Annotated in this window: 45 protein-coding genes (1 of these 45 running past the window's edge); 18 read left to right on the plus strand and 27 right to left on the minus strand. The window is 74.0% G+C overall.

Annotation, left to right across the window (positions count from 1 at the left end):
- Window positions 1-538 precede the first annotated feature (538 nt).
- The 8 genes from ACWED2_RS35265 to ACWED2_RS35300 all read right to left on the minus strand — a co-directional run bounded on the left by ACWED2_RS35265 (window position 539) and on the right by ACWED2_RS35300 (window position 10,325).
- Entirely contained in the window at window positions 539-1,156 is a 618-nt protein-coding gene (locus tag ACWED2_RS35265; protein ID WP_449694849.1) for a lamin tail domain-containing protein, read from the minus strand.
- A 99-nt stretch (window positions 1,157-1,255) separates the two neighbouring features.
- Window positions 1,256-1,531 (minus strand): helix-turn-helix domain-containing protein, encoded by a 276-nt coding sequence (locus ACWED2_RS35270; protein WP_449694850.1) that lies wholly within the window; start codon window positions 1,529-1,531, stop codon window positions 1,256-1,258.
- A 64-nt stretch (window positions 1,532-1,595) separates the two neighbouring features.
- Complete coding sequence (locus ACWED2_RS35275; protein ID WP_449694851.1) at window positions 1,596-2,096, minus strand: lamin tail domain-containing protein; 501 nt, start codon at window positions 2,094-2,096, stop codon at window positions 1,596-1,598.
- A 60-nt stretch (window positions 2,097-2,156) separates the two neighbouring features.
- Window positions 2,157-2,870, minus strand: coding sequence for a response regulator transcription factor (locus ACWED2_RS35280; protein WP_449694852.1), 714 nt, complete (start codon window positions 2,868-2,870; stop codon window positions 2,157-2,159).
- A gap of 171 nt (window positions 2,871-3,041) precedes the next feature.
- The gene (locus tag ACWED2_RS35285) at window positions 3,042-3,581 is read right to left on the minus strand and encodes a DUF4142 domain-containing protein (protein WP_449694853.1); all 540 of its coding nucleotides are present in this window, start codon (window positions 3,579-3,581) and stop codon (window positions 3,042-3,044) included.
- A 101-nt stretch (window positions 3,582-3,682) separates the two neighbouring features.
- Window positions 3,683-5,050 (minus strand): diaminobutyrate--2-oxoglutarate transaminase family protein, encoded by a 1,368-nt coding sequence (locus tag ACWED2_RS35290; RefSeq protein ID WP_449694854.1) that lies wholly within the window; start codon window positions 5,048-5,050, stop codon window positions 3,683-3,685.
- Window positions 5,047-9,060 carry a Pls/PosA family non-ribosomal peptide synthetase gene (locus ACWED2_RS35295; protein ID WP_449694855.1) on the minus strand — a complete coding sequence of 1,338 codons (4,014 nt, stop codon included), beginning with the start codon at window positions 9,058-9,060 and terminating at the stop codon, window positions 5,047-5,049. Before ACWED2_RS35295 ends, ACWED2_RS35290 begins: the two co-directional genes overlap by 4 nt.
- Complete coding sequence (locus ACWED2_RS35300) at window positions 9,057-10,325, minus strand: aspartate kinase (protein WP_449694856.1); 1,269 nt, start codon at window positions 10,323-10,325, stop codon at window positions 9,057-9,059. The genes ACWED2_RS35295 and ACWED2_RS35300 overlap by 4 nt, the downstream gene beginning before the upstream one ends.
- Before the next feature lie 602 nt (window positions 10,326-10,927).
- On the opposite strand from ACWED2_RS35300, the gene ACWED2_RS35305 reads away from it, so the two are divergent.
- Both ACWED2_RS35305 and ACWED2_RS35310 read left to right on the plus strand, forming a co-directional pair.
- Entirely contained in the window at window positions 10,928-11,347 is a 420-nt protein-coding gene (locus ACWED2_RS35305; protein ID WP_449694857.1) for a nuclear transport factor 2 family protein, read from the plus strand.
- A complete protein-coding gene (locus ACWED2_RS35310; protein WP_449694858.1) occupies window positions 11,344-11,973 on the plus strand; it encodes a ScbR family autoregulator-binding transcription factor in 630 nt (209 codons plus the stop codon). Before ACWED2_RS35305 ends, ACWED2_RS35310 begins: the two co-directional genes overlap by 4 nt.
- A gap of 569 nt (window positions 11,974-12,542) precedes the next feature.
- Here ACWED2_RS35310 and ACWED2_RS35315 read toward each other — a convergent pair.
- On the minus strand, window positions 12,543-13,598 hold the full coding sequence (locus ACWED2_RS35315) for an alpha/beta hydrolase (protein ID WP_449694859.1): 1,056 nt from the start codon (window positions 13,596-13,598) through the stop codon (window positions 12,543-12,545).
- Window positions 13,599-13,859: 261 nt separating this feature from the next.
- Window positions 13,860-15,467, minus strand: a complete 1,608-nt coding sequence (locus tag ACWED2_RS35320) for an AMP-binding protein (protein ID WP_449694860.1) — start codon at window positions 15,465-15,467, stop codon at window positions 13,860-13,862.
- Between the two features lie 132 nt (window positions 15,468-15,599).
- Here ACWED2_RS35320 and ACWED2_RS35325 point away from each other — a divergent pair, with 132 nt between their 5' ends.
- The 8 genes from ACWED2_RS35325 (at window position 15,600) to ACWED2_RS35360 (ending at window position 25,683) form a co-directional block, all read left to right on the plus strand.
- Window positions 15,600-16,448 carry a LuxR C-terminal-related transcriptional regulator gene (locus tag ACWED2_RS35325; RefSeq protein WP_449694861.1) on the plus strand — a complete coding sequence of 283 codons (849 nt, stop codon included), beginning with the start codon at window positions 15,600-15,602 and terminating at the stop codon, window positions 16,446-16,448.
- Window positions 16,449-16,577: 129 nt separating this feature from the next.
- A complete protein-coding gene (locus ACWED2_RS35330; protein WP_449694862.1) occupies window positions 16,578-17,150 on the plus strand; it encodes a TetR/AcrR family transcriptional regulator in 573 nt (190 codons plus the stop codon).
- 139 nt (window positions 17,151-17,289) lie between these two features.
- Entirely contained in the window at window positions 17,290-19,155 is a 1,866-nt protein-coding gene (locus ACWED2_RS35335; RefSeq protein WP_449694863.1) for a CocE/NonD family hydrolase, read from the plus strand.
- Between the two features lie 29 nt (window positions 19,156-19,184).
- The gene (locus tag ACWED2_RS35340; RefSeq protein ID WP_449694864.1) at window positions 19,185-20,729 is read left to right on the plus strand and encodes an ABC transporter substrate-binding protein; all 1,545 of its coding nucleotides are present in this window, start codon (window positions 19,185-19,187) and stop codon (window positions 20,727-20,729) included.
- Window positions 20,726-22,078, plus strand: coding sequence for a GH1 family beta-glucosidase (locus tag ACWED2_RS35345; RefSeq protein WP_449694865.1), 1,353 nt, complete (start codon window positions 20,726-20,728; stop codon window positions 22,076-22,078). Before ACWED2_RS35340 ends, ACWED2_RS35345 begins: the two co-directional genes overlap by 4 nt.
- Window positions 22,066-23,007, plus strand: a complete 942-nt coding sequence (locus ACWED2_RS35350) for an ABC transporter permease (protein WP_449694866.1) — start codon at window positions 22,066-22,068, stop codon at window positions 23,005-23,007. The genes ACWED2_RS35345 and ACWED2_RS35350 overlap by 13 nt, the downstream gene beginning before the upstream one ends.
- The gene (locus ACWED2_RS35355) at window positions 23,004-24,920 is read left to right on the plus strand and encodes a dipeptide/oligopeptide/nickel ABC transporter permease/ATP-binding protein (RefSeq protein ID WP_449694867.1); all 1,917 of its coding nucleotides are present in this window, start codon (window positions 23,004-23,006) and stop codon (window positions 24,918-24,920) included. The genes ACWED2_RS35350 and ACWED2_RS35355 overlap by 4 nt, the downstream gene beginning before the upstream one ends.
- A complete protein-coding gene (locus tag ACWED2_RS35360) occupies window positions 24,907-25,683 on the plus strand; it encodes an ABC transporter ATP-binding protein (RefSeq protein ID WP_449694868.1) in 777 nt (258 codons plus the stop codon). The genes ACWED2_RS35355 and ACWED2_RS35360 overlap by 14 nt, the downstream gene beginning before the upstream one ends.
- Here the strand turns inward: ACWED2_RS35360 and ACWED2_RS35365 are convergent.
- From ACWED2_RS35365 to ACWED2_RS35405, 9 genes are all read right to left on the minus strand, one after another.
- Window positions 25,655-26,947 carry a glycosyltransferase gene (locus ACWED2_RS35365; protein ID WP_449694869.1) on the minus strand — a complete coding sequence of 431 codons (1,293 nt, stop codon included), beginning with the start codon at window positions 26,945-26,947 and terminating at the stop codon, window positions 25,655-25,657. The genes ACWED2_RS35360 and ACWED2_RS35365 overlap by 29 nt on opposite strands.
- Before the next feature lie 11 nt (window positions 26,948-26,958).
- Window positions 26,959-28,155, minus strand: coding sequence for a phthiocerol/phthiodiolone dimycocerosyl transferase family protein (locus tag ACWED2_RS35370; protein ID WP_449694870.1), 1,197 nt, complete (start codon window positions 28,153-28,155; stop codon window positions 26,959-26,961).
- A complete protein-coding gene (locus tag ACWED2_RS35375) occupies window positions 28,146-30,131 on the minus strand; it encodes a CocE/NonD family hydrolase (protein WP_449694871.1) in 1,986 nt (661 codons plus the stop codon). The genes ACWED2_RS35370 and ACWED2_RS35375 overlap by 10 nt, the downstream gene beginning before the upstream one ends.
- Complete coding sequence (locus ACWED2_RS35380) at window positions 30,128-31,138, minus strand: 3-oxoacyl-ACP synthase III family protein (protein WP_449694872.1); 1,011 nt, start codon at window positions 31,136-31,138, stop codon at window positions 30,128-30,130. Before ACWED2_RS35380 ends, ACWED2_RS35375 begins: the two co-directional genes overlap by 4 nt.
- 10 nt (window positions 31,139-31,148) lie before the next feature.
- A complete protein-coding gene (locus tag ACWED2_RS35385; protein WP_449694873.1) occupies window positions 31,149-31,367 on the minus strand; it encodes a DUF5988 family protein in 219 nt (72 codons plus the stop codon).
- A gap of 19 nt (window positions 31,368-31,386) precedes the next feature.
- Window positions 31,387-32,166, minus strand: coding sequence for an ABC transporter permease (locus ACWED2_RS35390; RefSeq protein ID WP_449694874.1), 780 nt, complete (start codon window positions 32,164-32,166; stop codon window positions 31,387-31,389).
- A complete protein-coding gene (locus tag ACWED2_RS35395; RefSeq protein WP_449694937.1) occupies window positions 32,163-33,128 on the minus strand; it encodes an ATP-binding cassette domain-containing protein in 966 nt (321 codons plus the stop codon). The genes ACWED2_RS35390 and ACWED2_RS35395 overlap by 4 nt, the downstream gene beginning before the upstream one ends.
- A gap of 224 nt (window positions 33,129-33,352) precedes the next feature.
- The gene (locus ACWED2_RS35400; protein WP_449694875.1) at window positions 33,353-34,270 is read right to left on the minus strand and encodes an AraC family transcriptional regulator; all 918 of its coding nucleotides are present in this window, start codon (window positions 34,268-34,270) and stop codon (window positions 33,353-33,355) included.
- 259 nt (window positions 34,271-34,529) lie between these two features.
- A complete protein-coding gene (locus tag ACWED2_RS35405) occupies window positions 34,530-35,174 on the minus strand; it encodes a LuxR C-terminal-related transcriptional regulator (protein WP_449694876.1) in 645 nt (214 codons plus the stop codon).
- A gap of 297 nt (window positions 35,175-35,471) precedes the next feature.
- Between ACWED2_RS35405 and ACWED2_RS35410 the strand changes: the two genes are divergently transcribed.
- Window positions 35,472-38,333 carry a BTAD domain-containing putative transcriptional regulator gene (locus tag ACWED2_RS35410; RefSeq protein WP_449694877.1) on the plus strand — a complete coding sequence of 954 codons (2,862 nt, stop codon included), beginning with the start codon at window positions 35,472-35,474 and terminating at the stop codon, window positions 38,331-38,333.
- Window positions 38,334-38,343: 10 nt separating this feature from the next.
- Here ACWED2_RS35410 and ACWED2_RS35415 read toward each other — a convergent pair whose 3' ends face one another.
- Window positions 38,344-39,612, minus strand: coding sequence for a glycosyltransferase (locus tag ACWED2_RS35415; RefSeq protein ID WP_449694878.1), 1,269 nt, complete (start codon window positions 39,610-39,612; stop codon window positions 38,344-38,346).
- Between the two features lie 341 nt (window positions 39,613-39,953).
- Window positions 39,954-41,948 carry a glycosyltransferase family 4 protein gene (locus ACWED2_RS35420; protein ID WP_449694879.1) on the minus strand — a complete coding sequence of 665 codons (1,995 nt, stop codon included), beginning with the start codon at window positions 41,946-41,948 and terminating at the stop codon, window positions 39,954-39,956.
- 56 nt (window positions 41,949-42,004) lie between these two features.
- Here ACWED2_RS35420 and ACWED2_RS35425 point away from each other — a divergent pair, with 56 nt between their 5' ends.
- Window positions 42,005-43,375, plus strand: a complete 1,371-nt coding sequence (locus tag ACWED2_RS35425) for a nucleotide disphospho-sugar-binding domain-containing protein (protein WP_449694880.1) — start codon at window positions 42,005-42,007, stop codon at window positions 43,373-43,375.
- 701 nt (window positions 43,376-44,076) lie between these two features.
- On the opposite strand, the gene ACWED2_RS35430 is transcribed toward ACWED2_RS35425, so the two are convergent.
- From ACWED2_RS35430 to ACWED2_RS35440, 3 genes are read right to left on the minus strand one after another with little or no spacing between them, the layout of a single operon-like run.
- Window positions 44,077-44,424 (minus strand): ClpX C4-type zinc finger protein, encoded by a 348-nt coding sequence (locus ACWED2_RS35430; RefSeq protein ID WP_449694881.1) that lies wholly within the window; start codon window positions 44,422-44,424, stop codon window positions 44,077-44,079.
- Between the two features lie 27 nt (window positions 44,425-44,451).
- On the minus strand, window positions 44,452-44,838 hold the full coding sequence (locus tag ACWED2_RS35435; protein ID WP_449694938.1) for a hypothetical protein: 387 nt from the start codon (window positions 44,836-44,838) through the stop codon (window positions 44,452-44,454).
- A gap of 56 nt (window positions 44,839-44,894) precedes the next feature.
- Complete coding sequence (locus ACWED2_RS35440; protein WP_449694882.1) at window positions 44,895-46,118, minus strand: GDSL-type esterase/lipase family protein; 1,224 nt, start codon at window positions 46,116-46,118, stop codon at window positions 44,895-44,897.
- 128 nt (window positions 46,119-46,246) lie between these two features.
- Here ACWED2_RS35440 and ACWED2_RS35445 point away from each other — a divergent pair, with 128 nt between their 5' ends.
- Window positions 46,247-46,489 (plus strand): hypothetical protein, encoded by a 243-nt coding sequence (locus ACWED2_RS35445; RefSeq protein WP_449694883.1) that lies wholly within the window; start codon window positions 46,247-46,249, stop codon window positions 46,487-46,489.
- On the opposite strand, the gene ACWED2_RS35450 is transcribed toward ACWED2_RS35445, so the two are convergent.
- From ACWED2_RS35450 to ACWED2_RS35460, 3 genes are all read right to left on the minus strand, one after another.
- Window positions 46,486-47,274, minus strand: a complete 789-nt coding sequence (locus tag ACWED2_RS35450) for a GH25 family lysozyme (RefSeq protein WP_449694884.1) — start codon at window positions 47,272-47,274, stop codon at window positions 46,486-46,488. The genes ACWED2_RS35445 and ACWED2_RS35450 overlap by 4 nt on opposite strands.
- A gap of 94 nt (window positions 47,275-47,368) precedes the next feature.
- A complete protein-coding gene (locus ACWED2_RS35455; RefSeq protein WP_449694885.1) occupies window positions 47,369-48,799 on the minus strand; it encodes a radical SAM protein in 1,431 nt (476 codons plus the stop codon).
- The gene (locus ACWED2_RS35460; protein WP_449694886.1) at window positions 48,799-51,384 is read right to left on the minus strand and encodes a glycosyltransferase; all 2,586 of its coding nucleotides are present in this window, start codon (window positions 51,382-51,384) and stop codon (window positions 48,799-48,801) included. Before ACWED2_RS35460 ends, ACWED2_RS35455 begins: the two co-directional genes overlap by 1 nt.
- 120 nt (window positions 51,385-51,504) lie before the next feature.
- Here ACWED2_RS35460 and ACWED2_RS35465 point away from each other — a divergent pair, with 120 nt between their 5' ends.
- The 5 genes from ACWED2_RS35465 to ACWED2_RS35485 all read left to right on the plus strand — a co-directional run.
- Entirely contained in the window at window positions 51,505-52,599 is a 1,095-nt protein-coding gene (locus tag ACWED2_RS35465) for a sensor histidine kinase (RefSeq protein ID WP_449694887.1), read from the plus strand.
- On the plus strand, window positions 52,596-53,249 hold the full coding sequence (locus tag ACWED2_RS35470) for a response regulator (protein ID WP_449694888.1): 654 nt from the start codon (window positions 52,596-52,598) through the stop codon (window positions 53,247-53,249). Before ACWED2_RS35465 ends, ACWED2_RS35470 begins: the two co-directional genes overlap by 4 nt.
- Window positions 53,250-53,336: 87 nt before the next feature.
- Window positions 53,337-53,726: a hypothetical protein gene (locus ACWED2_RS35475; protein WP_449694889.1), complete on the plus strand. Its 390-nt coding sequence runs from the start codon at window positions 53,337-53,339 to the stop codon at window positions 53,724-53,726.
- 2 nt (window positions 53,727-53,728) lie between these two features.
- Window positions 53,729-55,042: a DJ-1/PfpI family protein gene (locus tag ACWED2_RS35480; RefSeq protein WP_449694890.1), complete on the plus strand. Its 1,314-nt coding sequence runs from the start codon at window positions 53,729-53,731 to the stop codon at window positions 55,040-55,042.
- A gap of 131 nt (window positions 55,043-55,173) precedes the next feature.
- Window positions 55,174-57,671: the 5' portion of a family 78 glycoside hydrolase catalytic domain gene (locus tag ACWED2_RS35485; RefSeq protein WP_449694891.1), read on the plus strand. The gene runs 1,159 nt beyond the window's last position; only the first 2,498 of its 3,657 coding nucleotides appear in the window; it begins with the start codon at window positions 55,174-55,176; its stop codon lies off the right edge, out of view.

A 57,671-nucleotide genomic window follows, 5' to 3' on the forward strand; every position in this document is an offset into this window, starting at 1 on the left:
ACTTCCGAGGCCCCTGCGGCGACCGGTCCTCACGGATCTCGAACAACTACAACCCCTGAACAACTCAGGTGTTGCAACCACCGCTAGAACCCAAGAGGGCGGCCCGGGCCTTCGGGGAAGCGGCCCGATCGGAGCGGCTGCCGGCTTCGACGATCGGGCCGCGGCCCGGGTTGCGGAGAGTGGATCGGTGCGATGGTCAGGCTCGGCTCGCGAAGATTGGCCGCCTCGTCCAGGAAGATGGCCAGTCCCCTCGCGCTTCACTGGGCTCAGCAGGGCCGGTCGCTGAGAGCCAGGGCCCGAAACGTTCCGGCACCGGGACCCCGTGCACCGTCCTTACCGGACAGTGCACGGGGGTGGCCGGTCGCGGGCGCCTGCACACCCACGTCCGGCCTGGCCGGGGCTGGGCCGTCGGACTCTCCTTTCCGGACGGGCGGCCGAGGCTCCGCGGCCGCCCGTCCGGTGGAGATCCCGGCCGCGAGGGCAGCCCCGGCCGGATCGGTGGCCGCGCCCGTCTCGGGGCGGGCCGGGTGGTGAGGGTCTAGTTCTCCATGCCCGGGGTGCGCTGGTGCAGCGAGAAGTCCAGGCGGTTGTTGTCGGTGTCCGTGCTCAGGATGTCGCGGGCGCTCGCCGCCGCGAGCTGTTCGGTGGCCGCCGTCTCCGGGAGGGCCGCCTGGCCCTCGCGCGGGGTCGAGGCCGCCGCGTTGAACGCCACCCCGTCGACCTTCGTGCCCGTCTGGCTGAACACCGCCACGCCACCGTTCGCCGGGATGCCTTCGGCGCCGGCCAGGAAGAACGGCACCACGTTGGTCTGGTCGGACACCGTGCCGGAGAAGTTCTGGCCGGTCAGCACGACGAACTGGCCCGGGTTGCCCTTCGGCTGCAGCACCATGCCCGCCGGCAGCGTGATGGTGTCCAGGACCGCGTTGCCCGGCCCGTACACGCGGATCGTGTAGCCGGTCAGGTCCTGCGCGCGGCTGGAGATGTTGCGGATCTCGATGAACTCGTCGGTCGCGCCGTTCGGGCCGCGGGTCGAGACCTCGTTGATCACCACCGACGACGAGACGGCCGGCTGCGCTTCGGTCGCGGCGGCCACGCCACCGGCGCAGAGGCCCGCGACCGCGGTCAGAATGGCCGAACCAGCCAGGAGACGACGCATGACTGAATCCTTTCGGGAATGAGCAGGTGATTTCCACAACGTTTCCCGCTGTGGCCTTCCCAGTATCCAAGGAAGATCGACGCCATCGAAAGGGGCCAGTTATCCGGTACTTTCCCGATCGGCCGACCGGCGCCGCCGCCGGGTCACCGCCGCGGCCAGTTCCAGCTCGGCGCACGACGTGTCCAGCGCCCGGCTCAGCCAGCTCCGCCAATAGGGTCCCGGGATGCGTTTTCCCCGTTCCCAGCGGGAAACCTCCTCCCGGGTGACGCTGCCGTTGCCGGACATCGCGTGCAGCCGGGCCGCCAGGTCGTCCTGCGACCAGCCCTTCGCCGTCCGCTGTTCGGCCAGCAGTTCGCACATCGAACGGAACGACATTCTTTCCCCGCCCCTCATTCGTGCGGGCACCACGAACACCCCTTTCCCTTCGATTTCGCCGGATTCAGGTCCGCGACCGCACGCAGCTGAAGTCGACGCGGTTGTCGTCGGTGTCACGGCTCGCCGCGTCCCGCGATTCCGCGAGCCCGGGGCACGCCACCGCCGCTTCGCGTTCCCGGCACGGGGACGCGGCCGTCCAGGCGACGGCGTCCGCCCGCACCCGCCGGTGGTCGAGCAGCATCTGGCCGTCGCCGGGCAGTTCCGGCACGACGAGCTCGGCCGCTTCGGTCCCGCCGAAACCGGCGGCGGCGATCAGGAACCGGCCGCCGGCGGGGATTTCCGCGCCCGCGGGCAGCGACGCCAGCACGACCGGCGCGGGTCCCCCGGTGCAGGACCGCACCGACCAGCCGCCCAGGTCCACCGGCGCGGGGCCGGCGTTGTGCAGGACGAGGTAGCCGGCCGGGCCGGCCAGTACCTCCTGGATCTTGACCTGCGGGGCCGCGACGGCCGGGCCGGGCAGCCCGCCGGCGGCCAGCGCCAGCACCAGCGCGGGGAGCACGGTCACGGAACCGGCCTCCCGGAGAACGGCTTCTTCGCCGACGCCGAAGTGGTCACTCAGGTCACCTTAGGAAGAAGATCGCCGGCTGACAGGATCCGGCCGGTACCGAACCTCACCCGGTCGCGGTACTCCCGGTACCGGCGCGCCACAGCGCAGCGTTCCCGCCCGGAGCCCGAGGGAGTGCACCAGCTCACGCCGGCTCGAGAACCCGAGCTTGTGCAGGATCCGGCTGGCGTAGTTCTTCACCGTCTGCCGGGCCAGGTGCAGTTCGCCGGCGATCTCGTCGTTCGACCACCGGCACAGCATCAGCGCGAGGATGTCCTCCTCCCGCCTGGTCATCACGCTGGAGTACGGCGCCGCGGCCCCGAGCGGCGGCTCGGTCTCCCCCGCCGGCACCCAGACCCGGTCGCCGGCGAGCGTGGACCGCACGGCGGCCACCAGCCGGGTCTCGCTGACCGACTTGTGCACGAAGCTGTCGGCGCCGGCGTTGAGGGCCGTGGCGACGGCCGCGGGCGAGGGGTCGCCGGCGAACACGAGGACGGCCGCGCGCCCGAGGTGTTCCTTGGCGTATTGGCAGATGCCCGCCCCGGCGGGCGCACCGGCGATCGAGAGCTCGGTGATGACCATGCCGGGACGGTGCGACTCGCAGTGCCGCAACGCTTCCCGCTCGGTACCGGCTTCGGCCACCGCCCGCACCCCGGCGCACTCCAGCAGCAGGCGCCGGATCGCGTACCGGAGCACGGGCTGGTCGTCCACCACGAGCGTCGTGACGCAGTGCATGGTTCCCCTTGGTCTGGTTGTCCGGTGCTCGGCCAGGTGCGATCTTCCCGCTTCCGCTGCCGGGTGCAGACCGTCATCCGGGTGATACGGCCTGTTCACCCCGCCGGGAACCGGGCACGCCGAACGCCACCCCGGCGCGGTGCCGGGGTGGCGTCCGGGCGGCGGCTCACCTCACCCGGTGGTGCACGTCTCCAGCGCCGCGACGGCTTCCTCCAGATGGCGCCGCAGCACCGGTTCCGAGCGGGCCGCCAGCGCCCGCACCTCCGCCGACCACCCGTACCCCGTCTCCGCCTCGGCGAGGGCGACGGTCCGGACGTGCGCGGCGATCTGGTCGCGCAGCCAGGTGAGGTCGAAGTCGGGGCCGGAGCGCACGGACAGGTCGGCGATCTCCGCGAGCTGCCCCGGCTCGGGCACCGAGTACAACGGGACGGCGACGCGGGCGGCGACGCCGATCAGGTCGGCGTCCAAGGCCGTGTGGTGCTCCGCGAACTCCTGCCCCAGCTCCCGCACGCGGGCGCAGGTGCCACGGGCGGCGAGCCGGCCGGTGACGATTTCGTAGAGGTTGGCCTGGTGGGCCCGGTTGAGGTATTCGCGGTCCTGCTGCGAAACGTCGGCCCGGACCGGAGCCGCCGGTGCGGCGGACGCGGCCGGCGCGCTCGCCGGCAGCAGGCCGAGCACCGCGGCGATGACCAGCGCGAACCTTGCTCTCATGGGGTTGTCCTCTCCTCGGCTGCGGAAACGATCACGACCGATCGTCGGGGATCCGTTGCGGCACCGGCAATCCGCGCGGCGAACCGCGCGGTCCCGCCCGGTCACCGGCCGGGCCGGCAGTGCTCGATCGCCTCGATCAGGATCGAACACGCCAGCTCCACCACGTCCGCGGTCACGTTGAGCGGTGGCAGGAGCCGGACGACGCCGTCGTCGCGGCCCCCGAGCTCGACGATGAGCCCGTGGCGCAACGCGTGTGCCTGCACCGCACGGGCGTACGCCGGCGCGGGGCGGCCGTCGTGCGGGGAGGCGAGCTCGATGCCCCACATCAGGCCGATCCCGCGCACCTCGCGCACCCACGGCCGGTCGCGCAGCACCGCCAGCGCCCGTCCGAGCTGCTCGCCGCGCCGCCGGACGTTGCCGAGGACGTCGTCGCGGAGCATGATCCGCACCGTTTCGGCGCCGGCGGCGAAGGCGGCCTGGTTGCCCCGGAACGTCCCGGTGTGCGCGCCGGGGGCCCAGCCGTCCAGGCGGCGGTCGTACAGGATGACCGCCACCGGCAGGCCCATCCCGCTCAACGCCTTCGACGCGACGACGACGTCGGGCTCGATGTCGTACTGCTCGAAGGCGAACCAGGTGCCGGTGCGGCCGCAGCCGGTCTGCACCTCGTCGACGACGAGCGGGACGTCGAGCTCCCGGGTCAGCGCGCGGACGCGCCGGACGAACTCGGGCCGCGCCGGGATCACCCCGCCTTCGCCCTGCACGAGCTCCAGCACCACCGCGGCGGGCCGGGGCACGCCGCCGAGCGGGTCGCGCAGCGCGCGTTCCAGCAGGACGACGCAGTTGATCTCGCAGTCGTGCGGCGTCAGCCCGAGCGGGCAGCGGGAACAGGACGAGTACGGGAAGAAGTGCACACCCGGCACGCCGTTGGCGATGGGCTGCTTCTGCCGGACCAGGCCGGTCAGCGCCATCGCCGCGTGGCTCGCGCCGTGGAAGCCTCCCTGGAACGAGACCACGTCCCCGCGCCCCGTCGCGGTCTTGCACAGCTTGAGCGCCGCGTCCACCGCGTTCGCGCCGGCCGGCCCGCAGAAGTGGATCTTCATCCGCGCCCGCAGCGCCGGTGGGAGCATCGCCAGCTGCGCGTCGACGAACGCGCGTTTCGCCGGGGTCGGGAAGTCCAGGCCGTGCGCGAGCAGCCGGAGCTGCTCGCGCGCCGCGGCCAGCACCTCCGGGTGGTTGTGGCCCAGTGCCAGCACCCCGGCGCCGGAGAGGAAGTCGATGAAGACGTTCCCGTCGACGTCCCGGACGTGGCTGCCGGTGCCTTCGGCGAGCGCCACCGGCAGGTTCCGCGGGTAGACGCGGGCGTTGGACTCCCAGCGTTCCTGGTGCGCGAGGTACTCGGCCGACCGCGGCCCGGGCAGGTCGCCCGTGACGTGCGGCTTCGGTCCGTCGGCGAGGTGGACGTCGGTCACGGCAGCCTCCCCTGGACGAGCTCGCCGGCTCCTTCGGTGGCCGGGTTCCCCCGCCACCGTGAGGCCGGCGGGGTGACGGAGCCCTTCATCAGGAACGCGTCCGCCTCGACGACGGTCCCTTCGCCGAGCGTGACCCCGTAGTGGACGAACGCGCCGGCGCCGACCGTGCAGCCGGCGCCGACGGTGGTGTGGTCGGACTTGAACGTGCCGTCCTCCAGCGAATGGCACTGGAGCACGCTGCCCGCGTTGAGGACGCAGTCGTCGCCCAGGGTGACCAGCGACTTCTCCGGGATCGCGCAGCCGTCGTCGAACACCCGGCGGCCGATCCGGACCCCGAGCAGCCGCCACAGCAGGCTCTTGAACGGCGTGCCGTCGAACAACGCGAGGTGCCGGCCGGGGCTCAGCTTCCAGAACCGTTCGTGCCGCCAGAACACCGGGTCGTAGATCGAGCAGAACTGCGGCCGCAGCGGTTTGAAGCCCTGCGCCATGCGTTCGGCCAGCACCAGGAATCCGACGGTGAACAGCAGCGCGCCCAGGATGCCCCCGGCCGTGGCGAACGCCCCGAACCGCGGGTGCAGCCGGCCCGCGGCCACGCCGATGCCGAGCACGCCGGTCAGGGTGAGCCACTGCACGGCCAGGTACCAGCCGATGGTGGCGGTGTTATGCCGCAGCTTGCCGGCCAGGCCGCGGCGGCGGGCGGCGCCGGTCCACAGGTGGTCGAAGCCCCGGTCCCGGCGGACCGAGCGCGGGATCTCGAACGCCGGCGAACCGAGCAGGCCGACGTCCTCGCGCACGGGGCCGTCGAGCGGCACCAGCACCTTGGTGGCCAGCAGGCAGTTCCGGCCCACGCGGGCGCCCGGCGGGTACGCGATGTCGTTGCCCAGGAACGCTTCCGGCGCGACGGCGGTGCGGCGGAGGCGGAACGACGAGCCGGAGTAGTCGGCGTTGAGCAGGGAAAGCCCGTCGGAGACCATGGTCCCGGTGCCGACCGAGCACAGGTACGGCGTCTCGTGCTTGACCTCGACGCCGAAGTTGGACCCGGTCTGCCGGACGGCGGACAGGTCGTACCCCAGTGCCCGCAGGTAGTGCACGATGTAGCTGCTGTCGCCGAACAGGGTCGTGAAGGTGCGCAGGTTCGTCAGCCGCGCCACCGCCCGGTGGCAGGCGTGGCGGAACCCGTACAGCGGGTAGACGCGGTCCGGTGCCAGGAACCGCGCCGGCAGCCGCGGCACGGTGACCACGAGCGCGAGGCCGCCGACAAGCGCACCGGCGTAGAGCATCGTCGAGGAGACCAGCTCGGCACCGTAGAACGCCCAGCCGGCCCCGGCGGGCTGGACGAACCGGGCGACGGCGGCGGCCGCCGCGAGCGTCGCCGGCGTGGTCACCAGCAGGAAGGTGGCCAGCTGGGCGGCCGCGAACACCGTCCGCCTCAGCCGGCCGGCCGAGCCGGCGGGCAGCGCCCGGTAGTCCACTGTGGAGGAACGACCGGGCGAGCCGTGCCAGGACTCCCCGGCCGGGACGACCTGGCCCGCGGCCAGCGACGAAGCGTGCCCGAGCTGCGCGTCGTCGCCGATCACCGTGTCGATGTCGAGCACCGCCGTCTCGCCGACGAACGCGCGGTCCCCCACGGTGACCCGCCCGGTCCGGATGCGGCCCGCCTCGGCGCGGTAGCAGGAGATCAGCGCGTCCTTCCGGACGACCGCGCCCGCCCCGACGGTCAGCAGGTCGGTGCACACCGGGGGCCGCCGCAGGAGGACGACCGCGCCCGCGCCGACCTTCGCCCCGAGCAGGCGCAGGTACAGCACGTACAGCGGGGAACCGGCGAACAGGGCCAGCGGGCAGAACCGGACCACCGTCTTCACCGTCCAGAACCGCAGGTAGGCCGGGCTCCACAGCGGGATCTCCCCCGGTTTCCAGCGGCCCACCAGCAGCCACTTCACGGCCACCGGCAGCACGGACAGCGCGGCGAACCCGGCGCCGGCCGCCGCGACCGCGCGCAGGTACCCGTCGAGCAGGCCGCTCGCAGCGGAAACCCAGGCGTAACCGGTGTCCACCAGCACCGCGGAGACCGCCACGTAGGCGAGGAAGACGAGCAGCTGGACGGCCCCGCACAGCCGGTGCGCCCACGGGCCCGGGCGGTGCGGGGTGCCGGTCGTGGCCGGCGGCGGTTCCGCCTCGCGCGCCACGCGGGCCAGCTCGCGGACCGTCGGGTGCAGGTACAGCTGTTTCACCGGCATCGGGGCCAGCTCGCCCGATTCCCGCACCCGCGCGCAGAACTTCGCCAGCAGGAGCGAATCCGCGGCGAGGTCGTCGAAGAAGTGCGCGGTGACCGAGACCCGGTCGAGCCGGAACACCTCCGCGAGCGCGCCGGCGAGGATCCGTTCCGCCGGTGTCTCCGGTGGCACGTAGGCCGCTTCCGCGGCGAGCGCCCGCGGCCCGGCTGGGGCGGGCAGGTTCGCGCGGTCGGCCTTGTGGCTCGGCGTCATCGGGATCCGGTCGAGCCGCTCGCAGTACGCCGGCACCATGTAGGCGGGCAGGCGTTCGCGGAGCAGCCGCCGCAGTTCCCCGACGTCGACGCCGGCCGCGTCCCGGCGCGGGCTGTAGTAGGCCACCAGCTCGGTCCGGCCCGGCTCCGGCGCGTACGTCCCGACGACGGCCTGCGCCACCCCCGGCGCCTGCCGCAGGATCGACTCGATCTCGGTCAGCTCGATGCGGTAGCCGCGCACCTTGACCTGCGTGTCCTTGCGGCCGTGGTACTCGATCTCGCCGTCGGCGGTGAGCCGGCCCAGGTCGCCGGTGCGGTAGATGCGCCCGGACGGGTTGTCCTCGATGCCGAGGAAGTCCGGGACGAACGCGCGCTCGGTCAGGTCGGGCCGGTTCAGGTACCCGCGGGCCAGCCCGATCCCGGCGATGCCGAGTTCGCCGAGCTCGCCGGCGGGCAGCGCGCGGGGTTCCGCGGGGTCGAGGACGACCACGGAGTACGTCGGCAGCGGCACGCCGATGGTGACGGGCCGGTCGGGGTGCAGCACCGTCCACGTCGCCGACACCGTGGTTTCGGTGGGGCCGTAGACGTTGAGGAAGCGGCGGCCGGGCCGCGACCACCGGCCGACCAGGTCCTCCGGGCACGCCTCCCCGGACACCAGCAGGAACCGCAGGTCCGGCAGGTCGTCCTCGAGCGTGGCCAGCAGCGTCGGCACGCAGCACAGCGCCGTGACCCCGGTGTCCCGCAGGAAGTCCTGGAGCTCGGCGCCGGCCAGGGCACCGCCCGCGGGCCGGGGCACGAGAGTCGCGCCGGACAGCAGCGGCACCCAGATCTCCTCGACCGAGAAGTCGAAGGCGATCGTCATGCCCTGGTACACCCGGTCGCCGGGCGCGAGGCCGTAGACCTCGGCCGCGACGCGCACGAAGTTCGCGATCGCGGCGTGGTGGATCGGGACGCCCTTCGGCCGGCCGGTGGAGCCGGAGGTGTAGACGACGTAACAGAGGTCCCCGGCCGGGGCGCCGCGCTCCGCCGGGGTCAGCCGGCCGCCCGGGCGGGCGGCGATCGCGGCCGCTTCCTCGTCGACGCAGAGGACGTCCGTACCGAACCGCTCCCGCAGCGGCGACGCGGTCAGCACCAGCTTCACCCCGGCGTCGCCGGTGATGAAGGCCAGCCGGTCGTCGGGGAACGCCGCGTCGAGCGGCACGTACGCCGCGCCGGCCTTCAGCACGGCGAGCATCGCGACGTAGCTTTCGGCGGGCTCGGGCAGGAGCAGCCCGACAGAGTCGCCGGGGTGCACGCCGCGGGCCCGCAGGTGCCGGGCTAGGCGGTTGGCCCGCGTGTCCAGGTCGCCGAAGGTCAGCCGGACCTCGCCCGCGTCGACGGCGAGCCGCTCGCCGCCGACGCGGTCGCAGAACCGCTCGAAGAGGTGGTCGAGCCGGGCCTCCGTCCGCGGCCCGGGCCGCCCGGCGCTGGTGAGGACCCGCCCGCCGGCCGTCAGCACGCCCGCGGGCGTCTCGCGCGGGCTCATCGCCTCGCCTCCGCCGGCCGGTCCAGCCGGAACGACCGGTGCAGAACGCGGACGGCGTCGTCGAGGCGGGCCAGCGGCAGCACCGCGGTGAGCCGGACGGCGGAGATCGCCATGGCCGGCGTCGTGGCGCCGAGCTCGCCCACCGTGCGCAGGACCTCGGCGGCCATGCCGGGGCGGTCGAGCAGCCCGGTGCCCACCACCGAGAGCGCGCCGAGGTCGTCGTCCAGCGTCCACCGGGCGTCGAGGGCCTCGACGAGCTCGCGCGCGGGCCCGGTGAACGGTGCCGTGCCCCGCAGCGTGAACCGCAGGTCGCCGGAGCCCGGCCAGCTCAGCGTGTCCGGGTGCAGCCCGTGCGCGGCGAGGCCGGCCAGCAGCCGCGCCCCGCGGTCCGGCGACAGGCCCGGCGCTTCGATCCGCAGCAGCCGCACGTCCCGGTCGTGCGCGATGGCGATCACCTCGGGCCCGCGCTCGAGCGCCGGCCCGGCCGCCCGCACGCGGGTGCTCGCCCCGGTGCCGGACGAGTGCCGCACGTGCACCGTCACGCCGTGCTGCCCGGCCAGCTCGACCGATCTCGGGTGCAGCACCCGGACCCCGCCCCTGGCCAGCTCCGACATGGCCTCGTAGGAGATCGACGGGACTCCCCGGGTGTCCGGCACGATCCGCGGGTCGGCGGTGCGCACCCCGTCGACGTCGGTGCAGATCTCGCACCCGGCCGCCCCGAGCGCGGCCGCGAGGGCGACCGCGGTCGTGTCCGAGCCGCCCCGCCCCAGCGTGCGGAGCTCGCCGCCGGCGTCGCGGCCCTGGAACCCGGCGACCACGACGACGCGGCCCGCGCGCAGCCCCTCGAGGATCCGGCGGGGGTCGATCCGGGCGATCGTCGCCGCGCCGGGCCCGCCGGTCACCTCGATGCCCGCCTGGTCACCCGCGAGCGACACGGCATCGACCCCGCGCCGGGTCAGTGCCAGGGCCAGCACCGCGGCCGAGACCTGCTCGCCGGTGGCCAGCAGCTGGTCGAGCTCGCGGGGCTCCGGCCGCTCGGCGAACTGGCCCGCCAGCGCCACCAGCCGGTCGGTGGCGTCGCCCATCGCCGAAACGACCACGACGACCCGCCGTCCGGCCGCGGCGAGGTCCGCGAGCTGCGCGGCCACCCCGCGCACCAGCTTCGGCGTCGCCAGCGACGACCCGCCGTATTTCCGCACCACGATCCCGGCGACGCTCGGCGCGTCCGGAATGCCGGAATCGACCGTTGCCCATGACTTATTCACCACTCGCCCCTCTCATTTCGGCCACCCGGCCGCGAGAGTGCCGACCGGAAACCGATACAATTTCGCTACGCCCATTCCGTGCCACCGAGGAACGGGTCGTTCGTCCGGATTCGCCTGTCCTGTAGCGACTCCCACCTCGAGCCGCGGCGACGTCGATCGGACGCCTGGGCCGCAGCCAGTCGCTCACGAACGAAACTAGTTCGCCATTCAGCGGGCCGGTACCTCCGGATGCGGGAATCAAAACCGCCACCATTACCGGCACTCATACTATCGACCGAGCCGAATTGGCGAGCCATTCCGGCGACACGCAGGCAAATCGCTGCCGAAACCCGAAAAAACGCCGGGCAACCGATTGCCGGCCGCGGTTAACCACGAATTGCGTTCCGCCCTCCCCTCACCCGGGGGTAATCGGGTAACGCCCCTCGATCGCCGTGCACGCAAATGGCGGAGAGATCGCCTGCGAATGGCTTCGTTCTTGATGATGAATCGACGCCGGGCGGGCGGCGGCGCCGGTGTTTTCCGGTATCGTCGCCTCCGGCCGGGCCGCCGGAGCGGTCCGGCAGCCAGTGCCCGTTCCGGCCGCGAATCCCCGGGGAGACCGCGTGAACTCCGCTGTGCAGTGCCGTTGCCGCCACCCCGACCCGGCCGTCGTCGTCCTCGCGCAGCAGGCGCTCCTGCGGTTCGGCACCGGCGACTTCGCCGGTGTCGCGCAATTGCTCGCCCCGCGCGTCGAATGGCACGGCCCGACCCCCGAGCAACCCGGCGGAACCAGCGAAACCTGCACCCGGCGGCAGGTGGAATCGTTCCTGTCCGCGTTCGATTCCGCGATGACCGTCGCCGGGCTCAGCGTGGGCCGCTGGCTCCGCGAGGAGGACACGGTCGTGGTGCTGGGCCGCCTCCGCTGCCAGGCCAGGAGCGACGGTGCCGTGTCGTCGTTCGAGTTCGCCGTGTCGCTCACGGCCCGCGCCGACCTCGTCGATTCGTGCTGGCTGCTCACCCACCCGGTGGGTCCGGCCGCGTGACCGGCACCGCCCGCGGCCGCCGGACGCGCGAGGAGCTCGTCGACGCCGCCGCCGCGATCTTCGACCGGGTGGGGTTCGCCGGCACCACGCTGGAGAACGTCTGCGCGGAAGCCCAGGTGACGAAGGGGGCGCTGTACTGCCACTTCCCGTCCAAGGCGGCACTGGCGGCGGCCGTGGTCGAGCGGTACTGCCCGCTGTGGTGGGAGCTGACGGCCCGGCTGTCCGCGCGCCACCCGAGCCCGGTGCAGGTGCTGATCGGGCTGACGTTCGAGGTCGCCCGGCGCCAGCAGCACGACCCGGCGTACCGGGCGAGTGTGCAGCTGCCGCTGCACGCGGAACTGGCGGAAGTGCTGGCGCCGGCGCACTTCCTCGGCTGGCTGGCGGTCGCGGGCGAACTGCTGCACCGGGCCCGCCGAGCGGGCGAGCTCCGCGCCGGAGTGGACGTCCGGGCGGCGGCGGAGAGCACGATCGCGGAGTTCGCGGGAACCCCGTTGCTCACCCGCGCGACGACGGGCGGGCACGACCTGGTCGCCCGGGTCCGCGCGATGTGGCGGCAGCGCCTGCCGGGCCTGGTCGAGCCCGGCACATCGGCACGGCTGTGCCTGGAGCCACCGGAGCCGGGGTGACCGCGGGTCCGGCCGGGACCGGGCGGCCGGGCTTGCCTCGCGAGCCGCGCTGGGCGGGGCTCGTGGACCGGCCCCGGGCGGCCGAAGCCACCGTCCTTGCTGAGCCCGCGGAGCCGGCCGAATCCGGCACCGGGCCGGGCCCGAAGCCTGGCTGCGCCCACGGCCGAGCCGCGGGTCGCCGACCCGGCCCTCCCACCGGAATCCCCGCGCAGGCACCGAACCGGACTCACCGGAACCGCGCCGACCTCGGAGCCCGGCCGAACCATCCGGCCGAGCCACGGCCCGCCAACCCCGGCCCTCCCACCGGAATCCCCGCGCAGGCACCGAACCGGACCCACCGAAACCGGCACGGCCGGACGCCGGGCCCCGCGCCGGGCCTGGCGATCCGGCCCCGGAGCCGGGGTGACCGGCGAGGGCGTCGGTCACCCCGGTCCGCTCGGGAGCCGACCCCGCGTGCTCGCTCCCTTCCCGTCGGCGGCGTCGCCCGTTCGCCGCCTGGGGCGAAACTACGGGGGGCGGTCCGCGCGGCGCACCACTCGGCGGGTGATACCCCGGGAATCCCCCGGGCGTCAGCCGCCCAGGCGCAACGGCTGGGTCAGCAACGGGAACGACTCGTGCAGCGACCGCTGCCACCACGGCCAGTTGTGCGTGCCCGGGCCGTAGAAGTCCGTCGTGACCGTGGCGCCCACCTCGCGCAGGCGACGGGCCAGCGCCGTGTTCATCTCCGCGCACAGCGGCTCGATGAACAGGTCCGGCGGGGTGCCCGGCGGGTCGAGGACACCCGGGGTGCCGTTGCCGCACGCCAGGTACAGCGGGATGCCGGTCAGGGTGCGGGCCAGGGCGTAGGGGTTGTGCGCGGCCCAGACGTCCGCGTTCAGGTTCGGGTCGCCCCACAGGGCCGTGGGGTCGTAGCCGTCCTTCACGAGGACGCCCTGGATCAGGCTCGTGCCGCGGGCCGCCTGGTAGGTCGTGTGCACCACGCCGCTGTAGGACGCCGCCGCGGCGAACATGCCCGGGTGGCGGCCCGCGTACGCCAGTGCGCCGAGGCCGCCCATCGACAGGCCCGCGATCGACCGGACCTGGCCCGCGCCGTAACCCCGCTCGAGGAGCTGACGCAGCTCGGTCAGGTGGAACGTCTCCCAGCGCGGCGCGCCGCCCGCGCCCCGGTTGTACCAGTCCGAATAGAACCCGTCCCGGCCGCCCGACGGCATCACCACCAGCATCTCCGCGCCGCGGGTGAAGGAGGCGACGTCGGTCGAGCGCGTCCACGACGTGTAGTCGTCTCCCGCGCCGTGGAGCAGGTACAGCACCGGCCAGGTGCGCGTGGTGCCGGGCGTCCAGCCCGGCGGGTGCAGCAGCCGCACCATCGCCGTGGCCGCCAGGGCCGGGGAGTCGACGGTCAGGTCGAGCATGGTGGGGCTCAGCCGCTGCTCGGCGATCACCCGCGCCCCGCTGTCGGCCACCGCACGCGGCGCTGTGGTGGCGCCGGCGGTGCCGGGCCGGGCGACGGCGAGCGCGGACAACCCCGCCGCCGCCCCGAGGACGAATTTCCGCCGGGACACCCGCCCGGGCGCGGGGGTGTCCACACGGGACTGGATCTGCCGGTCTTCGACGGGCCTGGGCATCGTTGCCTCCAGGGTGCGGGGAGCGGAACCTGACGTCCCCGGGCGGGCTCGGACGCACCGGTGCGACCGGCCCGGGGACGTCAAGCGTGAGCAGGAGAGCCGACCGCTCTCCTCACCCGCACCAGGGCGTGGACCGGCGCGGGAGACGGGATCCCGGGGGCCGCAGGGGCAGCCGGGAGCCCCGGCGCGCGAGAAATCGCGCGCCGGGCGGGAAAAGCCGGCCCGGGCCGGGGGAACCGCGACGGCTGCCGGGCGCGGCGCTCAGCGCAGCGCCGAGCGCCGCAGCTTGCCGCTCGGCGTCTTCGGCAGGGCCGGGACGAAGTGCACGGCCCGCGGGTAGGCGTGCGCGGCGAACCGGGTCTTCACCAGGGTCTGCAGTTCACCGGCCAGCTCCGGGCCGGCGTCGTGCCCGGGGCGCACGACGACGTGGGCCGTGACCACCTCGCCGCGCAGGTCGTCCGGGGCGCCGACGACGGCGGCCTCCGCGACGGCGGGGTGGCCCAGCAGCACGGATTCCACTTCGGACGGTCCGATCCGGTAGCCCGCCATCAGGATGATGTCGTCGTCACGGGCGGTGAAGCGGAAGTTCCCTTCGGCGTCCCGCGCGGCCGTGTCCCCGGTGAGGTACCAGCGCCGGTCCTCGGTGAACCGCTCGGCCGTGCGCCCGGGCGCGCCCCGGTACCCGGTGAACCACATGAACGGGCTGGCGGTCAGGTCGACCGCCAGCCGCCCGCGTTCGCCGTCGGCCGCCGGTTCGGCCGTCTCCGGCCGCAGCACGTCCAGCCGCCAGCCCGGCAGGGCCCGGCCCATCGAGCCGGGCCGCCGATCGGCCCTCAGCCGGGGGTGCCAGGCGTTGGCGACGGCCATGCCCAGTTCCGTCTGCCCGTAGTGGTCCAGCACCGGCACGCCGAGGACGCGCTCGGCCCAGTCGCTCACCTCGGGCGGCAACGGCTCCCCCGCCGACGAGCAGTGCCGCAGCGCCAGGTCCGCCGGGGCGAGCTCTTCGGCGGTGCGCAGCGCGCGGTACACCGTCGGCCCGGCGGTGAAGTTGGTGACCCGGAAGGCACCCAGCACCTCCCAGGTCAGCCGGGCGGAGAATCCACTGTGGAGCAGCAGGGCGCGGCGGCCGAGGCCGAGCGGGCCGAGGATCGCGTGGTAGAGGCCGTAGGCCCAGCCCGGGTCGGCGGCGTTCCAGAAGACGTCCTGCTCCTGGTGGTCGAGCCCGAACTCCTGGTAGGCCAGCATGGACGCGACCGCCCACAGTGGCACCGGCACGCCCTTGGGCGGCCCGGTCGTGCCCGAGGTGTACAGCTCGACCAGCGTCGCGTCACCGCTCGTCATGACCGGGACCGGCTGCGGCGGAGCCTCCAGCAGGCGTTCGAAGGAGTGGTCGCCGGGGTGGTCCCCGGGGGCGCCGGTGGTGATCACGGTCAGCCCCCACGCCGCCGGAATGTCCTCGTTGGGACCGAGTTTCGCCCGCTGCCCTGGTTCGGTGACCACGATCCGCGCGCCGCTGCCGGCGAGCCGGCCCGCGATCGACGGCGGGGCGAGCGCGGTGAACAGGGGCACGTGGACCGCGCCGATCCGCCAGATCGCCAGCAGCGTCACGACCAGGTCCGCCGACTTGCCGAGCAGGGTCGCGACCCGGTCGCCGGGGCCGGCGCCGAGCTCGGCCAGCGATGTCGCCAGCCGGGCGGAAGCCTCGCGCAGGGCACCGAAAGTCCAGTCGCGTGCGGAAAGATCCCGCTCCACGACGGTGAACGCGACGGCGTCTTCGGGATGCCGGTCGCACAACAGCTCCGCGGCGCGGATCCCGGGCCGGTCGAACTGCGAAAGCAGATCCTCGACATGGCGCTGGATGCTCGTCATCAGGACCTCCCGGACCTACGCGATACCGCCGCTTTGCCGTACCGTGGCAAAAATGTCCCATCGCGGCGAACGCCCGGCTACCCCCGTCCGAGGGGAGGGAATCCCGCACGCGACGTTTCCCAGGAGGCAGGCGTGAACCCGAACGCCACGGCCGACGACCGCCCCGAGATCCATCGGGCGCTGGCCCGGATGCGCGACGCGACCGGCCTGCCGCTGACCTTCGGCGGCGAAGTCGGGGCCGGGCGGCAGGTGAAGCTCAGCCAGATCGCCGGCCCGAACACCGGCGCGCTGCGGGGCGTCAGCCTGGAGTACGGGCGCGGGCTCGGCGGGAAGGCGGTCGCGCAGCGGCGGCCGGTCGTCGTCGACGACTACGTGCACTCCCCCGGTATCAGCCACCACTACGACCACATCATCGTGGCCGAAGGGCTGCGCGCGATGGTGGCCGTGCCGGTGGTGGTGACGCGGAACGTGCGCGGCGTGCTCTACGGCGCGCTGCGCAGCTCGCTGCCGCTGGGCGACCGCGTCGTCCAGGCCGTCGTGGAGTCGGCGCGGGAGCTCGAGCAGACCCTGGCGGTGCGCGACGAGGTGACCCGGCGGCTCGCCTGGCTCGACCGCTACGACGCGACCGACTGCCACCGGCCGCACTGGGAGCTGGTCCGCGAGGCCTACGCCGAGCTGCGGATCCTCACCCAGAGCGTCGAGGACCCGGTGCTGCGCGCCCGCGTCCGCGCGATCTGCGAGACGCTGTCCGCCGTGGCCGGCCGCCCGGCACGGACCGGGGCTCTCCCGGCCCTGGCCGCGCGAGAGCTCGACGTGCTCGCGTGCGTGGCCCTCGGCTGGACCAACCACCAGATCGCCGAAGACCTCGGGATCACCGCGGAAACGGTGAAGAGCTACCTGCGCAGCGCCTCGCGCAAGCTCGTGGCGCGCAGCCGGATGGAGGCCGTGGTCACCGCACGGCGATTCGGTCTTCTCCCATGAGGGTACTCGATGCGGTACGGTAGTACCGCGCGCCGCCTCTCGTCCGGGCGTGTGCGAGGCTACGGAACCATGACCGCGAAGCCACCTTGGATGACGCCACCGGGAGCGCGCACGGCACGAAGCCGACGCATGTCCGACGCCAAGCGCGAGGAGCTGATCCTGCGCCTGGAACGGCTTTTCCTCGACGAAGGCTTCGCCCGGCTGACCGTGGACGACCTGGCCAGCAGGCTCCAGTGCTCGAAGTCGACGCTGTACGCGGTGGCCGGCAGCAAGGAACAGCTCGTCGTCGTCGCCGTCCGCCACTTCTTCCAGGAGGCGGCCGCGCGGGTCGAGGAGAAGGCCGGGCCGATCACCGACCCCTCGCGGCGCATCGCCGAGTACCTCGCCGGCCTGGGTTCGGAGCTGCGGCGGATGTCGCCGGAGTGCTACGCGGACCTGCTCAGCTTCGAAGCCACCGCCGAGCTGTACGCCCGCCATTCGCTCGCCGCCGCCCACCACGTGCGGGAGTCCATTCAGGACGGGGTCGCCTCGGGTGCCTTCCGCGCGGTGAACGCGGACTTCGTGGGAGCCGCGGTCAGCCTCCTCATCGACGGCATCCAGCACGGGGAACTGCTCGACCGCTCCGGTCTTTCCATGGCCGACGCCTACACGGAGCTCGGCGGGCTGGTCCTCGCCGCGCTGACCAACCAGGGCGCGAAGTAGCTTTCCCGGCCGATCCGGCTCCGGCATCTCGTCCTCCACAGGTCTTGCGCCGCGCCCGCCCGTGTGTTTACCGTACGGAATCCGGTACTGAGGTATTCGATCTCGTACCCACTCGATCCCGGCGACAGCGGAGGCGGCGATGCCTGCACGCACGGACACTGACCGGCGCCACGGAGTCGTGCTCCGGCGCGACGTCCGGATTCCCACGCTCGAACCGGGAGTCACGCTCTCGGCCAACCTGTTCCTGCCCGACGGGCCGGGTCCGTTCCCGTTGCTGGTCACCGTTCTGCCTTACCGCCGCGACGTCTCGGCGCTGACCGGTTCGCCCACCGAGCGCTGGTTCGCCGAGCGCGGTTACGCGTCCCTGCTCGTGGACATGCTCGGCACCGGCTCGTCCGACGGGGTCCAGCGGCCGCCGTTCGACGCCGGGGAAGCCGACGACGCGCTCGACGCGATCCGCTGGGGAGCCGGGCAGTCGTGGTGCAGCGGCGCGGTCGGCATGTGGGGCGGTTCCTACGGGGCCATCACCACCCTGCGCGCCGCCGCCCGGCGACCGGAAGCGCTGCGGGCGATCATCGCCCTCGAAGGCCCGACGGACCCCGGCCGCGACTTCGTGCACCCCGGCGGGGCGCGCGGAGCGTTCTCGCCACTGGCGTCGTGGGCGATGAGCACGCTGTTCAACCAGCTGCTGCCGCCGGTGGACGACTTCGCCGACCCGGACGAACAGGCGCGCTGGCACCGGCGGCTGACGTTCGCGCCCTACGTGCTCGACCTCTTCCGCAACGGCCCCGGCTCCCCGGTGTGGGCCCGGCGCCGGATCGACGTCTCCACCGTCGAAGTCCCCGCGCTGTGCGTCGCCGGCTGGCGCGACCTGTTCGTCGACGGCGCCGTCCGGGCGTATGAAGGCCTGCGCGGGCCCAAGGCCCTGATCGCCGGGCCGTGGATGCACGTGATGCCGCAGGAGTGCCCGGTCACGCCGATCGACTTCCTGGCGATCGCCAAGTCCTGGTGGGACCGCTGGCTGCTCGGCGCCGACACCGGTGACGCGGCTCCCGAGGTGCGTCTGTACGTGCAGGGCGACCGGCCACGCTGGCTCGGGTTCGGCTCCTGGCCGCCGGAAGGCGTCGTCCGGACCGAGGACCTCGCGAGCTGGCAGCGGTCGGCGCCGGCCACCCCGGATCCGGCCACCGGCCTGCAGTCCGGGCTGTGGGCGACCCCCGCCGGGCAGTTCGGCCTGCCGCTGGACCAGCACGGCGACGACAGCCGCAGCCTCTGCTACACCTCGCCGCCGCTGCCCGCGCCAATGCTGATCGGCGGACGGCCGTCGGTGACGCTCGGCGGGCCGTGGCCGCGGGTGTCGGTCAAGCTCGCCGACGTCGATCCCGCCGGCCGGTCGGTCCTGATCTGCGCGGGCCTCGCGTGCGACGGCGAAGGCGAATTCAGCGTGCCGCTGACCCCGACCACGTACCAGGTCGCGGCGGGACACCGGCTGCGCGTCGTCGTGGCCCCGGGCGACTTCCCCCGGGTCTGGCCGCAGGAGCCGCCCGCGGGCTGGCCGGTGGCCCGGGCGCTGACCCTGCCGGTCGCCGACCCGGCGCGCGGGGTCGCCAGCCCGATGCCGGAACCGGCCGAAGCCGCGGCGGCCGGCCTCGAGGAGGGACTGGGCGCCGACCCCGGCGACCAGGTGGCCTCCTGGGAGATCACCGAAGACCTGCTGCACGAAACGGTTTCCCTGCGGATGGCCGGCGGCAACCGGATCCGGCCGGAGAACGTCCCCGGCGGGCGGCACACGGTGCAGGTGGACCAGGAACTCGTCGCCACCGCCCACCGGCTCGAACCGGACGCGTCCACCGCCACCGGCCGGCTCACCGGCACCGTCGACACCGCGACCGGCGCCCACGTCACCGTCGAGGTCGCGGTCACCGCGACCGCGACCACCCTCGACGCCCGCGCGAAGGTCGTCCAGGACGGCGCTTCCCTGCTCGATCGGCACTGGCGCGGCTGACCGCCGCCGGCCCCAGCGAAAGGTGTTCCATGTCTGCCCCTGCCGTCCTCTCCCGCCGCGAGTTCACCGTCGGCGGCCTGCTGCTCGCCGCCGGCCTCGCCGCCGGGTGCGGCGGGCCGTCCGGCTCCTCGGCCGCGGACCGCACGCTGCGCATCGGCCAGTACTGGCCGCCGACCAGCCTCGACCCGGCGAAGGCCGGCGGCGAGTCCCAGTTCTTCCTGCAGCCCGCCTACGACCCGCTGATCTACCGGGCCGCCGACGGCAGCTACCAGCCCCGGCTCGCCACCGCGTGGCGCTACCTCGGCACCGGCAACACCGCCTTCGAACTCACCCTGCGGGACGGGGTGAGCTTCAGCGACGGCAGCCCGCTGACCGCGGAGAGCCTCAAGACCAGCATCGAGCACTTCCGCCGGTCGGCGGGCCAGGCGGCGGCGTTCCTCGCCCCGATCGCCACGATGACGGCGACCGGCCCGCTGGTGCTGCGGCTGACGCTGAACCAGCCGCACCCGCTGCTGCCGTCGCTGTTCACCCAGGACTTCCTCGCCGGCAACGTGATCAGCCCGGCCGGGGCCGCCGCGCCCGCGGACCTCGCCACCCGCACCTTCGGGGCCGGGCCGTACGTCCTGCTGCCCGGGGAGACCGTCGCGAACGACCACTACACCTACGGCCCCAACCCGAAGTACTTCAACGCGGCGGGCCGGTTCTACGACAAGATCACCATCAAGGTGCTGCCCAACGAGAACACCGCCCTCGCCGCGTTGAAGACCGGCCAGGTCGACGTCGTCGCCGGCAGCTACGCCATCGCCGGCGGCGCGAAGGCGGCCGGCTTCGCGATCGCCTCGAGCCCGGCCATCGTGATGGGCCTGCAGCTCAACGACCGGGCCGGCACGCTCTGCCCGCCGCTCGCCGACGTGCGGGTGCGGCAGGCGCTCAACTACGCGGTGGACCGCGCCAAGATCACCGCGGCCCTGCTCGGCGAGTACGGCGTCCCGGTCGACCAGCCCTCGGCGCCCGGGCAGGACGGCTACAGCGAACAACCCTTCTACACCCACGATCCCGGCCGGGCCCGGCGGTTGCTGGCCGACGCCGGGCACGGCGGCGGGTTCGCGCTGCCGGTCGTGATCCCGTCGGCCCCGGGGTTCCCCGGCGACCTGGCCCAGGCCATCGCGTCGGACCTGCAGCAGGTCGGCGTCACGCTGCGGATCACGGCGAAGGAACCCGCGGCCGCCAACACCGCGCTCACCGAGTTCCCCGCCTCCACCATGGGCTGGGGCGTGCTGCCCGCCTACTTCATGGGCCGGGGGCTCTGGCTGAAGGACGCCATCGGGATGAACCCCTTCCACAGCAGCGATCCCGAACTGGAGAGCCTCGACCGGCAGGCCGCGGCCGCCGACGACACGACCCGGCCCGGCCTCGACCGGCGGATCGTCCGGCGCGTGGTCGAGCTGGGCTGGTTCCTGCCGGTGTGCCTGAGCCCGGGCCTGCTGTTCTACCGCGACACCGTCGACGTCGCCCCGGTACCCGGCAAGCCGTTCCCCAGCGTCGCCGCCTGGCACCCGGCCGGCCGCGCATGACCGACGCGGATCCGGTGTTCCCACCGGGCTTCCGGTGGGGCGTCGCCACGGCCGCCTTCCAGATCGAGGGCGCCTGGAACGCCGACGGGAAGGGACCGTCCACCTGGGACACCCGGGCCCACCGCCCGGGCGGGCTGGCCGGCGGCGCCACCGGCGACGTCGCCTGCGACCACTACCACCGGCTCACCGAGGACCTCGACCTGATGACCGGGCTCGGGATCGGCAGCTACCGGTTCTCGGTGTCGTGGCCGCGCGTGCAGCCCCTCGGCCGCGGCCGCTGGAACGGCGGCGGGCTGGCCTTCTACGACCGGCTGCTCGACGGGCTGCTGGCGCGGGCGATCGAGCCGATGCTGACGATCTACCACTGGGACCACCCCCAGCCGATCGAGGACGCCGGCGGCTGGGCCGACCGGGACACCGCGGCCCGGTTCGCCGACTACGCCGAAGGACTGGCCGTCCGGTTCGGCGACCGCGTCCGGCACTGGCTCACGCTCAACGAGCCGCTGTCGGTGATGCACGCGGAGATGTCCGGCCTGCCGAAGGACTCCGCGCGCTGCCACGGGGTGCGGGTGGCCCACCACCTGATGCTCGGGCACGGGCTGGCCGTCCCGCGCCTGCGGGCCCACGTGCCCGGCGCCGAGATCGGGATCAGCCTCAACCTGGCCGGGACGACCCCGGCCACCCGGCGGCAAGAGGACGTCGCCGCGGCCGCCCGGGCCGAGGCCTACGAGGACCGCCTGTTCCTCGATCCCCTGCAGCGCGGGGACTACCCGCACCTCGACGGCCGGCCGGTGATCGAGGCGCCGGCGACCGACCGCGCGCTCATCGCGGCCCCGCTCGACTTCGTCGGGGTCAACTGGTATGCCCCGGCGCGGGTCGCCGCGTCGGACGCCGGCGTGTTCGGCTACACCCGGGTGCCGGTCCCCGGCGCGGACACGAACCTGCTCGGCTGGCCGGTGGTGCCGGACGAGCTCGGCGCGCTGCTGACGTGGCTGCGCACGCACTACCCGGACCTGCCGCCGGTCCAGATCACCGAGAACGGGTACCCGGACGCGGACGAACCGGACGGCACCGGCGCGGTGCCGGATCCGCGGCGCATCGCCTACCTGCGGGCCTGCCTGCGGCAGGTCCGCGCCGCCCTCGACGCGGGCTCGGACATCCGCGGCTACCACGTCTGGTCGCTGCTGGACAACCTCGAATGGGAGCACGGCTACCGCCCGCGCTTCGGGCTGGTGCACGTCGACTTCGCGACGCTCGCCCGCACCCCCAAGGCGTCCTACCGGTGGTACCGGGAGCTCGTCGCGGCCCAGCCCGCCGACGGGGAGGAGGCGGGGACATGCTCCGGCTGATCGCGCACCGCCTGGTCGTGTCGGTGGCGCTCGTCTTCGTCGTTTCCCTGCTGGCGTTCCTGCTGCAGTCGGCCGCTCCCGGCGACCTCGCCCGGGCGATCCTCGGCCAGAACTTCAGCGTCGCGGCCCACGAGCAGCTGCGTCACCAGCTCGGCCTCGACCAGCCCGTCCTCGTGCAGTACGGGCAGTGGCTCCGGGACGCGCTGCGCGGCGACCTCGGCACGTCGCCGGTCAGCGGGCTTCCGGTGGCGGGCGAAATCGCCGGACGGCTGCCGGTCACGCTCTCGCTCATCGGCTGCGCGACGGCGGTGACCGCGTTCGCCGGTGTCGCGCTCGGCGTGGTCAGTGCCGTGCGCGGCGGCCGGATCGGCCGGGTCGTCGACGTGCTCTCGCTGGTCGGCTACGCGCTGCCGAGCTTCTGGTTCGCGCTGACGATGGTGACGCTCTTCGCGGTCACCGTCCGGCTGCTGCCGGCCACCGGGTACGTCGCGCTCGGCGCGTCGCCCGCGGGGTGGGCGCGCAGCCTGGTGCTGCCGGTCGCGACCCTGGCGCTGCCCGGCATCGCCGTGTTCGCGAAGCAGACGCGGGACGCGATGCTGGAAGCGCTCTCCCGGGACTACGTGACGGCGCTGCGGGCCCACGGCGTCCCGGAGACGTCGGTGGTGCTGCGCCACGCGCTGCGCAACGCGGCGATCCCGGTGGTGACCCTGGTGGGGCTGACGTTCATCGGGCTGCTCAGCGGCACGGTGTTCGTGGAGTCGGTCTTCGCCATGCCGGGCCTGGGCGGCCTCGCCGTCCAGGCCACCTCCCTGCACGACATCCGGATGATCCAGGGCGTGGTGGTGGTGTTCACGGTGATCGTCGTGGTGGTCAACCTGGTGGTGGACCTGGCCTACGGCCGGCTCAACCCGAAGGCGAGGGTCCGGTGACCGCGGGCATCGAGGAGTTCGTCGCCCGGGGCACCCGGCCCGGACGGCGGTGGCTCGCCGCGTTCCGCCGCCCGCTCGCGCTGCTGCCGCTGGGGTACCTCGCGCTGCTGGTGGCCGGTTCGGTGCTGGCGCCCGTCCTCGCGCCGTACAGCCCGGTCGCGACCGACCTGGACCACGTGCTCGCCAGCCCGGGTCCGGCGCACCCGCTCGGCACCGACGCGCTGGGCCGGGACGTGCTCACGCGGCTGATGTACGGCGGGCAGATCAGCCTGCTGCACGCCGCGATCGTCGTCGTCACGGTGGTCGGGGCCGGCGTCACCGGCGGGGTACTGGCCGGGTACCTCGGCGGCTGGTTCGACCGGGCGTTCACCTGGGTCGTCGACGTGCTGCTCGCCATCCCGGTCCTGATGACGCTGCTGGTGGTGCTGGCCGTCGTGGGCGAGCACCAGACCGTCGTGATGATCGCGCTCGGCGTGCTCGTCTCGCCCGGGCTCGCGCGGGTGGTCCGGGGCGCCACGCTGGCCGTGCGCAAGGAGCTGTACGTCGCCGCCGCGCGGGTGTGCGGGCTGCCGCACCGCCGGATCGTGGCGGCGCACGTGCTGCCGCGGATCGCCGGCCCGGTCATCGTCCAGGTGTCGCTGCTGGCCGGGGGCGCGCTGCTGATCGACGCCGGGCTCAGCTACCTGGGGTTCGGCGCCCAGCCGCCGGATCCCACCTGGGGCGACATGATCGCGCAGGCGGCGTCGGTGATCGACCGCCAGCCGTGGCTGCTGGTGCCGCCCGGGGTCGTGCTGGGCCTGGCGATCCTCGCCTTCGGCCTGCTCGGCGACGTCGTCCGCGACGCGACCGCCGACCACGAGGGGCCGTTGCGCGACCGCCTGCACCGTGCGCACCGGGCGGCCCCGCCGGCATTGACACCGCGGAAGGAGCCGACCACGGCGCTGCTGTCCCTGCGGGGCGCCGAGGTGACGTTGTCCGGTGGGCGGGTCGTCGTGACGGACCTCGACCTCGACGTCGGCCACGGCGAAACCGTCGCGCTGGTCGGGGAATCCGGCTGCGGCAAGTCGATCACCGGGCGGGCGATCCTCGACCTGCTCCCGGCGGGCGGCGCGGTCACCGCCGGGAGCCTCCGGTTCGACGGCGCGGACCTGGCACTGGCCGGGCCGCGGGCGATCCGCCGGCTGCGCGGCTCGCGGATCGCGCTGATCTCGCAGGACCCGGTGGCGGCCCTCGACCCGGTGTTCACGGTGGCGCACCAGCTGGGCGAGCTGGTCCGGCTGCGCCACTGCGGATCGCGGGCCTCGGTGCGCGAGCGCACGCTCGCTCTGCTGCGCGACGTCAACCTGCCGGAGGCGGTCGCCCGCCGCTACCCGCACGAGTTGTCCGGCGGCATGGCCCAGCGCGTCGCGATCGCCATGGCACTGGCCGGGGAGCCGAGCCTGCTCATCGCCGACGAGCCGACGACCGCGCTCGACGCCGCCGTGCAGGAGGAGGTGCTGGGCCTGCTCGCGCGGCTGCAGGCCGAACGCGGGATGGCGATCCTGCTCATCACCCACGACTGGGCGGTGGTGTCGGAGTTCTGCCGGCGGGCCTACGTCATGTACGCCGGGCAGATCGTCGAGACGGGCCTGGTCGGCGATCTGCTGGCGCAGCCTCGCCACCCGTACACCGAGGGCCTGCTCGGTGCGTTGCCCGGCCGGGCACGGCCCGGCTCGCGGCTGGCCGCGATCCCCGGGTCGGTCCCGGATCCCGCGCACTGGCCGCGGGGCTGCCACTTCGCGCCGCGGTGCCCGCTGGCGACCCCCGAGTGCACCGCGGCGCCGGTCCCGGTGTCCGAACCCGCCGCCGGGCACCGCACCCGGTGCCGCCACCACGCCAAGCTCGCCCCGGGAGGGGAACGTGCCTCTGCTTGAACCCCACGGCCACCACCCGGGCACCACACCCGATGGGGCCACCACGCCGAACCCGCGCCACGATGCCGACGCGCCGCTGCTCGAACTGCAGGACCTCGCCGTCGGCTACCGGCCGCACCACCCTGTGGTGGCCGGGGTGAACCTCGCCCTCCGGCCGGGGGAAACGCTCGGGCTGCTGGGCGCGTCGGGGTCGGGGAAGTCGACGATCGGGCACGCGGTCGTCGGCCTGGTCCGGCCCACCGGCGGGCGGATCCTGTTCCGCGGCGAGGACATCACGCACGCGGGCCCCCGGCGGCGGCGGGCGCTGAGCCGGCACCTGCAGATCGTCTTCCAGGACCCGCACGGCTCGCTGAACCCGTCCCGCACGATCGGCAGCACGCTCGCCGAGCCGCTGCGGGTGGTCCACCGCCTGCCACGCCGGGCGGCCGGGCGGAAGGTCGCCGAAGCCCTGACCCGGGTCGGCCTGTCCCCCGCGGTGGCGGCCCGGTACCCCGGTTCGTTCTCCGGCGGGCAGCTGCAGCGCATCGCCATCGCCCGGGCGCTGGTCCCGGAGCCGGACCTGGTGGTCTGCGACGAGCCGACCAGCGCGCTCGACCTGTCGGTGCAGGCCCAGATCCTCAACCTGCTGCTGGACCTGCAGCAGCAGCTCGGCCTCGGCTACCTGTTCATCTCCCACGACGCGGACGTGGTGCGCTTCTTCTGCCACCGCACGGTTCTCCTGCGCGACGGCCACCTCACCGAGCCGACTCCGACGCAGCGGTGAGCGCCTCCAGCACCTTGACCGCGTGCCCGACCCCGTCCTCCGCCCGGATCGACTCCGCCAGCTCCGCCGCCCGCGCCGGCATACTTCCGGAGACCGCCTCGCCGATCGCCCGGGCCAGCCCGGCCGCGGTCAGCTCGCGCAGCGGCTGCGGCCGCGGGGCCACGCCGAGCGCGAAGAGCCGTCGGCCGAAGAAGGGCTGGTCGAACATGAACGGGCAGACCACCTGCGGCCGCCCGGCCGCCAGCGCCGCCCCGGTCGTGCCCGCGCCGCCGTGGTGGACGATCGCCGCCATGCGGGGGAACAGCCAGTCGTGCGGGGCCTGCGTCAGGCAGAACACCTTGTCTCCCAAGCCGTCCGGGAGGATCGCGCCGCGGCCCAGCGCCACCACCGCGCGCAGCCCCGTCGCGCGCAGGGCGGCCGCCACGATCGCGCCGGTGCGGGCCGGGTCGCTGCCCACCATGCTGCCGAAGCCCAGGTAGACCGGCGGGTCGCCGGCCGCGAGGAAGCCGGCCAGGTCCGCCGGCGGCGTCCACGGGGACGGCGGCAGGAAGAAGAACCCGGGCGTGTGCACCGATTCCGCGTACCACGCCCGCGGCGGCAGCAGGTGCCTGCTGAAGGCCTGCACCACCGGGGCCGGCGTGCCGTCGGGCCGCCGGAGCGGGTCGTGGGCGAAGCGGCGGCGGGGCAGGCCCAGCCCCTCCCGGCGGAACCGCGCGGGGCTCCCGGTCAGGGCTCGCACGAACGTCCTGGTCGTCGCGTACGACGCCCGGTTGAGCGTGGCGGGCAGCGGAAACGGGAACAGCGGGTCGGGCAGCGACGGCGTCGGCACCCAGAACGGCTGCAGGCACACCGGGACGGCCGGGACGCCGAGCAGTTCGGCGATCGCGTGCCCCGGCACGTTGACCTGGTGCACGACCAGGTCGACGCCGTCGGTCGCGGCCGGTGTCCGGGCGAGCGCCGCGAGGTCCACGAACACCCGGGCCATCGCCGCCCGGTTGCGGCGCAGCAGCCGCAGGAACAGCCGTTTCCCGCGCAGGCCGCGGAAGTTCCGCTCGACGGCCTCCCACGCCGCCCGGTCGTCTACCAGCTTGTTCGTCCCGTCGTCGAGCGGGATCACCCGGGCGCAGTACGGCTCGCCCACCCCGGCCGACGACGCCGGCGCGGCCAGCACCGCTTCGTGCCCGGCCCCGGTCAGCGCCGCACCGAGCGCGGCGAACGGCTGGACGTCGCCGCGGCTGCCGTGGGTCAGCAACAGCACCTTCACGAAATCCCTCCCTAGGCCGACGCGCCGACGATCAGCAGCTGTTCGTGCAGTTCCCGGACGAGCCGGTCGACGTCGCCGCGGGTGAAGAACCGCTCGGTGAAGATGTGCAGCACGGTCAGCCGGTCCCGGTAGGTCGAGACGTAGTAGCCGGGGAAGAACGTGTCGCCGACGGTGTCGAGGATGTGCAGCTCGGTGAACGCGACCCCGGGCGGCGCCGGGAACTCCGCCACCACCCCGAGGTTGCTGATCAGCGCGTAGGACAGGTTGCGCCCGAGGGCGTCCGCCATCGGCGCCGCCTCCCGCACCCCTTCCGGGCCGGCGAGCACCTCGTCCATCCGGGCCTTGACCTCGCGGCCGACGAGGACCGGGCTCAGCCGCGGCGAAACGGCCGTTTCGGCCACGTAGGACATCATGAAGTTGGTCGTCTCGAGCTCACCCACCGGCGGGTCGACGCGCCGCCGGAAGTCCACCGGCGACACGCAGTACATCGGCACGCTCTCCCGGCCGCCGGCCAGCACGCGCTGGGCGAGCAGGATCGCGCCGGAGACCAGGCCGTGCACCGTGGTCTCGTACCGCCGCGCCGCGCGTTTGAGCCACTGCGTCTCCTCGACGCCCAGCCGCAGGTACCCGCTGTGCAGGCCGGCGATACCGGCCGTCGGCTCGGGCGGGGTCGCGGAGTGGAACAGCCGCCGGTCGTACGGGATGAGGCCGAGCCGTTCGTGGAAGAGCGCGGCGGGCGGCGCGGGCAGGGCGGTGCCCGGCTCGCACACCGGCTCCTCCCCCGCCGCGAGCGCCGCGAACACCCGCAGCAGCTCGCGGAAGGTGCCGAGCCAGGCGTTGGCGTCGGTGATCGAGTGGTCCGTGCGCAGGGCGACGTACCCGTGCGCAGGGCCCCGGACCAGCACGAGGTCGGCGACCCCGGCGGTGGCGTCCCACGGCAGCGCGGTGATCCGCGCCAGTGCGTCGGGCCCGTCCTCGAGGACGATCAGCTCCGGCTCGTGGTCCGGGTCGACGGCGAGCACGGCCTCCGGCGAGCTCCCGCGGACCCGGGCCCGCAGGACGGGGTGCACCGCGCACAGCTGCCGGAACGCGCGGGCGAGCACGTCGGTGTCGAGGTCGCCCTCGTACTCCGCGGCCATGATCACCACCCGGTCGAGGTGGGCCAGTTCCAGGTAGTTCAGCGGACGTTCGAGCCCGGTCAGGTCCATTTCCACTCCCGCGTGAAGAACTGCGTGCCGTTGACGAGCACTTCGGCCGTGACCGCGGCGTCCGCGGCCCCCATGTCGATGCCGGCCCGGACGACGACCCGGTCGCCGTCCGGGGTTTCGGCGGTCTTCTCCCCGGTCGCCGTCATCCGCGTCCCCGCCGGGTCGTGTTCCGGCACGCCGAGGTCCACCCGGGTGGTCATCGCGAGGAAGTCCCGGCCGGCCCCGGGGAGCCGGAGGCGGTCCCGCTTCTCGACGGTCAGCCGGACCGCCGAGCGGAGGTGGTCGCGGGCGATCTCCCACCGGTCGCGGTCCGGACCGGCCGGGCCGCGCCGGGCCGCCGGCGGGACGGACACCTCGGTGAGCGCCTCGGGATCGGCGGCGGGCAGGGTCAGCGTCGTGGCTTGGTGGCCGGCGTACTCCTCGGCGGCCAAGCCGACGTAGTCGCCGTGCCCGCGGATCACGCGGACGCCGAGCAGCCCGGGTTCCGCGGCCGGCCACAGCCGCGGGATGTCGGCCTCCGCCACCACCAGCCGCACCCGGTGGCCCGCGGCGACCTGGTAGCACGTCGGGTCCAGCTGCACCTGGACGACGTCCTCCCGCCGGGCCAGGTGCACGGTGCCCGACGAGACGAGCAGCGACCGGTCCTGCTCGTCGACGTCGGTCACCTTGAGCACGCACCGGGTCGCGGTGGTGCCGGGCCCCAGCAGCAGCCGCACCGAGGGACGGCCGGCGATCAGCAGCGGTTCCGGCAGCGGCGCGCTGGTGAAGGCGAGGGTGCGGGCGTCGTCGTCGTGCTGGTCGAGCGGGTAGCCGAACCGGTCGGTGGGGTGTTTCGTGAGGCCGCTGAGCGCGCCGACGGTCGGGTCGCCGCGGCCGGTGACCGTGGCCGCCCCCGACGGGCGGCCGCCCGGAGCCGACCGGTACAGGTGCCCGGAGCGGGAGGCGACGAAGACGTGGTCGGCCTTCTTCTCCGGCGGCCACTGCCCGGCCCGCACCCAGCGCGCGCCCGCGCCCTGCACGAAGAACGTCGCGGTCCGCTCGCGGGTGCCCGCGCGCGGCGCCCGGCCGTGCAGCCACCGGTCCCACCACTCGCAGGCGAGCACTGCCGACGGGAACGGCGCCACCGGCGCGACGTCCGGGAAGGTGTGCAGCCACGGTCCGGCGATCAGCTGCTTGGGGCCGCGGATCTGCTGGTAGGCGGCGATCATCCCGTCGCAGAACAGGTCGCGCCAGCCGGCGACGCACAGGGACGGCACGGTGATCCGCCGCGCGTCGATCCGGCGCTCGGCCCACACCGCGTGGCCCGGCGGGTGGGCCCAGGCGTCGGCGAACCAGGGTTCGAACTTCTCCAGCCGTTCCTTCCAGAGGCTTTCGTAGTTCTCCCGGTCCTCGGCGCGCAGCGGCGGCAGCAGCGCGCAGAAGATGTTGTACAGGCTCAGGTGCCCGAACATCCCGATCCCGCCGCGCTGGCCGGCCGGGTGCACCAGGTCGCGCTCGACGTCGGTCCAGCCCATCACCGGGAAGATCGCCTTCAGCGCGGGCGGCCGCTGCGCGGCGACGGCCAGCGTCGTCAGGCCGCCGTGGGACAGGCCCCACATGCCGACCCGGCCGGTGCACCACGGCTGCGCGGCGGCCCATTCCACCACCGACACGCCGTCCGCGACCTCGCCCGGGCTGAGCAGCGGCCGCGGCGTCCCTTCCGACGTCCCGATGCCGAAGCAGTCCACGTACAGCACCGCGTAGCCGCGTTCGGCGAAGTACCGCAGGTACCGGCTCGCCGAGACGCCGCCGAGGCCGTCCTTCCGTCCGGTGTGGAGGGTCACCAGCGCCGGCACGCGGTACCCGGTCTTCGGCAGGTAGAGGTCGGCGCCCAGGGTGAGGCCCGGTTCGCTCGACGGGATGCGGACGTCGCCGCGGAACTCGACTTGGTGGCGGGGCGGACGGGACCGCGGCACCCGCGCCGGGGGCCGGCTCACCGCGGCTCCGCCGGCTTGCGCGGGCGGGTCCAGCGCAGCGTGGCCCCGCCCCAGCTCATGCCGCCGCCGAACGCCACGAGCAGGACCACGTCGTCGTCGAACAGCCGTCCGGAGCGGACGGCGTCGTCGAGGGTGATCGGGACGGACGCCGCGGCGGTGTTGCCGTAGCGCTCGATCGTCAGGTGCATCTGGTCCGGCCGCAGGTCGAGGGTTCTGGCCAGGTCCTGCAGCATCCGGCCGTTCGCCTGGTGCGGCACGATGAGGTCGACCTCGGACACGTCGAGCTCCGCCGCCTTCGCGACGTCGACGACGAGGTCGGGCAGCACCCGGCCGGCGAGTTCCCGGACCTGCCTGCCGCGCATGGCGAAGAAGTGCTCGCCCGCGGCGAGGGTGGCCGCGCTCGCCGGCCGCCTGCTGCCGCCGCCGGGCACGGTGACGAAGTCCGCCGTCGTCCCGTCCGTGCCCAGCGCGGTCGACAGCAGCCCGCGGCCGCCGCCGCGCTTGCCGACCACGACCGCGCCGGCGCCGTCGCCGAAGAGCACGCAGGTCCGGCGGTCCTCGTAGTTCAGGATGCGCGAGTAGGTGTCCGCGCCGATGACGAGGGCGTTGCGGGGCAAGGGATCGGCGTCGAGCAGGGCGTGCGCGGTGACCAGCGCGTAGACGAATCCGCTGCACACGGAGTCGACGTCGAAGGCCGCCGCGCGCATCGCCCCGAGGTTGGCCTGGACGGTGCAGGCGGTGGCCGGCATCGGCTGGTCGGGGGTCGAGGTGGCGACGATCAGCAGGTCGATGTCGGTGGCGGCGAGGCCGGCGGCCCGCAGCGCGTGTTCGGCGGCCCGGGTGGCCAGGTCGGACGTCGCCTCCTCCGGCGCCGCGACCCGGCGTTCGGTGATGCCGGTCTTGTCGAAGATCCACTGGTCGCCGAGGCCCAGGCGGCGGCCGAGTTCGACACTGGTCAGCACGGTCTCCGGCAGGTACGAGCCGGTTCCGAGAATGGCGGTGTTCATGGGCGCCCTTCTATTCCGCGAGTTTCGTCCGGTCGCACCAGACGAAGACGGCGCCGTCTTCCGGTACTCCGCGGGGGTTTTCCTGGGGGACGAAGTGCTCGTAACCGGCCCGGAACGGGATCTTCAGCCGGTCGCCGTCGAGTTCGACGCAGCGGACCAGCACGGTCTCGGGCATTCCGTCGGGTGCTCCCTTCAAGGTCACTTTCACGGTCGGCTCGGCAGAGCCCATGGCCGTTTTCACCTCTCCGTCATCCGACGCGCCGGTGGTAGGCGCGGATCGCCAGGGGGAAGAACACGAGCAGCACACCCGCCGACCAGGCCAGCGCCCCGGCGAGCGGGCCGGCGACGGGCCCGCCGCTCAGCAGGCCGCGCACGGCGTCGGCGAGCAGGCTGACCGGGTTGACGCCCGACCAGGCGCGCAGCCAGCCGGGCATCGTCGCGGCCGGGACGAAGACGCTGCTCGCGAACACCAGCGGCAGGAACAGCGCGACGGCGGTGCCCTGCACCGCGTCGCGGTCGCGCAGCACCATGCCGAGGAACACGGTGATCCAGCAGAAACACAGGCCGGCGGCGACCAGGACGGCCGTCGCGGCCAGCACTTCCGGCACGCCGGTCCGGACGCGGTAGCCGAGGACGGTCCCGGCCGCCAGCAGCACCGCGACGGCGACCGCGTACCGGACCGCGCCGGCCAGCACCGCCCCGGTCAGCGGGGCCGAGCGGGCGATCGGCATGCTCCGGAAGCGGTCGAACACGCCGCTGCCCGCGTCGGTGTTCAGCCCCACCCCGGCCGACAGCGTCGCCATCAGCACGGTCGGCACCATCAGCCCGGGTACGAAGTCGCGGAGGTACGCGCCGGGGCTGCCGGCGATCGCGCCACCGAACAGGAACCCGAACATGACCAGGAACAGCAGCGGCTGCACGGTCACGTCGACCAGGTGCCCGGGGTTGCGGCGGATCTTGAGCACCCCGCGCCCGGCCAGCACCAGCCCGTGCCGCACGGCTTCCGCGAACGCCACCCGGCCGCTCACCCGGCGCTCCCGTCGCGCGCCGCGGGCACGTCCGCGTCGGCGGATCTCCCGGTCAGGGCCAGGAACACCTCGTCGAGGCTCGGCAGCCGCAGGCCCAGTTCCGTCACCGCCAGCCCGGCCTGGTCGAGCTTGCGGACCAAAGTGGACAGCACCATCGGGTCGGCGGCCGGTGCGGTCAGCAGGCCGGTGCCGGCGTGCCGGGCGGGCGTGGTGCCGGTCAGCCTGCCGAGCACGCGGGCGGTCGAATCGACGTCCCGTGCCAGCGCCGGCCGCACCTGCACGGTGCAGCCGCCGACCCGGCGCTTGAGCTCGTCGGGGGTGCCGTCGGCGACCACGCGGCCGGCGTCGAACACCGTGACGCGGTCGGCGAGCCGGTCGGCCTCCTCCAGGTACTGCGTGGTGAGCAGCACGGTGACCCCGTCGGCCACCAGCTCCCGCACCACCTGCCACAGCTCCCGCCGGACGTGCGGGTCGAGCCCGGTCGTGGGCTCGTCGAGGCAGAGCACCCGCGGCCGGCCGATCAGGCTGGCCGCGAGGTCGAGCCGGCGGCGCAGGCCGCCGGAGTACGTCGACGCGGGCCGGGCGGCCACCGCCGCGAGCTCGAAGCGCTCGAGCAGCTCCGCCGCCCGGTCCCGCGCCGCGGGGCGGGACAACCCCAGCAGGCGGCCGAACAGCACCAGGTTTTCCGTGCCCGTCAGGTCCCCGTCGACGGACGCGTACTGGCCGGTGAGCCCGAGCAGCGCGCGAACCCGCGCCGGTTCGCGCGTCACGTCGAAGCCCCCGACGCGGACCACGCCGCTGTCCGGCCGCAGGAGCGTGGCCAGGACCCGCACCATGGTCGTCTTCCCGGCGCCGTTCGGCCCGAGCACGCCGACCACCGTGCCTGCCTCGACGGCGAACCCGACCCGGTCGAGCGCGGCGGTCCGCCCGAACCGTTTGACCAGGTTCTCCACCCGGATCATCGGCGGCACTTTCCCTCCTTCACGCGTACTCTTCTCCGGCTGGGGAAGGAATCCCTCCGATTCCCGCCCGTGCTCCATGATCGGCCCGGGCGGCACACCGGCGAAATCCGAAAACCGAACCATTCTTCCCGGATCGCCGAATGTGGTGCCGGACACAAAAAAAGGTGCCGCCCGCTCGCGCGGACGGCACCCGATCGGCGCACCCGGAATACCGGGTGCCCATTTCAACTGCGCAGGGTTTGCGACGGGCGTTCCCCGAATCGCTGCCGGTACCGGGCGGCGAAGTGGCCGGCGTGCAGGAAACCCCATTCCGCGGCCACCTCGGTCACCGTGACGGCGTCGGACTGCGCGGCCCGGAGCTGATCGCGGACCCCGCGGAGGCGGATCTCGCGCAGGTACTCCATCGGTCCCATCTTGAGGTGCTTGCGGAACCCCAGCTGCAGCGACCGCTCGGTGACGTCGGCCTCGCGCGCCAGGCTCGCCGTCGTGTGCTGCCACTTGGGGTGGTTGTCGATCCACTCCAGCGCGATGCTCACCGCGCGGGTCGGCGCGGCCGGGACCTCGCCGTCGAGCATCCTGGTGTAGTTGCTGGGCTGGCCCAGCAGCAGCGCGGTGGCCAGCGTGCGCTCGAACATCTCCGCGACCGCCCGCCGCTCGATCAGCGACCCCGGGCGCTCGAGCTCGGTGATCAGCATCCGCAGGCCGTGCAGCCAGCTCCGGCCGTCGCCGGCCCCGACCGGCATCGCGGAGGCGAACCGCAACGGCTTGCGCAGCGGGGCGCCGAGCAGTTCGCTGAGGCGGGCCTCCAGGCCGCTCCGCTCGAGCCGCACGACCAGCTGCGCGCAGTCGCCCGGCCAGCGCAGCGCCACCGGATCCGCCGGGGAGAGCACCGCGGCGTTCGCGGTGGTCAGCCGGACCCGGTCGGTGCCGCAGCGCACCTCGGCTTCGCCGGCCAGCGGGATCAGCACCGTGAAGAACGATTCCGCGGGCGCGGATCCGACCGACACGGTTCCGCCGTAGTGCAGTGCGCTGACCGACAGATCGCGCAATCGCGCGTAGTGCATTCGCGCGTCGAGCCGCGAATCGGCACCGAGCACCCGGAGGGTGTGCGGCGCCCAGACCCGGCTCACTTCGTCGCGCACATGATTCGGGTCACGAGAACGGAAGAGCTCGTAACGCGCAAGCGGCAATCCCCACGCGGAGCCGTCTTCCCTGGACAACACCGACCTCCGTCCACTATTCAGCGAATTGGTCTCCGGCCGGAAGCCGCGCCGTCGCGCCTTCCCCGGGCATCCGGGCGCGGGCGGCCGGGGCCGCGAATGCGGGACCGCGCCGGCCGGCGATCATCGTATGGGGGCGGCCGCGGCGGCCGCATCGGTCGAAAGAACGAATTCGACGATTTCACACGATGCCGAGGTCTCGCGCGAAGGCGGCCAGCTGGGTGCGGCTGCGCAGGTCGAGCCGGGCCAGCATCCGGGAGACGTGGGTCTTGATGGTCGACTGGCTCAGCCCCAGCTCGGCCGCCACCTCCCGGTTCGAGCAGCCCTGCGCGACGAGCCGGAGCACGCTCAGTTCCCGGTCGGTCAGCGGGATCCGCGGCGGCTCCGGCGGCCGGTGCGGGGCCCGGTCCCGGAACTCCTCGAGCAGGTCCCCGGCCGCGGCGGGGGGCAGCCAGCCGCCGCCCGCGGCGACCGCGCGCACCACGGCCGGCCACGGACAGCCGCCGTCGCGGTCGACGACGTAGCCGCGCACGCCGGCCTTCGCGGCCGGGATCACGTCTCTCGGGTGGTATCCGTCCGCCAGCAGGACGACGGCGGGCGGGCGACCGCCGCGCGCGATGTCGCCGGCGACCGTGACACCCTCCGCCCCGAGCACGGCCCGGTCGAGCACGACGACCGACGGGGCGAACTCCTCGAGCGCGGCGACGATGTCGCTCCAGGTCGCCGGCGACCGGTGCCGCACCTCGATGTCCGCCTCCCCGGCCAGCCGGCTTCCGATGCGGCGGGAGCGTTCCGGACGGGACAGGATCAGCAGAACCCGGATCACGGTCGCGGCGACCCGCTTCCGCCGTCTCCGGGACGGCACCGTTCCGCCAGGTGGTTCGGACCTGTGGTCCCGATCAACCGCGTTCACCTCCGGGGGTCGCTTCGCCGACGCTGGCGGAAAGTAGCGCAGCGGCGACGGAGCGCACCAGCAACGCACCGTGGATCTTCGTCCCGTTGACGCACATCACCGGTTCGCCCCAGCGCGCCTGGGCCGTCCGGTTCACCGGTCTCGACCGGACGGACCCGGGGGTGGACGTTCCCGCCCGCGCTCGCGCGGCCGCGTGGGAAACTCCCGGCCATGCAGTTCCGCCTGCTCGGCCCCGTCGAGGTGCTCGGCGACGACGGATCACCCGTCGCGCTCCCGGGGGCCAGGGCCCGGGCCATCCTCGCGATGTTGCTGGTCTCCCGGCCGGAGGTGGTGTCGCCCGGCCGGTTGTTCACGACCGGCCGGTCCGCGAAGGACCCCGTCAACGCGCTGCACGTGCAGATCGCGAAGTTGCGCGCGGCGCTGCCGCAGCCGCGGCTGGTTTCCGAGGGCGGCGGCTACCGGCTGCTCACCGGCCACGGCGAAGTCGACGCCGACGTCTTCGCCGCCGCCTGCGAGGAGGGGCGCGAACTGGCGCGCCAGGGTGATCCGGCGGCCGCGGTCCGCGTGCTGCGCGAGGCCCTCGCGCTGTGGCGGCAGCCGGCCGGCTACGACTTCGCCGAGGTCTGGCGGATCCGGCTCGAGGAGCTCCGCCTGGCCGCGCTGGACACCGTGCTCGACGCGGAACTGACGCTGGGCCGGCACCGCGAACTGGTCCCGGAGCTCACCGGCCTCGTCGTGGAACACCCGCTGCGGGAGCGGTTCACCGAACTGCTGATGCGCGCCCTGCACCGCGGTGGACGCCGCCCGGAGGCGCTCGCCGCCTTCGGCGACCTGCGGCGGCGGCTGGCCGACGAACTGGGCGCCGCACCCGGTCCCGGCCCGGCCGCGCTGCACCTGGAAATCCTGCGGGACGAGCCCGAAGCCGTCCCGGTGCGGCCCCGGCCGGGCGGCACCCTGCCGCACCCCGTCGGGGTGCTGATCGGGCGCGACGCGGACCTCGACACCGCCGCGCGGCTGCTCGGCGAACGGCGCCTGGTCACCCTCACCGGCCCCGGCGGCGTCGGCAAGACGCGGGCCGCCCGCGAGCTCGGGCACCGGCTGCGCGGCCGCTTCCGCGACGGGGTCCGGCTGGTCGAGCTCGCCTCCGTCGCCCGCGACGGCAACGTGCTCGACGCGATCGCGGCGACCCTGCTGGACGGCGAGCCCGCGGCACCCGCCCGCGAGCGGCTCCCGGCGCACCTGCGGGAGCGGGAAGTCCTGCTGGTGCTGGACAACTGCGAGCACGTCGTCGACGCCGCGGCCGAAGCCGCCGAGCTGCTGCTCGGGCGCTGCCCGCGGCTCACCGTACTGGCGACCAGCCGCGAACCGCTGAACATCGAGGGCGAGCGACCGGTCCCGCTGGCCCCGCTCGCCCTGCCGGACGCGGTCCGGCTGTTCCGCGACCGCGCGCCCGGCGTCCGGGACGACGACGCCGCGGTGAGCCGGCTCTGCGCCCGGCTCGACGCGCTGCCGTTGGTGCTGGAGCTGGCCGCGGCGGGCACCCGGCTGTTTTCCCTCGGCGAGATCGAATCCCGGCTCGACGACCTCGCGAACGCCGCCCGCCGGGCGCCGGCGCGCCACCATTCGGTCCGCGCCCTGCTCGACTGGAGCCACGAGCTGCTTTCCGAGGCCGAACGCCGGGTGTTCGCCGGGCTTTCGGTCTTCCGGGACGGCTGCACCTTCGCCGACGCCGAACGCGTCTGCGGCGCCACCGCCGCCGTGCTGGCGGCGCTGGTGGACAAGTCGCTGGTGGTCGCCGGCGGCGACGGCCGGTTCCGGCTGCTGGAGACCGTCCGCGGCTACGCGGCGTCCACCATGGACACCTCCGCGTTCCGCGACCGGCACGCCGACGTCCGGATCGCGTTCGCCCAGGAGGTCTACGCCGGGCTGACCTCCCCGCGCCAGCAGGAACTCCTGGCCCGCTTCCTCGCCGAGCTCCCCAACGTGCGGGCGGTGACGACCTGGCTGCTGCGGCGCGGCGACGGACCCCGCGCGCTCCTGCTGCACGGCCTGCTCGGCTACCTCTGGTACGTCTGCGGCCGGGAAACCGAAGGTGCGCAGTGGCTCGGCAAGGCCATCGACTGCTTCGACGCCGGGCCGCGGCCCGGCTGCGACGCACCGCTCGCCGTGGCCCTGGCCTGGCACAGCTACCTCGGCCGGGCCTCCGGGGTGCTGCCCGACCCGTGGCGGCCGGCCGCGCGTGTGCGCGCCCTTTACCGCACGACGACGGACCGGGACGGCGTCCGCATCGCCCTGCCGGCGATCGCGGCCGTGGCCGTGCACCTGCGCCCCGGCGTCGAGTCGCGGGCCTGTCTCGAAGAAGCCGAGGAGGTGCTGGCGGAGTTCGAGCACCCGTGGCTGCGGGCGATCCTGGACGCGGTGTGGTCCGAGCAGCACCGCCGCGACGGCGACCTCGCGGCCGCCGTGGCCGCGGCGGAGGCGAACCTCCGGTACTTCGAAGGCATCGACGACCGGTTCGGCGTCGTCTTCTCCCACCTGCGGCTCGGGGACGCCGAAGAGCACGCCGGCCACCGGGCCCGCGCCCGCGACCGGTGGGCGCGCGCCCGCGACGTCGCCCGGGCCGGGCACGCCCCGGTCAAGCGGGGTTACGCCGAGCTGCGCCTGGCCTACCTGGACCTCGAAGACGATCCCCCGGCCGCGGTCGCCGTGCTCGAGCGGATCCGCGCCGAAGCCGCCGAGCTCGCCGCGGCCGACCTCGGCGCGGCGGCCGCGAACCTGCTCGGGCTGGCCCACGTCCGCCGTCGCGACGAAACCACCGCGGTGACCTGCTTTCGCCAGGCCGTGACGGCCGAGCGGGCCCTGCCCGTCCGCACCGCGGTGGCCGCCGCGCACCTCACCGCGCTGGCGGGTCCTCGGTGGAAGCCACCGGCGGAACAGGCGGTGGAGCGGATCCCGGACCCGCTCCACCGCGCCGCCTTGGGGGTGCTGCTCCAGGACCTGACCGGCCTGGCCGGCCTCGGCCGGGCCCTGTCCGGCGGAGGTGCCTGCACGCCACTCGCCGCCCTGGTCTGATCCCCGGACGTCACACCGGCACGCGGGCCAGCCGCTCGATGTGGTCGGCGCTCAGCTCCCCCGCGTCGTGCCCGCGGTACTCCGCGGCCAGTTCCTCCGCGCGCCGCCGGTGCGACCCGCCGTCCAGCAGCTTGCGCACCGCCGCCGCGAGTGCCTTCTCCGACGGCGTCGCCGTGCGCAGGTTGAGCCCGGCGCCGGACCGCTCGACGCGGGCGGCGACCTCGGGCTTGTCTTCGGTGGTGCCGGCCACGACCAGCGGCACGCCCTGGGCGAGCGCCAGCTGCACCCCGCCGAACCCGCCGTTGGTCACCATCGCGGAGATCTCCGGGAGCAGCCGGTCGTACGGCAGGAACGGGGCGGCGAACGCGTTGCCGGGCAACGGGCCGACGTCGTGCGCACCGGTGCTCGCGACGACGGTGACGTCTTCGCCGGCCAGCGCCCGGATGGTGGGCAGCACGAGCTGCGCCAGGTCCGTGTCGGCGACCGTGCCCTGGGTGACGTGCACGATCGGACGGCCGGCGCCGATCATCCGGTCCCACCACTCCGGGAGTTCCGCCGCCGGCGCCGGATCCACCAGCGCCCCGACGAACTTCACCTGCGGCGGCAGCCGGTCGCGCGGGTGTTCCAGCCCGGCGACCCCGTTCTGGAGGTGCAGGTGCGGCGAGACGCCCGACAACCCGCGTTCCCCGGCCGGCAGGCCGAGCCCGGCGAGGATCCGGTCCTGGTGGTCGTACACGGGCTTGAAGACGACGTTGTCCAGCAGCCGGCGCACCACGCCGTTGCGCAGCCGGGCGAGCGTCCCGCGCCGGTACTTGAGCCCCGGCCCGAACGGCGGAACCTCCGGCGCCGGCAGCATCAGCGGCATGACCCCGACGCTGACCGCGCGCGGGCCGCCCAGCTGTTTCAGCACCGCGGCGCCGACGTGGGCGGCGTCGTGCAGCACCAGGTCGGCCGGCCGCCGGTCGAGCTCCCGGCGCAGGTCCGCGACCTGTGCCGGAATGGGTTCGAGGAAGACCGAGCGCATGTCGTAGCGGAGTTTCGCGACCCCGTTGAGCCGGGTGCGCTCCGGGAAGAGCTCGTCGATGTTGCGGCCCAGGTGGTCGATGGCCGGGTCCATCGCCACGAATTCCGCGCCGGTGGCCCGGATCCGCTCCGCGAACACCTGCCCGGAACACCACCGCACCTGGTGCCCTCGGGCCGCGAGGGCGCGGGCGATGGGCAGCAGCGGGCCGACGTGGCCGGGCACGGGCATGGTCGCGAAGAGCAGGTCCAAAGGCATGGCGCACAGCCAACCAGTCCCCCCTTTCCGGATTCTTTCCGCCCGAGGCGGGGGACGTTGAGCCGGTGGGTGGCCGGGCAGCGCCGCCGGCCGGCGAGCCCGCCGCGGTGGTCGGCACCGAAGCCGGCACCGTCCTGACTGGACAGATCTCGAACCCCGTCGCGGTCAGCGGCCGGGCGCCGCCGTCAGGAGGCCCCGCGCGAGCGAGCCGCTGCATGGCCGGCCGGTCGAAGACCGCACGCAGCGCTTCCGCCGCACCGGCGGGGAACCCGGCCCGAGATCGTCGGCGGCTCCGCTCGACGCGGCGCCGCCGGGCATCGGCCCGGTCGCGAAGCAGCGGCTCATGGCACCGGCCTCCGGCTCGTTCGCCGGTAGACGTCGGCGAAGCGGGCGGCGACCTGGGTGATGCCGAACCGGCGCCGGACCGTGTGGCGGCCCGCGGCCGCCGCCGTGCGCGCCCGCACCGGGTCGTCGGCCGCGGCGCGGACGAACGCGCTCAGTGCGTCACCGAACGGGCCGGGACCGGACGTGTCGGCCAGCAGGCCGTTGCGGCCGTGGTCGATGTAGTGCCGGAGCCCGCCGCGGCGCGGGCCGAGCACGAGCAGCCCGGCTTCCATGGCTTCGAGCACCGCGATGCCGAACTCCTCCTTGCGGCTGGGGCAGACGTAGAGGTGCGGCGAGGGAGCGGGCAGCAGGCGGGTGAGGCCGTGCTCGAGCAGCCGGACGTCGTCGTTGCCGAGCGCCGCCAGCACGGCCAGCCGGCCCGCCGCCCGCGGGTGCGCCCGGTGCAGGGCGAGGATGCGGTTTAGCACCCGGGCTTCGTCCTCGGCCGGGCGAGCGGTGTCGCCCCCGATGAGCACCAGCGCCGTGCGCCGGTGGAGGCCGCGGGTGAGCCAGGCTTCGACCAGGAGGTCCTGGTGCTTGACCGGGTGGAGCCGGCCCACCGACAGCACGACCGGCAGGCCGCGCGCGTCCGGGCCGAGCCGGGGCAGCCGGTCGTCCGGCGCGAACAGGGAGTCGACGAGCTGCTGCTGCCGGGCCTCGTCGGCGGCGGCCCGGGGCAGCACGGTGATCCCTTCGGCAAGGGACTCCGGTTCCGGACGTCCGCGCAACGCCGGGAAGTACGCGGGCAGTTCGCCTTCCGGACGGCCGGGCAGCCCCAGCAGCGTGTCCGCCCTGGCCACCAGCCGGTCGGCCGCGTACACGCGGTGCAGGTCGAACCGCGCGCTCGCCGGGGATTCCGCACTGGCGGGCCGGTGCCGTTCGGCGAGCGAGCGGTGCGGGTCCGCGGTCACGGTGAAGACGGTCCGGGCACCGAGCGCGGTGGCCGCGTCGGCGATCGCGAGCGATCCGTCGTCGGCGTAACGGACGTGCACGACGTCGGGGTGGCAGCCGGCCAGCCACAGCAGCCGCCGCGTCAGGAACGTGATCGCCGCGCGGTGCCGGGACAGCTGGAGCTGGGCCGGCGCGGTGGGCGCGTCGACCGGGATCCGCAGCACGACGTGCCCGGCGCCGTCGGGCTCGGCCAGCGTGGGGTGGGCGGCGAGTTCGTCGTGCCCGGCCAGCGTCAAGGTGACCACGCGCGCGATGCCGTCGTGGCGCGGCAGGGCCGTGCCGAGGTGCCGCAGGAGCACGGTCAACCCGCCGCTGGCCCCGGCGCCGGGCCGTCCGAACGATCCCAGCAGCATCGACTGCGCGACGACCAGCCCACGACGCTGCGGAGGCGGGACCGTCCACAACGGCGCCCCGGCCGGCGTCGCGCGGCAGACCGCCGCCAGCGCCCGTTCGTACGGGTCTTCGTCGCGCTCTCGCGTGATGGCCCCGCTGCGGCTGGCGAGGTATCGCCAGCCGGCGTGCCGCAGCGCTCGGTCGTGCTCGGCGCCGTCGACCACCTCCCCGGCCGGGATGCCGCCGACGGCGGTCCGCTCGGCCAGCTCCAGCAGCAGGGCACGACGACGTGGCGATGCGGTGCGGAAGGCGGCGCGGATCGCCGCGCCCGCGGCCTCCCGGCCGTGCGCGGCGGCCGAATCCGAGAAGAGGTCCAAGGCCACGGAGGCGCTCAGGTCAGCCAGCACTCCGTCGGTTTCGGGAACGGCGGCCAGGACGTCGGCGGGTGACGGCGGAACCGGCGCCCGGACGGCGGCACGCAACCCGGCCAGCGCGGAGTCCGGGTCGCCCGCCACCGGGTCGGCGCCGGCGTATTCGACCAGCGCCGGGCCGCCGAACGCCGGGTGGAAGCCGCGGCGGACCGCGTCGACGCGAGCGGGATCGGTGTCGTGCCGCAAGTCGCGCAACGCCGTCAACGCGTCGGCGGGAGCGGTGTCGTGGATGATCACGGCAGTACCTCTGGCGATAGGGCCGCCGGGACGGCGACGACGACGGGGAGAACGGGATGCCGGAACCGCGGATCGTGGTGGTGAGCCCACCGTTCGCCTCGCACGCCCAGCCGCTCGCCACGGTGGCGGCGGCGCTCGCGGCCGCGGGTGCGGACGTGACGTTCGCGTGCGACCCCGCGTTCGCGGACCTCGCCGCGGGGCACCGGCTGCGGTTCGCACCGCTGGGTTTCGGCGACAACGCCAACACCGGGATCGCCGAACGCACCCGCCAGCAGGAGGCCGGCGCCCGGCGGCTGGCCGAGTTCCTCGACGCCACCCGCGCGGGCGCGGTGCCGGCGTTGCTGACGCAGGCGCGGCACCGCCGGGCGGACATGCTGCCCGACCCCGGCGGCGTCCACGCCGCGGTGCGGCGCCTGGACGACCGGCTGCGGCCGGACTGGTACCTCGTCGACCAGCTGGCCTACGCGGTCACGCTCGCGCTGTACGCGCTGGACCGCCGGTGGGCGGCGTTCTGCCCGGGGCACCCCGGCTACGTGCTCGACGGCCCCGACCGCTTCTTCGGGCTGCCGCCCTACTGGCCGGACGCGATCACGCCGCCGTCCGCCGAACTGGCGGCCCTGCGGACCGAAGCGGAGGCCAACGACCGCCTGTTCACCGAGCTGTTCACGCGATTCCTCGCCGAGCACGCGCCCGGCCGGCCGGCGCCGCGCAGTGCGTTCGGCCTGACCTCGCCCGAGGCCGTGCTGTTCAACTACCCGGAGCTGCCGTGGCTGCCGCCCCTGCCGGCCGGACCGGCGCTGCTGTTCGCCGGGCACTGCAGCGACGTCGGCGAGGCGGGACTGCCCCCCGAATGGCGCGATCGCGTGCGGCAGCTGACCGACCGCGGCCGGCGCCGGCTCGTCCTCGTCGCGTTCGGCACGTTCCTCTCGGCCCGCGACGACGTGCTGGCCACCGTCGTCCGCGGGGCGGCTCGGGTGCCGGACGTCTCGGTACTGGCCGCGGCCGGGAACCGGGCCGGCCGCCTGCGGGCGGCTTTCGCGGACGAGCGCTGGGTCGAGGTCCACGACCACGTGCCGCAGCGAGCGCTCCTGCCGGAGGCTTCCCTGGTCGTGCACCACGGCGGCAACAACTCGTTCACCGAGTGCCTGGCGGCCGGGGTGCCCGCGGTCGCGTTGCCGTTCTCCAGCGACCAGTTCGCGGTCGCTCATGACCTCGAACGCATTCCGGCGGGCCGCGTGCTCGATCCGCACCGCCTGACCCCGGCCGCGGTCACCGAGGCCGTGACCGCGGTGTTGTCGTCCGGCGGCCGCATGCGCGAAGCCGCCACGCACCTGCTCGCGCCGAGCGGACTGGCGACCGCGGCGCGCCGACTGCTCACAGCGATGGACCACCCTCCCGGGAGAGTTGCACGATCGATGCAAAACTAGCCGCCGCGGGGCAGTCCCGCCGCTCCGCGAGCTAATTTGAGCCTATTTGCATCGAATATGAATCGCAACTGCCCGAAGGATGATGGTTCGCAACGCCGAGTACCGCGATGCGAAAGGCGGCCAAGGAGCCGCGCAGGGCCGGCACTGTTCGACTGCGGCCGGCCTAGCGGCACGCACCACCGATCAAATGTTCAGCGCGGCCCGCGACAGCGGGAGATCGATACGGCAACCGAACACGCGGTTGCATCGCATGTGCATCGCCCCGCCATGCGGGCGTGATCACCCCACCCCGGCCGCCGGGTCGCGGCGGCCGGGGCGGGGCCGTTCAGGGGCGGTGCAGCTCGCGGACCCGCGGGGGCCGGCCAGAGCTCCGGATTCGGCGCCGGCAAGCGGAAAGCGCGAAGGTGCCGCGCACGCCGGGCGACCGCGGACGCGACCCTGCGCCGACGGCGACGTGCGGAAAGGTACCCCCAGCAATCCCCCGAGCGATCCCCCAGAAGTTCCCCGGCACCGCCGGCCCACTCCGGCGTCCGATGGAGAAAACCCTACCGAGCGGAAGAAAGGTGAAAACCCGCCAATCAGGTGACGAACGGCATCACCCGAATGCCGTCACGGCACCAAGAGTCCACAGTGGACAATCGGGAACCGCCGTGGCGAAACCCCATGCGCGCACCCCGGCCGCCGTGGACGCCGGCCGCGGTCTAGGCGAACCTCTCCCACGCCGACTGGCGGGTCATCCCCAGCGCCTCGCCGATCTGGGACCACGTGCCGCCCAGTGCCCGCGCCTTGCCGACCCAGGCCGCCAGGTTCTCCTGGACCTGGGCACTCGCCGCCGATACCGGGGTGAGGTTGGACAGGACCTGTTCGAGCGGCAGGTCGTGCTCCCACGGGGCGATCAGCGGCGCGTCCGCCGGCTTCCCGTCGATCACCGACACGCACAACTGGACGCACCCGTCGCAGATGAACACGCCCGGGCCGGCGACCAGCGTCTCCACCTCCGTGTTGGGCTTGGAACAGAACGAGCAGCGCGCGAACACCGCAGCAGCCATCGAAGACCTCCCTTGTCAGGCGCGACCTTACAGACGTAAGGGCGCACCTGACAAGAGGAACGCCGCCGTCCACTCGGACAGCTCCGTCAGGCGGGACGTCAGCTCCTCGATCTCCGCCCAGCGGCGGTGCTCGCGCTCCAGGTCCGGGACCAGGAAGTCCTCCACCAGCAACAGCAGCGTCGCGATCTCGTACGCGACGTCGGCGAGCTGCAGGAACGGCCGGTACTCCGCTTCCGTCCCCGGCCCGTGCCGCGTGGCCCAGTCACGGGCGCCGTGGCCCGCCGCCCGGCACACCGTCACCAGCGTGCGCCGCAGGTCGGCGCGCCGGGAGGCCGGTGGGCCTTCGGCCAGCGGGGCGACGTTCCAGGCCACCGACAGCAGGCAGCACCCGGCGTCGTCCATCGACTCGTTCATCACCGGACGTACTCTGCTGACCGGCAGGCACAGTCCCGCCGCTGCGACTCGCCCGATCAGCCCATCGCGTGAAGAACCGGCCCGGAACGGGTGAGCATCGGCAGCGAGACGAAGTCCGCGAGCGCCTGCTGACCTGCCGCGTTCGCGTGGATGCCGTCGCCGTTGTCGTACGCCGGCAGGATGCTGTTCGGCCGCAGCGGGTCCGCCAGCACCGTGTCGAAGTCCACCACGCCCGAACACGCGCCGCCGCAGGTGTTCCAGCGCTTCACGAACAGCGCGATCTCGTGCCGGGCCAGGTTCGCCTGGTCGCCGTACCCCGGCCGCGGCGTGCTCGGCGTGACGTACACCGGGATGCCGGCCGCCCGCAGGCGCGCGAACACCGTCCGGTAGCTGTCGAGGATCGTGGCCGCGTCACAGCCGTACGCCAGGTCGTTCGTTCCGTAGTAGTAGATGACCGCCGTGACGCCGTGCAGCGCCAGGACGTCCCGGTCGAGGCGGCTCGCCGCGTCCAGGCCCGCGACCGACGGCGGCATCCCCGGGCACGACGGGGCACTCGTGGTGCCCGAGACGCCGGCGTTGGCGACGGCGAGCGGCGCGGACGCGGCCACGAGCCGCCGGGCCAGGTCGTCGGTCCACCGGCGGTTCGCGCCGGGCGTGCTGCCGATGCCGTCGACGACCGAGCTGCCGAACGGGACGACGACACCCCGCAAGGCCGCGTTGCGCACGTCGACCGCGCTGACGACGTACGTCGATCCGACCGTGGCCGTGAACGCGTCACCCGAGGCGTCGCCGGTGTGGTCGCCCGAGCCCGGCGGCGTCAGGTAGTTGTCGCGCAACGCCGCGCCGTGGCGGCCGGGCACCGCGGTGCCCTCGACCGACATGCTCACCGCGAGGTCGGAGTCCGGACGCGTCACGAGCCTCGTTTCGTCGCTCCAGACCTCGCCTTCGGCGGGAATCGTGACCGCGGGACGGCCGGCGAAGGTCAGGTCCCGCGAAAAGGCGACCGCGGCGCCGCCCGCGCTCGGCCCGGCGGTCGCGTGCCCGATGGTCAGCGGCCCGGTGCCGAAGGTGTTCTGGAACCGGACGCGCACGGCGTCGCCGCCCTGGCTGAGATGGGTGATCATCCGCAGCGACCGGGCGGTGACCTCGGTGTCGGCCCGGCCGTCCTGCGACTGCGCCCAGGACGTGAACCACGCCCGCCCGGCGCCGGCGGCGCCCGGTGCGGAGCCGACGACGGCCAGGGCCACGGAAACCGCAGCGAGAAGGGCAAATCCGCGCACGGCGCCTCCCAGGTCCACAAAGGACGAACGTCGACGAGCTGCCCGTCGATCGTAGGCAGCCGGTCACGGAGGCGACAAGGCTTTGTCCGATCTTGTCAGCGGCGGCGGTCTCCGGTTCGATGGCGGACATGACCGAACCCCGCATCTTCGGCGATCCGTACGAAACCCCGGACGGGACCACGGTGATCCCGGTCCACCGGCCGGTCGGCGTGTTCGCGGTCCGCGAAGGCCGGGCCGAGTGGGAACCGGCGGTGGACGCCACGCGCGTCGCCGTGCTGGGCATCGGGGTCGGGCTGGTCGCCGCCACCCTCGCCGGGATCGCGATGGTGCACCGGCCGCCGTGGCCGGACCTGCGCCAGTGGCGGCGCTAGCCCTTGGCCAGCGCCTGCACCCGGCCGATCGGGCCGTTGTAGTAGTTCTGGTCCCCCGGCAGGCCGCCGGCCCTGGCGAACTGCCAGATGCTGTGCTTGGCCCACCCGGCGGGCAGTTCGCCGACCTCGGGGCCGTACCGCGCCAGCCACAGCGGATCGGTGTTCCCGAAGCGGTTCGTGTTGCCGGTGCAGCGCTTCCACCACGCCGTGCTCGTGTAGATCAGCGCGCTGCGCTTGACCTTCGCCAGGTACGTGCGGGTGAAGTCCGCGATCCACGCCGTCAGGTCCGCCGGGTTCTTGCCGTAGCAGTCATCGCCGTACGGGTTGTACTCGACGTCCAGCGCGCCGGGCAGGGTCGTGCCGTCCGCGCGCCAGCCACCACCGTTCGCGATGAAGTACTCCGCCTGCTCGGCCCCGCCGGAGACGTCCGGGCGGGCGAAGTGGTAGGCGCCGCGGATGAGGCCCGCCGCGTGCGCGCCGTCGTACTGCTGCCCGAACTGCGGGTTGACGAACCCGGTGCCTTCGGTCGCCTTGACGTAGCTGAACTTCGCCCCCGCACCCGCCGCGGCCGCCCAGTCGACCGGGCCCTGGTGCCCGCTGACGTCGTGCCCGAGCGTCTGCCCGACTGCTTCGGCGCGTGGCGTTCCCTGGACGCCTTCGTGGCGCGCGATCTGGGTGCCCGCGTAGTTCGTGTCCGCCAGGGAGTAGTCGGCTCGGGCCGGCGGCGCGACCACCACGGCCGCGAGCACCGCCAGCGCGGCGGCGCCCGCCACGGTTCGGTTCATCCGGGCTCCGATCTCGGGGACGAGCAGATCCGGAGCCCATGCTGCCCGCCCCGCTCGGTCCCCGCGAGGCGTCTGTCACCCGATGCAGTGATCTTCAGAGTTCGGTGTTGATGATCGCCTCGACCAGCACCTCCCCGGCCGGGGTCAGCTCGACGACGTCCGGCCGCAGCCGGACCAGGCCACGCGAGGCCAGTGAGCGGAACGTCCCCAGCCACGGTTCCGCGAGCAGCGAGCGGCCCGGAAACCGTTGGCGGTGCAGGGAATCCCGCACCGGCTGCAAGGTCGTCAGCGCCATCTTCACCGCACGCGCTTCCTGCGCCTCGGGCGTGAACTTCGTCGCCGAGCCCAGCGGGATCCGGCCGGACAGCACGGTTTCGGTGTAGCGGCGGGAGTTCACGTCGGTGATCGCCTCGGACGCGCGGCAGCTCGAACTGCCGCCGAGGCCGATCGCGACCTCGGCCTCCTGCTTGTCCTGGTCGACCATGATGGACTTCCACTTCTCCGGCCCGAGGCCGTCGCGCGCGAAGTACATCGTCGGGTGCTCGGTGTAGCCCGCCGCGCGCAGGCCTTCGGTGAGCAGCTCCCGCATCTGGTACTGCTCGCCGAGCGGGGGCCAGCGGTGGCCGTCGCGCACGAGCTTGTCCCGGTAGGACGGCAGCTGCCAGGCCGCCGGCTTTTCGCCGGTGACGCCGGTGCGGGTGTCGCTGTAGGACGCCAGGTGCAGCTTCGTGCACACCACCGCGGTGACCTCGTTCTCCAGCACGACGTCGAGGTCACGGCGGACGCTGTCGAGGGTCTGGTCGAGCAGCCCGTACATGAGGTCGATGCTGACCCACTCGAAGCCCGCCGCCTTCGCGTTGCGGACGAAGTCGACGCACATCTGCGCGGTGTGCTCACGGCCGCACAGCCGCAGCACGTGGTCGTCGAACGACTGGACGCCGCTGGAGAGCTTGGTGCAGCCCAGTTCTCGCAGCAGGTCGAGCTTGGCCGGGGTGAACGTGCTCGGGTCGCCCTCGAACCGGATCGTCGTGCCGGCGGTGAACCCGAAGTTCGACCGGTAGAACTCCAGCAGCCGCCGGATTTCGGCCTCCGGCAGCAACGAGGGCGTGCCGCCGAAGACGTTGAACTCCCCCACCTCGGCGCCGCGCAGGTGGGGCACGGCGTCGAGCCACAGCCGCGCCTCGGCGATGTTCAGGTCGACCCAGTCGGCCGCCTTCTCCATCTTCCCCTTCACCAGCACCACCGGGTACTGGCAGAACCGGCAGCGGTAGGCGCACGTCGGGATGTAGGACCACAGGTGGATCGGGCCGGACGAAGCGAGCTGCGCGTCCAGGTCTCGCAGGAACTCCGACGGCGTGCCCGGGATGTTGCCCGGGAACACGTGCGCCCCGAACGGGTCCTCCTGCACGAAGTCCAGGAGGTGCCGGTTCTCGGGTGCTTCGAGGACGTCGAGCACGGCCGGCCGCGGCCAGGCGGGGTCGAGCGCGTGCAGTGAGCCGACCGCCGCTTCGTAGCCCAGGGTCATCAGAACACCCCTCCGTTGCCGAAGTAGTTGTGCGCCTCGCCCGACTCGCGGTCTTCGCAGTAGTAGCGGACGAATTCCGCGAACCGCGCGGCCGGGATCTCCGCCAGGCACGGCGGCAGCGGCGGCGGATACCCGATGTCTTCGCCGACGTGCCGCCGCAGGCACGCGAACAGCTCCTCGGCGAACTCGAAGTACAGCCGGTACGACGGCGTCTTGTAGGCGTGGATCGGGGTGAAGTCGACCACCCGCATCTCGTGCCGGATCTCGGCGATCCGCCGGGCCAGCCGCGCGGCCAGGTCGGCCCCGAAGAACGCGACCACGGCGTCGTCCTCCAGCAGCGCGGGGGTCAGGAGCACCGGCAGGATGGTGTTCTTCGGCGTGAAGTCCTTGATCGAGAACTCCCACGCCTGCTTGGCCTCGGCTTCGGTGAGGTCGGCCGGCGCCGAGGGCGCCGAAGGCCGGATGTCGCGCATGACGATGATGCCGTCCGAGCCGTAGGCGCGGCCGGCGATGACCTCGTCGATGGCGTGGTCGACGCGCCGCGGGTTGATCTCGACCCGCGAGCGCGGCGCGTAGGTGATCGGGTCGCCGCCGTTGGCCACCTTGATCCCGAAGTCCCAGTCGTCGGAGAGGTGGTTGACGAACTTGCCGTCCTGCAGCTGGTAGAAGATCTCGATGCCGCCCGCGCGCTCGTAGGCGTCGCGCTCGACGGCGAAGCCCTTGCCGTCGGGGAAACCGCCGAAGAGCGAGAACGTCACCGCGCGGCACCGCAGCGTCTTTTGGATCGCGTCCCACAGCCGCGGCCGTCCGGTGAAGTGCTCGGCGTTGTAGTAGTAGTCGCAGACGCCGATGGCGGCCTTCGACGTCTCCATCGCGTCCAGGAGTTCGCTCAGCCAGTGGGCGTCGACGCGGCAGTCGGCGTCGGCCGAGACGAGGTAGAACCGCTCCCCCGGGTCGCTGTCGGGCCGGTTGCGGCTGCGGGCCGCGGCGAAGTCCATCCCGGCCCGCCGCGCGCACGAGACGCCCTGCTCGGGCTCGTGGATGACGTGGAGGGCCAGGTCCGGGTGCGCGCCCGCGAAGGCGTGCGCGATGGCCACGGTGCCGTCGGTGGAGTTGTTGTCGACGAGCACGACCTCGTACCGGCTCTTGTCGAGGGGCGCGTCGCCGTCGCGCTGGTCGTGCAGCGTCCGCAGCACCTCCGGGAGGTTGGCGGCTTCGTTGTACACCGGCAGCACGACGCTCAGCCGCGTCGCCGCGCCCATCGGCGGCGGGTACAGCCGGTCGACCAGGTCGTCGACCACCCGCGCGCCGAACCGCGCCTGCCCGAGTTCCGAGTTCACCCGCACCACTTCCGCCCGCTTCCCTTCGTCGGTGATCAGCTCGGCGACTTCGCGCGCGAACGCCGCGTCCGGCAGGTCGCGGGCCCGGATGTCCAGCACCGGGGCCCGGAAGCCCTGGCTGCCGTAGACGACGTCGTAGAGCTCGTATCCGCTGGTGAGGTACGGCGTCCCGGACGCGATCGCCTCGCTGACCGGGTTGCCGTAGCTCTCGTAGTCGTAGGAGGTCAGGAACGACACGACCGTCGCGTGCGCGAGGAGGTCGCGCACCGAATACCGGCCGGGAACGGCGGTGTCGTACGGGGTCAGCCAGCCGCCGAACACGACGCGTTCGCGCACGCCGAGACGCGTGGCGAGGCCGACGAGCCGGGCGTGCTCGGTCGGCGTCTCGTCGACGTCGCCGGCGACGAACAGCCACGCGTCCGGCAGCAGCGCGAGCAGGTGGAGGTCCCGGTCGATGCGCTTCTGCGGGATGATCCGCGTGATCCGGGCCAGCAGCGGGACGTCCTCGGGAATGCCGTGGTCGAGCCGGAAGGCCGCGTTGCGCTCGTCGATCCGCGCCGGGGCGATGGCGAAGGAGTTGGGCAGCACGTCGATGTTCGCCAGCCCCGGCACCCACTCCAGGGTCCGGGCCTTCGCCTGTTCGTGCAGGGCGAAGTAGTGGATGTGCGGCGAGTTCCGCGGCGCGGGGACGCCGGGGTACGGGAACGTGCCGTACTTGGCGATCCCGGGTTCGCTCTGCCACATCAGGTCGTGGTCGCGCCAGAACACGAACCGGCCGAGCCGGTGGCGGGCGCCGTAGCGGTCGATCGCGGCGTACAGCGCCTCGGTGTAGGCGAGGTTTTCCGGCAGAGTCCCGTTTTCCACCATCACCACGGTGACGCCGAGCCGCTCCCAGGTGGCCACGATCCGGTCGGCCAGTTCGCCGGCGATCCGGTCGATCGCGGGGCGCAGCGTTTCGTCGCCGGCCTGGACGGCCTGAGCCAGCACCCGTTCGACGAACGCGCGGTCGTAGCCCCGGATCCGCTCGACGCCGTCGACCCGGTCGAGCGTGACCCACTCCGGGAACAGCTCGGCCTCGTCGCGGTAAGGCCGGAAGAACGCGCCCTTGTCGGCCTTGATGTCGTAGCCGAGATCCAGGTGCACGCGGTGCCCACGGGCGGCGAAGCGGTGCGCCGTCTTGAGGAACTCGACCACGACCCCGGACAGCGGAGTGGCGTCGAAGGACACGCCCCAGAGCACTGACATCGATGTCAAACCCCCGAATCGGCTTGGCCGTCGAGTCCAGCGTAAGCGCCGCGGTGTCGAACGGCCGTGTGAGCGCTTTCGTGGTTGACCGCGGGCCGCGGCACCCTCCAGAGTGACCGCATGAACCGGGCCCTCGGGGTGCTGACCTGCGGCGCTCTCCTCTCCATCGTGCTCGGGGTCCTCGGCTCCGGGGAACCCCGGCTCGCGCTCGTGCTCGGCACGGTCTTCGCCGGGTTCGCCACGGCGGTCTTCGGCTGGGTGCGCCGCCGCGAACACCTGGCGTGGAGCGCGGCCTACGTCGTGGTGCAGCTGCCGCTGGCGTTCGTGCTCTTCACGATCGACGCCGGGGTCGGGACGACGCTGTTCCTGGTCGTGCTGGTCAGCCAGTGCGTGCTGCTGCGCCTGCCGCGGCCGGCGATCGCGCTCGTCATCGCCGTGATCCCGCTGGTGCACCTCGGGATGGCACTGGGCGAGGGCCTGCGGGAAGGGATCGGCACGTTCATGTCGGTGCTGTTCGCCGCGATCATCACCGAACTGTCGCTGCGGGAACGACGCTCGCGAAGCGAACTCGCCGAGGCCTACGCGAAACTCCGCGACCACGCCGCGCAGGCCGAGCGGCTCGCCACCGCGCAGGAGCGCAACCGCGTCGCGCGCGACATCCACGACGGCCTCGGGCATTCGCTCACCGTCGTCCAGATGCAGGTGAAGGCCGCGCGGGCGGTGCTGCCGACCGACCCCGGCAAGGCCGACGAGGTGCTGGCCAAAGCCCAGGAGCAGGCCGAAACCGCGCTGGCCGAGGTGCGCCGCTCGGTGCGGACGCTGCGCGAACCACGGCCCGTCCCGCCGCTGCCGGAGGCGCTGAAGGCGCTCACCGAAGAGACGTCGGCGACCGGGGTCACGGCCCGGCTCACGGTGACCGGCACCGAACGCCCGCTGCCGGACGAGCAGCGCGAAGCGCTCTACCGGGCCGCGCAGGAGGGCCTGACGAACGTCCGCAGGCACGCGGATGCCGCCACGGCGGAGGTGGTCCTCGGCTACACGGCCACCGCGGTCCGGGTCGAGGTCCGCGACGACGGGCGGAGCAGCGACGGCGGTACGTCGACCGGCTTCGGCCTGGTCGGCCTGCGGGAACGGGCCGAACGTCTCGGCGGCGAACTCGCCTTCGCTTCGACCCCCGGCGGCGGCAGCGCCCTGACCATGGAGATCCCCGGATGACACCGGTCCGCGTCCTGCTCGTCGACGACCAGGCCCTGTTCCGCGAAGCCCTCGCCACCCTCCTCGCCACGCACGATGGCATCGACGTCGTCGGCGAAGCCGGCAACGGCGACGAAGCGCTGCGCGAAGCCGCCGCGCTGGCCCCCGACGTCGTCCTGATGGACCTGCGCATGCCGGTCCTGGACGGCGTGGCCGCGACCCGGCGGCTGCGGGCGGAGCAGCCCGCCACCCGGGTCATCGCGCTGACCACCTTCGACGACGACGAAGACGTCTTCGCCGCCCTGCGCGCGGGCGCCGTCGGGTACCTGCTGAAGGACGTCTCGTCGGCGCGTCTGGTCGAGGCCGTGCTGGCCGCCGCGCGCGGGGAGTCCGTGCTGCAGCCGTCGGTGGCGGCCAAGGTGGTCGCGCGGTTCGCGCAGCTGCCGGACACGCCACGGCCACGGCCCCAGCCGCTGGTGGTGCCGCTGTCGGAGCGCGAACTCGACGTGCTGCGCCTGCTCGCCGACGGCCGCAGCAACCGGGAGATCGCCACGGCGCTGTTTCTGGCCGAAGGCACGGTGAAGAACCACGTCACGAACGTGCTCGGCAAGCTCGGCGCGCGCGACCGGACCCAGGCCGCCCTGCGCGCGAGGGATCTCGGCCTGCTCTAGACCATGACCCCCGGTCATGACTTCCGGCACCTGGCCGCACGAGGCAAACCCGCGATTCTCCTTCCAGGACCAACCCGGAGGGAAACCATGACCACCACCGAAGCCCCGCGGACCACCGCCCGCAAGCTCGCCCGGTTCACCGGCCACTACGTCGAAATGGTCGCCGCCATGCTCATCGGCATGGTGGCGCTCGGCGCGCTGTGGCCGCCGGCCTGGCTCGGACGCGCGGACGTCGACGCGCTCGTGATGGCGACGGACATGACCGTCGCCATGGTGCTCGCGATGGTCCTGCGCCGGCACTCGTGGCCGCGGATCGCCGAGATGGCCGCGGTGATGTACCTGCCGTTCGTGGCCCTGCTCGTGCCGTACTGGCTGGGGGCGATCTCCGGCACGGCGCTGATGGTCGCCGGGCACGTGATCATGTTCCCGCTGATGCTCGCCGCCATGGTGTGGCGCCGCGCCGAGTACTGGCACTGATCGTGCTCAAGCGCCTCGCCCTCCTCCTCGCCGCGGTGGCCGCCGTGCTTCTGGTCCCCGCCGTCGGCGCGACCGTGGCCTCGCTCGGCGCGATCGGCGCCCTCAACGCCGCCGGCCCGCCGCGGCCCGTCCCCGCCGCGACCCCGGCCCCCCACGACCCGGCCAAGCCGACCGCGGTGGTCGTCGCCGGCGACCGCGGTGCGGTCGTCTCCGACGCACTCGCCCCCTACGAGATCCTGGCGGCCACCGGCCGGTTCAACGTCTACACCGTCGCGCCGCACCGGGACCCGAAACCGCTGACCGGCGGCCTGGACCTGGTGCCGGACTTCGATTTCGCCGGCCTCGCCGCCCGGCTCGGTTCCCGGGCGCCGGACCTCGTCGTCGTGCCCGCGTTCCCGGACGTCGGCGAGCCGAGCACCGAACCGGTCCTCGCCTGGCTGCGGGAGCAGGCCGCCCGCGGTTCGAAGCTGCTGAGCGTCTGCAACGGTGGTGCGGTGCTCGCCTCGGCGGGGTTGCTCGACGGGCGGCCGGCCACCGCGCACTGGCTGAAGGTCGATGCCTGGGCCGACGAGTACCCGGCGGTGCGGTGGGTGCGCGGGGAACGCTTCGTCGACGACGGCACCGTCGTCACCACGGCCGGGATCCTGTCCGGCATCGACGGCACGCTGCACTGGGTCGAGCGGCTCGCCGGGCGCCGGGTGGCGGCCGACGCCGCCGCGGCGATCGGCTGGCGCCGCTACGGCACCGCGGTGCCGGTGCACCCGCCGGACGGGATGCCGGACGCGGCCGCGATCGTCAACGCCGGGTTCCGCTGGCACCCCGACGAGATCGGCGTGCTGCTGGCGAACGGCGTCGGCGAGGTCGAGCTCGCGTCGGTGTTCGACACCGAAGGCCAGTCGCTGTCCTCGCGCACGCTCGCCGTGAGCGCCGACGGCGGCCCGATCCGGTCCCGGCACGGGCTCACCTTCCTGCCCCGGGCGGCCCTGGCCTCGGCACCGGACCTCGACCGGCTGCTGGTCCCCGGCGCGACGCGCGGAGTCACCCCGCCACCCGGCGGGCCGGCTCCCGAGTACGTCCACGACCGGCCGGGTTTCCCCTACGACACCGCGGTGAGCGGGTTGTCCCGCCGCACCGACGTGGCCACCGCGCGGTGGACGGCGAAAGTGCTGGAGCTGCCCACCGACGGGATCGTCTTCGAAGGCGACGCCTGGCCTTGGCTGCCGACGGCGCTGCCGATCGTGCTGGTCCTGCTGGGCTCGGCGGCGGTGGTGCTGGTCGTCCGGCTCCGGCGGAAGCGCCGTCCTGAAACGATTTAGGCGATGCCCCGGCCGGTCCGGGGCATACCACTGGCGTATTGCTCCCACGTGAGCTTCTGATTACAGTCACCAGGCACGCCGGGTTGAAACGTTCTAAACCCGGCACCCGTCCCCGCCGCAAGGGAGCCTGCATGCTGCCCTCGAAGCTCTGGCGCGCCACCACGACCACGCTCGCCGCGATCCTGGCCTCGGCGGCCGTCGCGGCTCCCCCGGCCGGTGCCGCACCGCCGCCCACGCTCGCCGGCGCGCACTGGATCTGGTACCCGGAGGGCGACGCCCGCGTCGCCGCGCCGGCCGGGACCCGGTACTTCCGCACCACGTTCACCGTTCCCGCCGGTGCGGTCATCGACGCCCGGCTCGTCCTCACCGGCGACGACACCGCCGACGTCTGGCTCAACGGCACCCCGCTCGCCTCTTCCGCCCGCACCGCGGATTCGTGGCGCCGGGCGCTGCCGGTGGACCTGGCGCCCGCGCTCGCCCCCGGCGTCAACACCCTCGCCGTCGCCGTCCGCAACGCCGCCGGGCCGGCCGGCCTGCTCGGCCGGCTGCGGGTGACCACGACCGCCGGCACCACCGACCTGACCACCGGGGCGGCCTGGAAGAGCGCGACGACCGCCCCCGAAGGCTGGGAGCAGCCGGGCTTCGCGGACGGGAGCTGGCGCGCGGCCGCGGACCTCGGCGCGTACGGCGCCGCACCCTGGGGCACCGGCGTCACCACCCCTGGTCCGTCGGACGCGTCTCCGCTGTCGGTCGCGAGCGCCACGGTCGCGAACCGGGTGAACCCGCTCGGCGTCGACCCGGCGCAGCCGCGGTTCGGCTGGAAGCTGGCGTCCGCCGCCCCGCAGCAACGGCAGTCGGCCTACCAGCTCGTCGTTTCCACCGGCGGGAAGGACGTCTGGGACAGCGGCCGCGTCGCCTCGGCGCAGCAGGCCGACGTCGCCTACGGCGGCCCGCCGCTGGCCTCGCTCACCGCCTACACCTGGCGTGTCCGCGTCTGGGACGGCCAGGGCCGCCCGGGCGGCTGGAGCGCGGTGCAGCGCTTCGAAACCGCACTCCGGACGCCCGCGACCGAGTGGACCGGCGCCTTCCTCGGCCGGGCCACGACCGGGCCGGACCTCGCCGGGGCGAGCTGGATCTGGTACCCCGAAGGCGATCCCGTCGCCGGCGTGCCGGCGTCGACCCGGTTCTTCCGCAAAACCTTCGACCTGGCCGCGGCCCCGGCGAAGGCCACCCTGGTCGTCACCGGTGACGACACGGCCACCGTCTGGGTCAACGGCACCCGCGTGAGCGACTCGCCGCGGGTCGCCGACTCGTGGAAGACCGCCGCGGTCGCCGAAATCGGCAGCCTGCTGACGGCCGGGTCGAACACCATCGCGGTCACCACCGAAAACACCAGCCAGAGCCCGGCGGGAGCGCTCGCGAAGCTGACCGTCCGAGACGGACCCACGATCGTCACGGACGGGACCTGGAAAGCCGGCCAGAGCGGTCCGGACGGCTGGCAGCAGCGCGGCTTCGACGACAGCTCCTGGCCCGACGCGCGGGCACTGACCGCGTACGGCACCGGGCCGTGGGGCGCGAACGTCGCCGTCAGCACCCCCGCTCCCCTGCTGCGCAAGAGCTTCACCGTCACCAAGCGGGTGGCGAGCGCGCGGCTGCTGACGACCGCGCTCGGGCTGCAGGAGACCCACCTGAACGGCGTGAAGGTCGGTTCCGAGGTCCTCGCGCCCGGCTGGACCGACTACACGAAACGCCTGCAGTACCGGGTTTCCGACGTCACCGCGCAGATCCGCACCGGGGAGAACGTCCTCGGGGCGCTGGTGGGCAACGGCTGGTACTCCGGGAGCATCGGCATCGCCGGGAGCCGGAAGTACGGGACCGAGCCGTGGTACTCGGCGCAGCTGCGGCTGACGTTCACCGACGGCACGAGCACCACGATCGCGACCGACGGCAGCTGGAAGGCCGGCGACGGCCCGATCCGCGCCGACGACCTCTACCAGGGCGAAACCTACGACGCCCGGCTCGCGGCGGCGGGCTGGGACCGGCCCGGGTTCGACGACCGCGGCTGGCCTGCCGCGCGGGTGCGCCCCGGCGACCGGCCCACCCTGGTGTCCCAGGTGGACAACGGCGTCACGGTGCAGCAGGAGTTCCACCCGGTCTCGTGGACCCAGCCGAAACCGGGCGTGTGGGTGGCCGACCTCGGCCAGAACTTCGGCGGCTGGAACCGGCTGACCGTGACCGGCCCGGCCGGCACCACGGTCACCATGCGGCACGCGGAGGTGCTCAACCCCGACGGCACGATCTACACCACCAACCTCCGCGCGGCCCAGGCGACCGACCGGTTCACCCTGGCCGGCACCGGCGGGCCCGAAACGTACGAACCGCGGTTCACCGTGCACGGCTACCGGTACGTCGAGCTGACCGGCCTGCCCTCGGCGCCCACCGCGGCGACGCTCACCGGCCGGGCGATGTGGACGTCGGGGGCGCAGACCGGGACGTTCACCACGTCGGACGCGCTGGTGAACCAGGTGCAGCACAACATCGTCTGGGGCGAGCGCTCGAACATGCTGTCGGTGCCGAGCGACTGCCCGCAACGCGACGAACGGCTCGGCTGGACCGGGGACATCGGGAT

This window comes from Amycolatopsis sp. NPDC005003, assembly GCF_053600695.1.

Coding starts and splice junctions, on each gene's coding strand:
- ACWED2_RS35430 (WP_449694881.1), bottom strand. CDS start 44,424: ATGGCTGCTGCGGTGTTCGCGCGCTGCTCGTTCTGTTCCAAGCCCAAC.
- ACWED2_RS35335 (WP_449694863.1), top strand. CDS start 17,290: ATGCCTGCACGCACGGACACTGACCGGCGCCACGGAGTCGTGCTCCGG.
- ACWED2_RS35285 (WP_449694853.1), bottom strand. CDS start 3,581: ATGAGAGCAAGGTTCGCGCTGGTCATCGCCGCGGTGCTCGGCCTGCTG.
- ACWED2_RS35435 (WP_449694938.1), bottom strand. CDS start 44,838: ATGAACGAGTCGATGGACGACGCCGGGTGCTGCCTGCTGTCGGTGGCC.
- ACWED2_RS35470 (WP_449694888.1), top strand. CDS start 52,596: ATGACACCGGTCCGCGTCCTGCTCGTCGACGACCAGGCCCTGTTCCGC.
- ACWED2_RS35350 (WP_449694866.1), top strand. CDS start 22,066: ATGCTCCGGCTGATCGCGCACCGCCTGGTCGTGTCGGTGGCGCTCGTC.
- ACWED2_RS35265 (WP_449694849.1), bottom strand. CDS start 1,156: ATGCGTCGTCTCCTGGCTGGTTCGGCCATTCTGACCGCGGTCGCGGGC.
- ACWED2_RS35380 (WP_449694872.1), bottom strand. CDS start 31,138: ATGAACACCGCCATTCTCGGAACCGGCTCGTACCTGCCGGAGACCGTG.
- ACWED2_RS35315 (WP_449694859.1), bottom strand. CDS start 13,598: ATGCCCAGGCCCGTCGAAGACCGGCAGATCCAGTCCCGTGTGGACACC.
- ACWED2_RS35270 (WP_449694850.1), bottom strand. CDS start 1,531: ATGTCGTTCCGTTCGATGTGCGAACTGCTGGCCGAACAGCGGACGGCG.
- ACWED2_RS35410 (WP_449694877.1), top strand. CDS start 35,472: ATGCAGTTCCGCCTGCTCGGCCCCGTCGAGGTGCTCGGCGACGACGGA.
- ACWED2_RS35385 (WP_449694873.1), bottom strand. CDS start 31,367: ATGGGCTCTGCCGAGCCGACCGTGAAAGTGACCTTGAAGGGAGCACCC.
- ACWED2_RS35295 (WP_449694855.1), bottom strand. CDS start 9,060: ATGAGCCCGCGCGAGACGCCCGCGGGCGTGCTGACGGCCGGCGGGCGG.
- ACWED2_RS35330 (WP_449694862.1), top strand. CDS start 16,578: ATGTCCGACGCCAAGCGCGAGGAGCTGATCCTGCGCCTGGAACGGCTT.
- ACWED2_RS35425 (WP_449694880.1), top strand. CDS start 42,005: ATGCCGGAACCGCGGATCGTGGTGGTGAGCCCACCGTTCGCCTCGCAC.
- ACWED2_RS35450 (WP_449694884.1), bottom strand. CDS start 47,274: ATGAACCGAACCGTGGCGGGCGCCGCCGCGCTGGCGGTGCTCGCGGCC.
- ACWED2_RS35465 (WP_449694887.1), top strand. CDS start 51,505: ATGAACCGGGCCCTCGGGGTGCTGACCTGCGGCGCTCTCCTCTCCATC.
- ACWED2_RS35345 (WP_449694865.1), top strand. CDS start 20,726: ATGACCGACGCGGATCCGGTGTTCCCACCGGGCTTCCGGTGGGGCGTC.
- ACWED2_RS35445 (WP_449694883.1), top strand. CDS start 46,247: ATGACCGAACCCCGCATCTTCGGCGATCCGTACGAAACCCCGGACGGG.
- ACWED2_RS35320 (WP_449694860.1), bottom strand. CDS start 15,467: ATGACGAGCATCCAGCGCCATGTCGAGGATCTGCTTTCGCAGTTCGAC.
- ACWED2_RS35370 (WP_449694870.1), bottom strand. CDS start 28,155: ATGGACCTGACCGGGCTCGAACGTCCGCTGAACTACCTGGAACTGGCC.
- ACWED2_RS35415 (WP_449694878.1), bottom strand. CDS start 39,612: ATGCCTTTGGACCTGCTCTTCGCGACCATGCCCGTGCCCGGCCACGTC.
- ACWED2_RS35460 (WP_449694886.1), bottom strand. CDS start 51,384: ATGTCAGTGCTCTGGGGCGTGTCCTTCGACGCCACTCCGCTGTCCGGG.
- ACWED2_RS35280 (WP_449694852.1), bottom strand. CDS start 2,870: ATGCACTGCGTCACGACGCTCGTGGTGGACGACCAGCCCGTGCTCCGG.
- ACWED2_RS35455 (WP_449694885.1), bottom strand. CDS start 48,799: ATGACCCTGGGCTACGAAGCGGCGGTCGGCTCACTGCACGCGCTCGAC.
- ACWED2_RS35395 (WP_449694937.1), bottom strand. CDS start 33,128: ATGATCCGGGTGGAGAACCTGGTCAAACGGTTCGGGCGGACCGCCGCG.
- ACWED2_RS35340 (WP_449694864.1), top strand. CDS start 19,185: ATGTCTGCCCCTGCCGTCCTCTCCCGCCGCGAGTTCACCGTCGGCGGC.
- ACWED2_RS35475 (WP_449694889.1), top strand. CDS start 53,337: ATGACCACCACCGAAGCCCCGCGGACCACCGCCCGCAAGCTCGCCCGG.